At 72.2% G+C, this 57,671-nt stretch carries 43 protein-coding genes and 1 pseudogene (1 of these 44 running past the window's edge); 17 read left to right on the top strand and 27 right to left on the bottom strand.

What is annotated here, in order from left to right; translation table 11 throughout:
- On the bottom strand, positions 1 to 909 hold the 5' portion of the coding sequence (locus tag ACZ5GT_RS28130) for a glycoside hydrolase family 26 protein (RefSeq protein WP_469031709.1). Its footprint begins 99 nt before the window's first position; the window shows 909 of its 1,008 coding nt (coding positions 1-909); the start codon lies at positions 907 to 909; its stop codon lies off the left edge, out of view.
- 220 nt (positions 910 to 1,129) lie between these two features.
- On the opposite strand from ACZ5GT_RS28130, the gene ACZ5GT_RS28125 reads away from it, so the two are divergent.
- The 3 genes from ACZ5GT_RS28125 (at position 1,130) to ACZ5GT_RS28115 (ending at position 4,999) form a co-directional block, all read left to right on the top strand.
- Positions 1,130 to 1,534 carry a hypothetical protein gene (locus tag ACZ5GT_RS28125; RefSeq protein WP_469031708.1) on the top strand — a complete coding sequence of 135 codons (405 nt, stop codon included), beginning with the start codon at positions 1,130 to 1,132 and terminating at the stop codon, positions 1,532 to 1,534.
- Positions 1,535 to 1,559: 25 nt separating this feature from the next.
- Positions 1,560 to 3,734, top strand: coding sequence for a bifunctional polysaccharide deacetylase/glycosyltransferase family 2 protein (locus ACZ5GT_RS28120; protein WP_469031707.1), 2,175 nt, complete (start codon positions 1,560 to 1,562; stop codon positions 3,732 to 3,734).
- Between the two features lie 62 nt (positions 3,735 to 3,796).
- Positions 3,797 to 4,999, top strand: a complete 1,203-nt coding sequence (locus ACZ5GT_RS28115; RefSeq protein WP_469031729.1) for an acyltransferase family protein — start codon at positions 3,797 to 3,799, stop codon at positions 4,997 to 4,999.
- An 87-nt stretch (positions 5,000 to 5,086) separates the two neighbouring features.
- Here ACZ5GT_RS28115 and ACZ5GT_RS28110 read toward each other — a convergent pair whose 3' ends face one another.
- From ACZ5GT_RS28110 to ACZ5GT_RS28095, 4 genes are all read right to left on the bottom strand, one after another.
- A complete protein-coding gene (locus tag ACZ5GT_RS28110; protein ID WP_469031706.1) occupies positions 5,087 to 6,340 on the bottom strand; it encodes a cytochrome P450 in 1,254 nt (417 codons plus the stop codon).
- 199 nt (positions 6,341 to 6,539) lie between these two features.
- Positions 6,540 to 6,953 carry a DUF4260 family protein gene (locus ACZ5GT_RS28105; protein WP_469031705.1) on the bottom strand — a complete coding sequence of 138 codons (414 nt, stop codon included), beginning with the start codon at positions 6,951 to 6,953 and terminating at the stop codon, positions 6,540 to 6,542.
- Positions 6,954 to 7,098: 145 nt separating this feature from the next.
- Complete coding sequence (locus ACZ5GT_RS28100; RefSeq protein ID WP_469031704.1) at positions 7,099 to 7,878, bottom strand: thioesterase II family protein; 780 nt, start codon at positions 7,876 to 7,878, stop codon at positions 7,099 to 7,101.
- Between the two features lie 126 nt (positions 7,879 to 8,004).
- On the bottom strand, positions 8,005 to 8,805 hold the full coding sequence (locus tag ACZ5GT_RS28095) for an AfsR/SARP family transcriptional regulator (protein ID WP_469031703.1): 801 nt from the start codon (positions 8,803 to 8,805) through the stop codon (positions 8,005 to 8,007).
- Between the two features lie 215 nt (positions 8,806 to 9,020).
- Between ACZ5GT_RS28095 and ACZ5GT_RS28090 the strand changes: the two genes are divergently transcribed.
- Positions 9,021 to 9,290, top strand: coding sequence for a DUF6059 family protein (locus tag ACZ5GT_RS28090; protein WP_469031702.1), 270 nt, complete (start codon positions 9,021 to 9,023; stop codon positions 9,288 to 9,290).
- A 110-nt stretch (positions 9,291 to 9,400) separates the two neighbouring features.
- On the opposite strand, the pseudogene ACZ5GT_RS28085 reads toward ACZ5GT_RS28090, so the two are convergent.
- A pseudogene (locus ACZ5GT_RS28085) lies at positions 9,401 to 9,682 on the bottom strand (DUF6299 family protein); the annotation flags it as partial.
- Positions 9,683 to 10,067: 385 nt separating this feature from the next.
- On the opposite strand from ACZ5GT_RS28085, the gene ACZ5GT_RS28080 reads away from it, so the two are divergent.
- On the top strand, positions 10,068 to 10,262 hold the full coding sequence (locus ACZ5GT_RS28080) for a DUF5999 family protein (protein ID WP_469031701.1): 195 nt from the start codon (positions 10,068 to 10,070) through the stop codon (positions 10,260 to 10,262).
- 50 nt (positions 10,263 to 10,312) lie between these two features.
- Here the strand turns inward: ACZ5GT_RS28080 and ACZ5GT_RS28075 are convergent, their stop codons facing one another.
- Positions 10,313 to 10,711 (bottom strand): RidA family protein, encoded by a 399-nt coding sequence (locus ACZ5GT_RS28075; protein WP_469031700.1) that lies wholly within the window; start codon positions 10,709 to 10,711, stop codon positions 10,313 to 10,315.
- Positions 10,708 to 11,883, bottom strand: coding sequence for an acyl-CoA dehydrogenase family protein (locus ACZ5GT_RS28070; RefSeq protein WP_469031699.1), 1,176 nt, complete (start codon positions 11,881 to 11,883; stop codon positions 10,708 to 10,710). Before ACZ5GT_RS28070 ends, ACZ5GT_RS28075 begins: the two co-directional genes overlap by 4 nt.
- 154 nt (positions 11,884 to 12,037) lie before the next feature.
- On the opposite strand from ACZ5GT_RS28070, the gene ACZ5GT_RS28065 reads away from it, so the two are divergent.
- The 5 genes from ACZ5GT_RS28065 to ACZ5GT_RS28045 all read left to right on the top strand — a co-directional run bounded on the left by ACZ5GT_RS28065 (position 12,038) and on the right by ACZ5GT_RS28045 (position 17,282).
- Positions 12,038 to 13,630, top strand: coding sequence for an AMP-binding protein (locus tag ACZ5GT_RS28065; RefSeq protein ID WP_469031698.1), 1,593 nt, complete (start codon positions 12,038 to 12,040; stop codon positions 13,628 to 13,630).
- A gap of 19 nt (positions 13,631 to 13,649) precedes the next feature.
- Positions 13,650 to 14,462, top strand: coding sequence for a PaaX family transcriptional regulator (locus ACZ5GT_RS28060; protein ID WP_469031697.1), 813 nt, complete (start codon positions 13,650 to 13,652; stop codon positions 14,460 to 14,462).
- Between the two features lie 134 nt (positions 14,463 to 14,596).
- Positions 14,597 to 15,148, top strand: coding sequence for an adenylyl-sulfate kinase (gene cysC, locus ACZ5GT_RS28055; protein WP_469031696.1), 552 nt, complete (start codon positions 14,597 to 14,599; stop codon positions 15,146 to 15,148).
- On the top strand, positions 15,145 to 16,044 hold the full coding sequence (gene cysD, locus ACZ5GT_RS28050) for a sulfate adenylyltransferase subunit CysD (protein WP_469031695.1): 900 nt from the start codon (positions 15,145 to 15,147) through the stop codon (positions 16,042 to 16,044). Before cysC ends, cysD begins: the two co-directional genes overlap by 4 nt.
- Before the next feature lie 2 nt (positions 16,045 to 16,046).
- Positions 16,047 to 17,282, top strand: coding sequence for a sulfate adenylyltransferase subunit 1 (locus tag ACZ5GT_RS28045; RefSeq protein ID WP_469031694.1), 1,236 nt, complete (start codon positions 16,047 to 16,049; stop codon positions 17,280 to 17,282).
- Here the strand turns inward: ACZ5GT_RS28045 and ACZ5GT_RS28040 are convergent.
- Positions 17,266 to 19,566 (bottom strand): bifunctional salicylyl-CoA 5-hydroxylase/oxidoreductase, encoded by a 2,301-nt coding sequence (locus tag ACZ5GT_RS28040; protein ID WP_469031693.1) that lies wholly within the window; start codon positions 19,564 to 19,566, stop codon positions 17,266 to 17,268. The two genes, ACZ5GT_RS28045 and ACZ5GT_RS28040, sit on opposite strands and share 17 nt — an antisense overlap.
- A 2-nt stretch (positions 19,567 to 19,568) precedes the next feature.
- The gene (locus ACZ5GT_RS28035) at positions 19,569 to 20,396 is read right to left on the bottom strand and encodes an enoyl-CoA hydratase family protein (RefSeq protein WP_360747933.1); all 828 of its coding nucleotides are present in this window, start codon (positions 20,394 to 20,396) and stop codon (positions 19,569 to 19,571) included.
- Between the two features lie 446 nt (positions 20,397 to 20,842).
- On the opposite strand from ACZ5GT_RS28035, the gene ACZ5GT_RS28030 reads away from it, so the two are divergent.
- A complete protein-coding gene (locus ACZ5GT_RS28030) occupies positions 20,843 to 21,292 on the top strand; it encodes an ATP-binding protein (RefSeq protein ID WP_469031692.1) in 450 nt (149 codons plus the stop codon).
- Between the two features lie 124 nt (positions 21,293 to 21,416).
- On the opposite strand, the gene argF is transcribed toward ACZ5GT_RS28030, so the two are convergent.
- From argF to ACZ5GT_RS27985, 9 genes are all read right to left on the bottom strand, one after another.
- Positions 21,417 to 22,424, bottom strand: coding sequence for an ornithine carbamoyltransferase (gene argF, locus ACZ5GT_RS28025; protein ID WP_469031691.1), 1,008 nt, complete (start codon positions 22,422 to 22,424; stop codon positions 21,417 to 21,419).
- A 143-nt stretch (positions 22,425 to 22,567) separates the two neighbouring features.
- Positions 22,568 to 23,797: an arginine deiminase gene (locus ACZ5GT_RS28020; RefSeq protein WP_469031690.1), complete on the bottom strand. Its 1,230-nt coding sequence runs from the start codon at positions 23,795 to 23,797 to the stop codon at positions 22,568 to 22,570.
- 219 nt (positions 23,798 to 24,016) lie between these two features.
- Positions 24,017 to 26,668, bottom strand: coding sequence for a polynucleotide kinase-phosphatase (locus tag ACZ5GT_RS28015; RefSeq protein ID WP_469031689.1), 2,652 nt, complete (start codon positions 26,666 to 26,668; stop codon positions 24,017 to 24,019).
- On the bottom strand, positions 26,665 to 28,188 hold the full coding sequence (locus tag ACZ5GT_RS28010) for a 3' terminal RNA ribose 2'-O-methyltransferase Hen1 (protein ID WP_469031688.1): 1,524 nt from the start codon (positions 28,186 to 28,188) through the stop codon (positions 26,665 to 26,667). The genes ACZ5GT_RS28015 and ACZ5GT_RS28010 overlap by 4 nt, the downstream gene beginning before the upstream one ends.
- Positions 28,189 to 28,328: 140 nt before the next feature.
- A complete protein-coding gene (locus ACZ5GT_RS28005) occupies positions 28,329 to 29,252 on the bottom strand; it encodes an LLM class F420-dependent oxidoreductase (RefSeq protein WP_469031687.1) in 924 nt (307 codons plus the stop codon).
- 67 nt (positions 29,253 to 29,319) lie between these two features.
- Positions 29,320 to 29,790, bottom strand: coding sequence for a DUF6099 family protein (locus ACZ5GT_RS28000; RefSeq protein ID WP_469031686.1), 471 nt, complete (start codon positions 29,788 to 29,790; stop codon positions 29,320 to 29,322).
- Positions 29,791 to 29,992: 202 nt separating this feature from the next.
- Positions 29,993 to 30,319 carry a nucleotide pyrophosphohydrolase gene (locus ACZ5GT_RS27995; protein WP_469031685.1) on the bottom strand — a complete coding sequence of 109 codons (327 nt, stop codon included), beginning with the start codon at positions 30,317 to 30,319 and terminating at the stop codon, positions 29,993 to 29,995.
- Positions 30,316 to 31,587: an AAA family ATPase gene (locus ACZ5GT_RS27990; RefSeq protein WP_469031684.1), complete on the bottom strand. Its 1,272-nt coding sequence runs from the start codon at positions 31,585 to 31,587 to the stop codon at positions 30,316 to 30,318. Before ACZ5GT_RS27990 ends, ACZ5GT_RS27995 begins: the two co-directional genes overlap by 4 nt.
- Positions 31,588 to 31,678: 91 nt before the next feature.
- Entirely contained in the window at positions 31,679 to 32,065 is a 387-nt protein-coding gene (locus tag ACZ5GT_RS27985) for a cell division protein SepF (protein ID WP_469031683.1), read from the bottom strand.
- 347 nt (positions 32,066 to 32,412) lie between these two features.
- Here ACZ5GT_RS27985 and ACZ5GT_RS27980 point away from each other — a divergent pair, with 347 nt between their 5' ends.
- The 5 genes from ACZ5GT_RS27980 to ACZ5GT_RS27960 all read left to right on the top strand — a co-directional run bounded on the left by ACZ5GT_RS27980 (position 32,413) and on the right by ACZ5GT_RS27960 (position 44,146).
- Positions 32,413 to 34,104: a hypothetical protein gene (locus ACZ5GT_RS27980; RefSeq protein WP_469031728.1), complete on the top strand. Its 1,692-nt coding sequence runs from the start codon at positions 32,413 to 32,415 to the stop codon at positions 34,102 to 34,104.
- Between the two features lie 210 nt (positions 34,105 to 34,314).
- Positions 34,315 to 37,440: an FAD-binding and (Fe-S)-binding domain-containing protein gene (locus ACZ5GT_RS27975; RefSeq protein ID WP_469031682.1), complete on the top strand. Its 3,126-nt coding sequence runs from the start codon at positions 34,315 to 34,317 to the stop codon at positions 37,438 to 37,440.
- A 399-nt stretch (positions 37,441 to 37,839) separates the two neighbouring features.
- On the top strand, positions 37,840 to 40,410 hold the full coding sequence (locus ACZ5GT_RS27970; protein ID WP_469031681.1) for an AAA family ATPase: 2,571 nt from the start codon (positions 37,840 to 37,842) through the stop codon (positions 40,408 to 40,410).
- A gap of 3 nt (positions 40,411 to 40,413) precedes the next feature.
- The gene (locus ACZ5GT_RS27965; RefSeq protein ID WP_469031680.1) at positions 40,414 to 43,293 is read left to right on the top strand and encodes an AAA family ATPase; all 2,880 of its coding nucleotides are present in this window, start codon (positions 40,414 to 40,416) and stop codon (positions 43,291 to 43,293) included.
- Positions 43,294 to 43,543: 250 nt separating this feature from the next.
- Complete coding sequence (locus ACZ5GT_RS27960) at positions 43,544 to 44,146, top strand: helix-turn-helix transcriptional regulator (protein ID WP_469031679.1); 603 nt, start codon at positions 43,544 to 43,546, stop codon at positions 44,144 to 44,146.
- Positions 44,147 to 44,175: 29 nt separating this feature from the next.
- Here ACZ5GT_RS27960 and ACZ5GT_RS27955 read toward each other — a convergent pair whose 3' ends face one another.
- The 8 genes from ACZ5GT_RS27955 to ACZ5GT_RS27920 all read right to left on the bottom strand — a co-directional run bounded on the left by ACZ5GT_RS27955 (position 44,176) and on the right by ACZ5GT_RS27920 (position 55,630).
- On the bottom strand, positions 44,176 to 47,019 hold the full coding sequence (locus ACZ5GT_RS27955; RefSeq protein ID WP_469031678.1) for an ATP-binding protein: 2,844 nt from the start codon (positions 47,017 to 47,019) through the stop codon (positions 44,176 to 44,178).
- A gap of 385 nt (positions 47,020 to 47,404) precedes the next feature.
- Positions 47,405 to 48,844 (bottom strand): class II 3-deoxy-7-phosphoheptulonate synthase, encoded by a 1,440-nt coding sequence (locus ACZ5GT_RS27950; RefSeq protein ID WP_469031727.1) that lies wholly within the window; start codon positions 48,842 to 48,844, stop codon positions 47,405 to 47,407.
- 40 nt (positions 48,845 to 48,884) lie between these two features.
- Entirely contained in the window at positions 48,885 to 49,811 is a 927-nt protein-coding gene (locus ACZ5GT_RS27945) for an AurF N-oxygenase family protein (protein WP_469031677.1), read from the bottom strand.
- Between the two features lie 13 nt (positions 49,812 to 49,824).
- The gene (locus ACZ5GT_RS27940) at positions 49,825 to 50,640 is read right to left on the bottom strand and encodes an aminotransferase class IV (RefSeq protein WP_469031676.1); all 816 of its coding nucleotides are present in this window, start codon (positions 50,638 to 50,640) and stop codon (positions 49,825 to 49,827) included.
- 8 nt (positions 50,641 to 50,648) lie between these two features.
- Positions 50,649 to 52,745, bottom strand: coding sequence for an aminodeoxychorismate synthase component I (gene pabB / locus ACZ5GT_RS27935; RefSeq protein WP_469031726.1), 2,097 nt, complete (start codon positions 52,743 to 52,745; stop codon positions 50,649 to 50,651).
- Entirely contained in the window at positions 52,745 to 53,575 is an 831-nt protein-coding gene (locus ACZ5GT_RS27930; RefSeq protein ID WP_469031675.1) for an arylamine N-acetyltransferase family protein, read from the bottom strand. The genes pabB and ACZ5GT_RS27930 overlap by 1 nt, the downstream gene beginning before the upstream one ends.
- Before the next feature lie 14 nt (positions 53,576 to 53,589).
- The gene (locus ACZ5GT_RS27925) at positions 53,590 to 54,417 is read right to left on the bottom strand and encodes a 4-hydroxybenzoate octaprenyltransferase (RefSeq protein WP_469031674.1); all 828 of its coding nucleotides are present in this window, start codon (positions 54,415 to 54,417) and stop codon (positions 53,590 to 53,592) included.
- A 79-nt stretch (positions 54,418 to 54,496) separates the two neighbouring features.
- Complete coding sequence (locus tag ACZ5GT_RS27920; protein ID WP_469031673.1) at positions 54,497 to 55,630, bottom strand: cytochrome P450; 1,134 nt, start codon at positions 55,628 to 55,630, stop codon at positions 54,497 to 54,499.
- 400 nt (positions 55,631 to 56,030) lie between these two features.
- On the opposite strand from ACZ5GT_RS27920, the gene ACZ5GT_RS27915 reads away from it, so the two are divergent.
- Positions 56,031 to 57,473, top strand: coding sequence for a cytochrome P450 (locus ACZ5GT_RS27915; RefSeq protein ID WP_469031672.1), 1,443 nt, complete (start codon positions 56,031 to 56,033; stop codon positions 57,471 to 57,473).
- Positions 57,474 to 57,671: the final 198 nt, after the last annotated feature.

Here is a 57,671-nt window from a genome sequence, read left to right as displayed (position 1 = left end):
CTGCTTGCTGCCCGGCCAGTCCTTGCGCTGGTCGTACCAGACGAGCCCGATGACGCCGGCTTTCGCGGCGCCCCGGAACAGGTCACGGATGCGCGCCTCCTTCTGGTCGCTCTGCGCCACCCCGGTCTCCGCGATCAGCACCCGCTTGCCGGAGAAGCCCGCGATCTGGCGCAGGGTGGGGGTGAACAGGCGGGAGAAGGCGGTGCCGTCGATCGGCCCGTAGTACCCGATGAGGCCGACCCAGTCGACGTAGGCGCTGCCCGGGTAGTACGGGCGCAGCGCGGCGGTCGTGCCGGAGTCGACCACGTGCGGGGTCCACACCCAGATCACGTTGGTGACACCCCGCGCGGTGAAGATGTCGTGCACCCGCTTCCACGACGCGACGAAGTCGGCGGGCTTGCTGTGCTCGGGGCCCCAGGAGTTCCACGGGCCGTTCATCTCGCCGGCGAAGGAGAGGGCCAATGGGCCGTCGTAGGCGGCGATCTGGCCCGCCAGCCGGCGGATGTAGGCGTCCTCCCGACCCTTGGCGATGTCGGCGAGCGAGACGTCGAGGGGCACCAGCGCCATCATCGGGAGCTGGCCGTGCTTCCACAGGAAGGCGTTGCCCTCCGTGTCGAAGTCGTCGCCCCAGGAGCTGTAGTACTCGCGGATGTCCGGGGCCCGTCCAGCCTCCTTGGAGAAGGTGGTGACGATGCCGTACTGCCAGGGCGTCTTGTCGTCGACGACACCCAGCGCGCGGCCGGACGGGTTGAGCATGGACGAGACCCGGAAGTGCGGGGCCGGGGCGGTGGTGGCGCCGGCCTTGGCGCCGCCCCCGCCTCCCAGCCCGCAGGCGGCCATGAGGAACGTGGCGGCGACCACCAGGATCGCGGCGGCCGTCGGACGGCTGCGGCGGCGGGCTATGGCCATGCGGGGAGGTCCGTTCGGGCTGGAGGCAAGCGGTGTCGCCCGAACTGTACGAGACCCACGTGACATTCATTGAATCTTCATATTACTCTTGCACAAGATCGAGCTTAGGTCGGATAACCTCCTCTTCCTGACGCATTGATCACTTTTTTCGCACTACTTGCTCCATTTGTTGGCGCCGAGTCGGCAGCCGCAACACGATGAAGGAAGCTCGAGGCTGTCGATGACCAGTGCCTCCACGGAGGTCGAGCCGGCTCCCGTCTTTGTGGACCGGACCGGTCAGCGCGGCCGCCGTCTGCGCGGTTTCGGCTGGCTGCTGGGCGTCGTCTGCACCGGGTTCGTGGTGGCGATGATCTCCGGCCTGGTCGGAACCCAGTCGCAGGCGCCCGCGCTCACCGTCCCCGGCACCGCGGACACCACGCCGCCCAGCCAGTACCTGAACGCTCCGCTGCCCGCGGCTCCCGGCGCGGCCGGGAGCACCACCGCCACAACGGCCACGCCCGACGCCGCCACAACGGCCACGCCCGACGCCGCCACAGCGGCCACACCGGACGCCACCGCGTCGGTCACCGCGACGCCGGCGGCCGGTACGACGGCGTCAGGCTCCGTGACCGCCGCCGCGCAGTAGCCGGCCGCGACCGACCAGGAAGTCCATGTCCCGCTCCCGCCGTCACCGCTCCCGGCAGTCCATCGCCCGGCCGCGCCGACTCGCCGCACCGCCCCTGCGCTTCTTCCTGCCGGTGACCGTACTGGCGACCCTGCTGGCGCTGATGGTGCTGCGGGGCATGGCCAACAACGAGGTCTTCCACGACGAGCGCATCGCCGTCTCCGTGGACAAGGGCACCGTCCCGACCGGCGTGCTGGAGGGCGGCCCGGTCGTCGACGCCCGCGGCGACAAGAACAGCGAGCCGGTCGACTACACGATCCCGGGCAGGACCGTCGTCCTCTCCTTCGACGACGGGCCGTCCACCCAGTGGACGCCGAAGATCCTCAAGGTGCTGAAGGACGAGGACATCCGCGCCGACTTCTTCGTCACCGGCTCGATGGTCACCCGCAACCCGGCGCTGATCCGGCAGATCGTGGCCGACGGCCATGAGATCGGCGTGCACACCTTCACCCACCCCGACCTCGCGCTGCACTCCGGCACCCGGCTCACCTGGGAGCTGGGCGAGACGCAGCTCGCGCTGGCCGGTGTCGCCGGCATCCACTCCAGCCTGTTCCGCCCGCCCTACTCCTCCACCGTGGACGCGCTGGACGACTGGTCGTGGCCGGTGACCAAGCAGGCCGGAGCGGAGGGGTACCTGACCGCCTTCATCGACAAGGACACCGACGACTGGAAGCGCCCCGGCGTCGACTCCATCGTCAAGGCAGCCATGCCCGACCTCCCCGGCCAGGGCGAGATGATCCTGCTGCACGACGCGGGCGGCAACCGGGCGCAGACGCTGGCCGCGCTGCCGGTCATCATCGAGAAGCTCAAGGCCCAGGGCTACACCTTCAAGACCATCGGCGAGGCGCTCGGCACCGGCTCCGCCAACACCCAGGTCACCAGCTACAACCTGTGGCTCGGCAAGGCGTTCCTGTGGTGCACCACCTTCTCGGTGTGGCTGCTGCCCTGGCTGGTCGGCCTGCTCGCGGTCGTCGGAGTGCTGGTCATGGCGCGGTTCGTGCTGATGCTGGTGCTCTCCGCGATCCATGTGCGGCGCACCCGCAAGCCGGGCTTCTCCTGGGGCGCCGCGGTCACCGAACCGGTCACCGTGGTGGTACCCGCGTACAACGAGCAGGAGTGCATCACCAACACCCTGCTGTCACTGGCCAGAAGCGAACATCCCATCGAAGTGATCGTGGTCGACGACGGATCGACCGACGACACCTCCGCCATCGTGGAGGAACTCGACCTGCCGATGGTCCGGCTGATCCGGCAGCCGAACAGCGGGAAGTCCGTCGCCCTCAACACCGGTGTGGCCGCCGCCTCGTACGACCTGATCGTGATGATGGACGGCGACACGGTCTTCGAACCGTCCACCGTCCGGGAACTGGTGCAGCCCTTCGGCGACCCGCGGGTCGGCGCGGTGGCCGGCAACGCCAAGGTCGGCAACCGCGACACGCTGATCGGCGCCTGGCAGCACATCGAGTACGTGATGGGCTTCAACCTCGACCGCCGGATGTACGACGTGCTCAACTGCATGCCGACCATCCCCGGTGCGGTGGGCGCGTTCCGCCGTACGGCACTGGAACAGGTCGGCGGCATGAGCGACGACACGCTCGCCGAGGACACCGACGTGACCATGGGCCTGCACCGGGCCGGCTGGAAGGTCGTCTACGCCGAGAACGCCCGCGCCTGGACCGAGGCGCCGGTCAGCATGAAGCAGTTGTGGTCGCAGCGGTACCGCTGGAGCTACGGCACCATGCAGGCGATGTGGAAGCACCGGCACGCGCTGCTGGAGCGCGGCGCGGCCGGCCACTTCGGCCGGGTGGGCCTGCCGTTCGTCGCCCTGTTCATGGTGGTCACCCCGCTGCTCGCGCCCGCCATCGACATCGGCATGGTCTACGGCGTGGTCTTCGTCGACGCGTACAAGACCCTGGCCGCCTGGTTCGCGGTGATGGCGCTGCAGGCCGTCTGCGCCTGGTGGTCCTTCCACCTGGACAGGGAGAAGGCGTGGCATCTGATCGCGCTCCCGGCCCAGCAGGTGGTCTACCGGGTGCTCATGTACATGGTGCTGATGCAGTCCGCCATCACCGCTCTGACCGGGGGCCGGCTGCGCTGGCAGAAGCTGCGGCGCACCGGCGAGGTGGGGCTCGACGTCACGACGGGGGCGATGTCTTCATGAGTACCGGGGAAAGAGGTGCCTTCGGCATCCAGGAGTCCTCCGACACCGTCGCCCTGCGGGTGATGGACCCGGCCGCGCTTCCCGCGCAGCGCGCCCCGCGTGACGAGGCGGCCGCACCGGCGCCCGCGCGCAAGCCCGGCCGTGACCGCTACCTCGACCTGCTGCGGGCGCTCGCCCTGGTCCGCGTGGTGATCTACCACAACTTCAGCTGGACCTGGCTGCCGATCGTCTTCCCCTCCATGGGCGTCATGTTCGCGCTGGCCGGGTCGCTGATGGCGCGGTCCCTCAACCGGCCGGCGCTGAGCGTGATCCGCGGCCGGCTGCGCCGGCTGCTGCCACCGATGTGGCTGTTCGGCGCGGTCGTGGTGCCTCTGATGCTGCTGGAGGGCTGGAGGCCCGACCACCACCACCCCGACTGGTGGTGGGCCGACCTGGCCTACTGGGTCCTGCCGCTCAGCGAGCCGCCGTTCGGGGCATCGCTGCACACCTTCGGCGGGCACCTGCCGAGTTCCTGGGCCGAACAGATCTGTGTGCCGCTGTGGTACCTGCGCGCCTACCTCTGGTACGTGCTGCTGTCGCCGCTCATGCTCAAGGCGATGCGGAAGCTGCCCTGGGTCACCCTGCTGGTCCCGCTGGCGCTCTCGTTCCTCATCAACTCCGGCCTGGTCGACCAGTCCGGCCGGCTGATGGAAGCAGCCACCGACTTCACCACCTTCGGATCCTGCTGGCTGCTCGGCATGGCCCACCAGGAGGGGCTGCTGCGCAGGATCCCGCAGTACATCGTGCCGTCCCTGGCGCCGCTGGTGCTCATGTTCGGCTACTGGTGGCTGATGCGGTCGCCGATGGACAACCCCCGGACCGGGCACGACCTGGAAGGGGTACCGGTCGCCCAGGCGATCTGGTCGTTCGGCGCGGTACTGCTGCTGCTCCACCTGAGCCCTTCCTGGGAGCAGTGGCCCAAGCCGCTGGAGCGGTTCAACGGCGTGATCAGCCTGCTGAACTCCCGCGCCGTCACCGTGTATCTGTGGCACTCCTTCGCGCTGGTGCTGACCGAGCCGCTGATCGACCCGCTGTGGAGCAACACCTTCTTCTACAACCACGCACAGTGGCTGCTGGCGAGCCAGTGGACCCCGCTGGTGATCGCGGTGCCACTGATCTGCCTGGCGATCCTGCTCTTCGGCTGGATCGAGGACGTGGCCGCAAAGCGCCGCCCGCGGCTCTTCCCCTACCCCCGCCGCGCCAAGGGCCGCCGCCGCGTCCGCTAGTACCCCCGGCGCCATTTCGCTCGGCGGGACGCCGACGGGGGCGGCCGGGCGCGCGGGCCCGGACCGCCCGCACCGGCCGCCGACGCGTCACCAGGTGACGGGCAGGCGGGTCAGGCCGTGCACCATCATGCCGGTCGTCAGCTCCAGGGACTCGGCCTCCTCGGCGAGCCGCAGGCCCGGGAAGCGGTCGAGCAGCGAGGTGAGGACGATCTGCAGCTCCGCCCGGGCCAGCGCGGCCCCCAGGCAGAAGTGCGGGCCGTGGCCGAACGCGACGTGGTGGACGGCCTCGGGCCGGGCGGGGTCGAACTCGTTCGCCCCCGCGCCGGGGAAGCGCGCGGGGTCCTGGTTGGCGGAGCAGACCGCGGCCAGGACGGCGCTGCCCTTGGGGATGACGGTGCCGCCGACCTCGACGTCCTCCAGGGTGATCCGCAGCGGGCCGCCGTCGCCGATCGGGTTGACCCGCAGCAGCTCCTCGATGGCGTGCTCCATCATCCCGGGGTTCTGGCGCAGCGCGGTCATGTGCTCCGGGTGGCGCAGCAGGGTCAGCACCATCTTGCCGATCATGCTGACGGTGGTCTCGTGACCGGCGACGAGGATGGTCGCCGCCATCACGATCAGCTCGTACTCGTTGAGGCTGCCCTCTTCGTCGTGGGCCGCGACGAGCGCCCCCATCAGGTCGTCCGTCGGCTCCTCACGCTTGCGCTCGACCAGGGCCGCCAGGTACTCGATCATCTGCTGGCGCTGCGCGGCGGTCTCCTCCGCGGTGTGCGCGGTCAGCGAGACGAACGCGTCCGACCACTCACGGAACCGGTCGCGGTCCTCGAAGGGGACGCCGAGCAGTTCGCAGATCACCATCACCGGCAGCGGGAAGGCCAGCGCCGTGTTGAGGTCGACCGGCCCCTGAAGCTTCTCCATCTCGTCCAGCAGGCCGTCGGTGAGCTCCTGGATGCGCGGACGCATGTTCTGCACCCGGCGGGCGGTGAACTCGCGGGAGACGAGCCTGCGCAGCCGGGTGTGCTCGGGCGCGTCCGTGGTGAACAGGCTGCCCGGCACCGGGGGCGTGCTGGTGAGCTGCGGCGCGTCGGGGGAGATGGTGGCGGCCCGGCTGAACCTGGCGTCCGCGAGAACGGTGCGCACGTCGTCGTAGCGGGTCACCACGTAGCCCTCGTCGCCGCTGGGCAGCCGGACGTGGGCCACGGGGCACTTGTCCCGCAACTCCTGGTAGACCGGGGGCACTTCGACGGCCGAAGGACGGTGGAACGGGTAGCTGAGGATCGGCTGGTCCGTCTCCGGTCCGCCCTGCGTCGTCTCCGTCGTCTCCGTCGTGTCCGTCGTGTCCATGCGTTTCCTCCGGCAACAGTGCTCAGCGGTTACTGGGGTGCGGTGGTCCGTCCCCGGGGCGGGGGCGGGACGCGCCGCGCCCCGGGGACCGGACGAGCCTCGCAGCAGGGGCTTGCGCGGGGCCAAAGCGCACCGGGGACGCCCGGAAACCGCGCCACTGCCGGGGGGCGCCCGCGCCGCTGCCGGGGGCGACCCCGCGTCAGCGCTGCCAGCCGTCGGCCGTGCGCAGGCCGAAACCGAAGGCCCGGTCGGAGGCGATGTGTTGCAGCCAGGCCAGACCGAGGTTGAACAGGGGAACGGCGACGGCCCGCGAGTCCGGGATCAGACAGGCGAGCATGACGAGGACGGCGACGACGGGCCGGTGCAGGAGGTTGTAGAGGGGAACGGCCCTGGGGGACAGCCGGCCGTGCTGGTGCGGGCCGGAGAGACCGACGAGGAACGACAGGTCGGGCACGACGATGCCGGCGACGACCGCGGCGATCACCCATCCGCCGTACTTCGCCGCCTCGAACACCGCCCAGATCAGCAGGAAGACGGCCAGCACGCCCCAGGCGGTACGGACCTGCCTGGAGGCCGAGCTCCTGATGGCGCCCTCGGTGGCGTCGTGGGTCACGGAGCTGTTCCTTTCGCGATGGTTCTGCGGACGCCGGGGGGGGCGCCGCCGTACGGGCGTGGTGATACCCGTACGGCGGGAGTCCGGCATGACCCGCGCATTACCGGAATGTGAAATTCTCACGGCCGGCCGCGGAGTGCACCGGTCACACCGCGATCCGCTCCTGCGTCGTGGCGTACCGGCGGGTCAGGGAGGCGAGTTCGCGCAGGAACGCGCTCTCGTCCGATCTGACGAAGAAGTGCCCGCCGGGCATCGTCCGCACGGCGTAGCCGGCGCCCGCGTGCCGCCGCCAGGACAGCACCTCGTCGACGCTGACGAGCCGGTCGCCCCGTCCGGCGAACAGGTGCAACGGTACCCGCAGCGGCTCGGTGCGCACGGCCGTGCCGCCGAGGCACAGCCGCAGGTCGTCGCGGGCCACCGGGAGCAGCGCGGAGAGGAATTCCGGATGGTCGAGCAGGGTCTGCGGGATGCCGCCGAGAGCCGTCAGACCGGCGACGAGTTCCTCGTCCCCGGCGTCCGGGTCGGCGATCTCCGGGGCCGGCAGGTGCGGGGCGCGGTAGGCGCTCAGCACAAGGGCCCGGGGCAGACTCGCGCCGCGCTGCTGCCGGCGCCTGGCCAGCGTGAACGCGATGAGCGCGCCCATGCTGTGGCCGTAGAAGAGGTGGGGCTCGGACAGCTCCTCGTCGAGCTGCGCGTCCATGTCGTCGATGAGAGCGTCCAGATCGGTGAACCTGGGTTCGCCGAACCGTTCCTCACGGCCGGGCAGTTGCACGGGCATGACCCGTACTCGGGCGTCCAGGGCGTCGAGGCCGCGCTGCCATCGCCGGTACGCCGACGCTCCGCCGCCCGCGTAGGGGAAGCAGAACAACCGTGTCGCAGGGGCCGGTTCGTGGTCCGGGCGCTTCCGGGACAGGTATCGCGTCATGGTGGTCCGTCTCGGTTCCGTCCAGGGGGTGGGTGGGGGGGGATGGCGCGATGTCGGGGGAGGGGGGAATGCGCGGATCCCGGTGGGCCGGGCCCTGCGGGCGCGGGTCCACCTTGCCGGGGTCTGCTAAAAGGCCGCCAAACTCGGTACCACGAGGTCGAGTTGGGGGTCGGCCGCGAGGATCGCCCGGTGCAGCTGCTGGACCCGGAGGGACGGCTCGATGCCCAGCTCCTCGACGGTCGACGCGCGTAGCTTTCGAAAAATCTCGAGCGCCTGCCACGAGCGGCCGCTCCGGTAGAGCGCCAGCATCAGCAGCCCGTGCAGGCTCTCCTCCAGCGGGAACCGCTCGGTGAGCGTGAGGAGTTCACCGATCACCTCGGCATGTCTGCCGAGCCGCAGATCGGCGGTGATCCGTCCCTCCAGCGCGGAGCGCCGGGTCTCCTCCAGCCGGAGCGACTCCAGGCGCAGCGCCGGTCCGATCCGGACGTCGGCGAGGACCGGCCCCCGCCACAGCGCGAGCGCCTCGCCCAGCAGCCGCGACGCGGCCTCGTCGTCGCCGCCGGCCAGGGACCGCAGCCCGCGGGCGGTGAGCCGCTGGAACACCTCGGCGTCGATGGCGTACGTGGGCATGTTCAGCACGTACCCGGCGTAGCTGCGGCTCAGGACGTCCTTCGGGGCACGCTCGTGCTCCGGCCCCAGAGCCACGGCGATGGCTCGGCGCAACTGCTTGACGTAGGTCTGCACGACCCCGGCCGGGCCGCTGGGGGGACTCGCGTCCCACAGCTCCTCCGTCAGGGTCGTCACCTTCACGTCCGCGCCCGCGTTGACCGCCAACAGCGCCAGCATCTGGCGCGGCTTGGCCGCGCTCGGCACCACGGAGGTGCCGCAGATGTCCACCACGAGCGGCCCGAGAACTCCGATCTCCATACCACTGCTCCTTCCGCCTGCCGGAACAGTGACACGTCGCCGCGTGCAAAGACACTTAGCCGATCATGTCCTCGGCTAGGAATTTGACTCGGTCGGGGCATGAAATATTCATGCCCGCGCCCGCTTTAAGCGACGCTTCAGGCCGGGCGGTGAGCATGGCACCGACGGGGTCGCCGGATGACGGCCCCGGACCGGGTCGGCGGAGGAGGGCCGGTATGAGGCTGAGGTTCTGGCTCGGCAGGGCCGGCGCGGTCGTGATGAGGCACCTGCTCGTCCAGCTCAACGGTATCGGCGTCTTCTTCACCGGCCCGCTGCCCGGCGTCCACTACGCCGACCTGGGCTCCGACTCCGACCGCGCCCGCCGGAAGGCCCCGCCGGGGCCCCCGCCCGGCCACCCGGAGCGGCGCTGCGCGATCCCGCCGAGCCGTCAGGAACGGGAGCTGTGGGCGTCGCTGGGCATCGACACGGAACGGACCGGCGGCTGAGGCGCTGCCACGGTCGCCGGCGGGTGCGGCGCCACCGCGACGCCGGGCCGCCGGGCCGCCGGGCCGCCGGCCACTCAGCGGTGCACGAGGGTTTCCGCGGTGCCGGTCGCGCCCGTGTTCACCCAGCGGTGCCGCGCGCCGTCGCACACCGCTCGGGTGCCGCCGATGCCGTGCCGGAGTTCGGGGTCCTGGCTGAGGGACGAGCTGACGTAGACCGGGCCTGGGCTGCCGAGGCAGCGGTAGGTGCCGGAGAGGGTGACGGTGCCGTCCGACGCGAGGCGGCCCGTCGGGTCGACGGTCACCGTCTCGTGCGGATCCGCGACGGCGGGGGTGGGGGGGACGGCGGCCGGCAGGAGCAGGACGGCCGCGCCGAGGACCGGGCGCAAGGACATGGGAGCCTCCTGGGGAGTGGGGGCTTCCACTGCTACCGGGTGCGGGTGCGCGCGACGGTCATCGTCACCCTTTCGGCGGCGAGTCCGCACCGGCGCTGGTGGAACCGCCGGAACCGGCCTGGTTCGGGACGCCGTCCGGGTGCTGTACGGGTGTGGTTCCGGTTGCTGTACGGGTGTGGTTCCGGGTGCTGTCCGGGTGTCCGTGTTTCGCTGTCCGTGTTTCGCTGTCCCTTGTTCCGTCCCGTGTTCCGCTGTCCGTGTGCTGTCCGCAGGATGTCCGCGTGTTGTCACGCTTCGCGGCAGGGTGTTCCGGCCCGCGTGCGGCGGGAGCATCGTCTTGGCAGGGGATCCGGTCCGGTGATTCCCTCAGACGTGGAGGTGCGCCATGTGTTCCAGCCGGTCTTCGTGCCCTTCCTCCGACAGCGCCGCCCGGCACGTGGTCGCCGACCACCCCGAGCAGGGCTGGAGCCTGCTGTGCGACGGCGCCGTCGTGTTCGACGACACCGGTGAGCTGACGCCGGACGGCCGGGCCGTCGCGCCGCACCGGCCGCCGGTCGGTCGGGCGGCCGCGGCCGCCTGACCCGGGCCGCCGCGCGGTCCCCGGTCCGGGTCGGATGCGGGTGCCGTGCGTCAGGGCAGTACCGCGAACCCGTCCAGTTCCACCAGCGCCTTCTCGTCCCACAGGCGCACGACCTCCACGACCGCCATCGCCGGGTAGTCCCGCCCCGCCAGGTCCCGCCAGATCCGGCCGAGTCGCGGGGCGTGGTCCCGGTAGTCGGCGACGTCCGTGGCGTAGACGGTGACGCGGGCCAGGTCCGCTGGGGTGCCGCCGGCGGACGCGAGGGCGGCGAGGAGGTTGGCGAGGGCCTGCTCGAACTGCTCCGCGAGGGTGTCGCCGACGACCTCGCCACCGCTGTCGAGGGCGGTCTGGCCGGCCAGGAACACCACGCGGGAGCCGGTTGCCACGACGGCGTGCGAGAAGCCGGTGGGCGGCGACAGCTCCGGCGGATTGACCCGCTCGACGGTCACGAGGCGTCTCCCGTGGCGTACGGCTCCGCGTGCGAGGCCCGCTTCGGCTCCGGTTCCATGTCCGCGTACAACTCCTTTGCGATGATGGCGCGTTGGACTTCGCTGGCGCCCTCGTAGATGCGCGGGGCGCGCACCTCGCGGTACAGGTGCTCCAGCAGGTGGCCGCGTTGCAGGGCTCGCGCGCCGTGCAGCTGGACGGCCGCGTCGACGACGTACTGCGCGGTCTCGGTGGCGAGCAGTTTCGCCATCGCGGCGCGCCGGGGCACGTCGGGGGCGCCCTCGTCGTACGCCGTCGCCGCCGCGTACACCATGAGGCGGGCCGCCTCCGTGCGCAGGGACATCTCGGCGACCTGGTGGGCGACGGTCTGCAGATCCTTCAGCTTCCCGCCGAAGGCGTCCCGGCGGGAGGTGTGGACGACGGTCGCGTCGAGGGCCGCCTGCGCCATGCCGACGGCGAACGCGCCGACGCTGGGGCGGAACAGGTTCAGCGTGGTCATGGCGACGCGGAAGCCGCGGTCGACGTCGCCGAGCACGTCGTCGGCCGTGACCGGCACGCCGTCGAAGCGCAGTGCGCCGACCGGGTGCGGCGAGAGCAGGTCGAGGGGTTCGCCGGTGAGTCCGGGGCGGTCGGCCGGGACCAGGAAGGCGGTGACGCCGCGGGCGCCGCCGCCCGGGGTGGTCCGCGCGAAGACGGTGTACAGGTCGGCCTCGGGGGCGTTGGAGATCCAGCGCTTCTCGCCGGTGAGCCGCCAGCGTCCGGCACCGTCGGGGTCGGCCGACAGGGTGAGCGCCGCCGCGTCCGAGCCCGCCCGCGGCTCGCTGAGGGCGAAGGCGGCCACCGTGCTGCCCTCCACCACGCCGGGGAGCGAACGGTCGCGCTGGGCCGGGGTGCCGTACGCGTGGACGGGGTGGGCGCCCAGGCCCTGAAGGGCGAGCGCGGTCTCCGCCTCCGTGCAGGCGCGGGCGAGGGACTCGCGCATCAGGCAGAGGTCGAGGGCGCCGGAGGTGAACAGGCGCTCCAGCAGGCCGAGCCGGCCGAGTTCGGCGACCAGCGGACGGTTGACGTGGCCCGGTTCGCCCTTCTCGGCGATCGGGCGCAGCCGCTCGGCGGCCAGCGAGCGCAGTTCGGCGCACCATGCGGCCTGTGCGGGGTCGAGCGAGAATGCGGGCATCGCCGGTCCTCTCCGCCGCGGGCCCGCGGCCGCTCCTGCGCGGCCGTGCGGCCACTCCCCCGACGGTATCGCGGACCGTTGACTGCCGTCACCAACACGATACGCTCGTTGCGCGAGCCCACCATGACGCCCACCCGGCAAGGGGGCACCCGGCATGCACGACTCGGCCCATGTCGACACCTTCGCGCGCGACCACCTCCCGCCACCCGATCAGTGGCCGGAACTCCGCTTCGACCTGCCGGAGTTGCGCTACCCCGCCCGGCTGAACTGCGCCGCCGAGCTGCTGGCCGGGACCGCCCCCGACCGCCCGGCCTTCCACACCCCCACCGGCCCCTCCTGGTCGTACGGCGACCTGCGGGCCCGCGTCGACCGCCTGGCGCACGTCCTCACCCGCGACCTCGGGGTGGTGCCCGGCAACCGGGTGCTGCTGCGCGGCCCGACCACACCGTGGCTGGCGGCGTGCTGGCTGGCGGTGCTGAAGGCGGGCGGGGTGGCGGTCACGGTGCTGGCGCAGCAGCGGCCGCACGAGCTGGCGGTGATCTGCGAGATGGCGCTGGTGCGGCACGCCCTGTGCGACATCCGGTCCGTCGACGACCTCGCCAAGGCGGAGATTCCCGGCCTGCGCATCACCACCTACGGCGGCGACACCCCCGACGACCTGCTCAACCGCCCGGCGCCGTCGACCCCGTTCCCGGCCGTCGGCACCGCGGCCGACGACGTGGCGCTGATCGCTTTCACGTCGGGGACCACCGGCCGTCCGAAGGGGTGCGTGCACTTCCACCGGGACGTGCTCGCCGTGGCCGACACGTTCTCCCGGCATGTGCTGCGGCCGCGCGAGGACGACGTGTTCGCCGGCAGTCCCCCGCTCGGTTTCACCTTCGGCCTCGGCGGGCTGGTGATCTTCCCGCTGCGGGCCGGGGCCTCCGCGCTGCTGCTCGAACAGGCCGGTCCCCGCCAGTTGTTGCCCGCGATCGCCGAGCACCGGGTCTCCGTGCTGTTCACCGCGCCGACCGCCTACCGCGCCATGCTCGACGACCTCGGCCCGTACGACGTCTCGTCGCTGCGCCGCTGCGTCTCCGCCGGCGAGAACCTGCCCGCCGCCACCTGGCACGCCTGGCACGAGCGCACCGGCCTGCGCATCATCAACGGCATCGGCGCCACCGAGCTGCTGCACATCTTCGTCTCCGCGGCCGATGAGCAGATCAGACCCGGCACGACCGGGGTGCCGGTGCCGGGGTGGCAGGCGCGCGTGCAGGACGCGGACGGGCGGCCGGTGCCCGACGGGGAGCCGGGGCTGCTCGCCGTGCGCGGCCCGGTCGGCTGCCGCTATCTCGCCGACCCGCGCCAGCGGGAGTACGTGCGGGACGGCTGGAACATCACCGGCGACACCTACGTCCGCGAGCCCGACGGCTGGTTCCGGTACGTCGCCCGCGCCGACGACATGATCATCTCGGCCGGGTACAACATCGCCGGGCCGGAGGTCGAGGACGCGCTGCTGCGCCACCCGAGCGTGCTGGAGGCGGCGGTGGTCGGGCGGCCGGACGAGGCACGCGGTCAGGTCGCGGTGGCCTACGCGGTCCTCAAGGAGGGCGCCGCGCGGGACCCCGAGGCGCTGCGCGACTTCGTCAAGTCGGAACTGGCGCCGTACAAATGCCCGCGCGAGATCGTCTTCGTGGACGCGCTGCCGCGCACGGCGACCGGCAAACTGCAGCGGTTCCGGCTGCGCACCCGGCCCGACCGGCCGTGATGCCGGCCGACGACCTAAGATGATCAACGTGTCCGACCAGCATGCACCACGGTCTCTCATCGTCACGCTCTACGGCGCCTACGGCCGCTTCGTACCGGGCCCGGTCCCCGTCGCCGAGCTGATCCGGCTGCTGGCCGCGGTCGGCGTGGACGCGCCCTCGGTGCGCTCGTCGGTCTCCCGCCTCAAACGGCGCGGGCTGCTGCTGCCGGCCCGCACGGCGCGCGGCGCGGCCGGCTACGAACTGTCGCCCGAGGCGCGCCAGTTGCTCGAGGACGGCGACCGGCGCATCTACGCCGCCGCCCCGCCCGAGGACGAGGGCTGGGTGCTCGCGGTGTTCTCCGTGCCGGAGTCGGAGCGGCAGCGGCGCCATGTGCTGCGCTCGCGTCTGGCCGGTCTGGGCTTCGGCACGGCGGCACCCGGGGTGTGGATCGCCCCGGCACGGCTGTACGAGGAGACCCGGCACACCCTGCGGCGGCTGCGCCTGGAACCGTACGTCGACCTGTTCCGGGGCGAGCACCTCGGCTTCGCCGCGACCGCCGAAGCGGTGGCCCGCTGGTGGGACCTGGCCGCGATCGCCAAGGAGCACGAGGCGTTCCTCGACCGTCACGCGCGCGTGCTCCGGTCATGGGAACGGCGTACGGACACCCCGCCGGAGGAGGCCTACCGCGACTACCTGCTGGCCCTGGACTCCTGGCGCCACCTGCCCTACACCGACCCGGGCCTGCCCGCCCGGCTGCTGCCCGGGGACTGGCCGGGCGCCCGCTCGGCCTCGGTGTTCCGCGGACTGCACGAGCGACTCCGGGACGCGGGGGCCGAGTTCGCGGGGCTGTGACCACGGCCGAGCTGTGACCTCAGGCACATCATGCGTCACTTACGGAACCCTCAGGTTCTTCTGTCCCTCTTCTCAAGTTTCTTACCTAGCGTTCCACGCACCGTCCGCCGGGTAACGAAAGAGGACTGTTGCGCATGACCACCACGGGCAGGGCTCAGGGAGCCACCGTCTGGCTCACCGGGCTGCCGAGCGCGGGCAAGACGACCATCGCCCGCCTCCTCGGCGAACGGCTCAAGGCCGAGGGACACCGGGTGGAGGTCCTCGACGGCGACGAGATACGCCGCTTCCTCTCCGCCGGCCTGGGCTTCTCCCGGGAGGACCGCAACACCAACGTCCAGCGCATCGGCCTGGTCTCCGAGGTGCTCGCGCGCAACGGCGTGCTGTCGGTCGTCCCGGTGATCGCGCCGTACGCCGACAGCCGCGCCGCCGTCCGCGAGCGGCACCGGACGAGCTCGACGCCGTACATCGAGGTGCACGTGGCCACGCCGGTGGAGGTGTGCAGCGAGCGGGACGTCAAGGGGCTGTACGCGCGGCAGGCCGCGGGGCGGCTGACCGGGCTCACCGGCGTCGACGACCCCTACGAGCCGCCGGCCGACCCGGACCTCGTCCTGCCGACGCAGCGGCAGACCCCGCGGGAGTCGGCCGGCGCCGTGTACGCGGTGCTGGCGGAGCGGGGGCTGGTGTGAACGGCGGTCTGTCCCATCTGGACGCCCTGGAGTCGGAGTCGGTGCACATCTTCCGGGAGGTCGCGGGCGAGTTCGAGCGGCCGGTGATCCTGTTCTCCGGCGGCAAGGACTCCATCGTGATGCTGCACCTGGCGCTGAAGGCGTTCGCGCCGGCGCCGGTGCCGTTCTCGCTGCTGCACGTGGACACCGGGCACAACTTCCCCGAGGTACTCGACTACCGGGACCGTGTGGTCGCCGCCCATGGGCTGCGCCTCCATGTGGCCTCCGTACAGGACTACATCGACCGGGGTGTGCTGCGCGAACGTCCCGACTCCACCCGCAACCCGTTGCAGACGCTGCCGCTGACGGAGAAGATCCAGAGCGAGCGGTTCGACGCGGTGTTCGGCGGCGGACGCCGTGACGAGGAGAAGGCCCGCGCGAAGGAGCGGGTGTTCTCGCTGCGCGACGAGTTCTCCCAGTGGGACCCGCGCCGCCAGCGCCCCGAGCTGTGGAACCTGTACAACGGCCGGCACGCGCCCGGCGAACACGTCCGCGTCTTCCCGCTGTCCAACTGGACCGAGCTGGACGTCTGGCAGTACATCGCCCGCGAGGAGATCGAGCTGCCGTCCATCTACTTCGCGCACCACCGAGAGGTGTTCCGGCGCGGCGGCATGTGGCTGACCGCGGGCGAGTGGGGCAGGCCGAAACCGGGCGAGACCGTGGAGAAGCGGCAGGTCCGCTACCGCACGGTCGGCGACATGTCCTGCACCGGCGCCGTCGACTCCGACGCCGACACCGTCGAGAGGGTGATCGCCGAGATCGCCGCCTCCCGGCTGACCGAGCGCGGCGCCACCCGCGCCGACGACAAGCTCTCCGAGGCCGCGATGGAAGACCGCAAGCGCGAGGGGTACTTCTAGCCATGACCGGCACGACCATCGACAGCCCGACCATCGACACGCTGCGGTTCGCGACGGCCGGCTCCGTCGACGACGGCAAGTCCACGCTCGTCGGACGGCTGCTGCACGACTCCAAGTCGGTCCTCACCGACCAGCTGGAGGCCGTGCAGCGCGCCTCCGCGAGCCGCGGCCAGGACGCCCCCGACCTGGCGCTGCTGACGGACGGCCTGCGCGCCGAACGCGAGCAGGGCATCACCATCGACGTCGCCCACCGCTACTTCGCCACGCCCCGGCGCCGGTTCATCCTCGCCGACACCCCCGGCCACGTGCAGTACACCCGCAACATGGTCACCGGCGCCTCCACCGCCGACCTGGCGGTGATCCTGGTCGACGCCCGCAACGGCGTCGTCGAGCAGACCCGCCGGCACGCCGCCGTAGCGGGACTGCTGCGCGTCCCGCACGTGGTCCTCGCCGTCAACAAGATGGACCTGGTCGGCTACGAGGAGAAGGAGTTCGAGCGGATCGTCGAGGAGTTCGCCGGTGACGCGGCCGAGTCGGGACTCCCGGGGTTCACCCCGATCCCGGTCTCGGCGCTCGCCGGGGACAACGTGGTGGAACGCTCGGCGCACATGGACTGGTACCGGGGCCCGGCGCTGCTGGAGTTCCTGGAGACCGTGCCCGTGGGTGCCGGGGCGGCCGACGGCCCCGCCCGCTTCCCGGTGCAGTACGTGATCCGGCACGGCGAGGAGCGGTACTACGCGGGCCAGTTGGTGTCCGGGGCGCTGCGCGTGGGCGACCGGGTCACCGTGCACCCGTCCGGCGCGACCTCGGAGATCACCGGCATCGACGTGCTGGGCAGGGCGGCCGCGGCGGCCCGCGCGCCGCAGTCCGTGAGCGTGCGTCTGGCCGACCAGCGGGACGTCTCGCGCGGCGACATGATCACGGCGGGCGTCGACGTCCCGGTGCTCACCCAGCGCGTCCGGGCGGCCGTGTGCCACCTGGCCGACCGTCCGCTGCGGGTCGGCGACCGGGTGCTGGTGCGGCACACCACCAGGACCGTCAAGGCGGTCGTCGAGGACCTGGCCGGCGCGCCCGAGCTGTCCGTGAACGACCTGGGCCGGATCTCCCTGCGCACCGCCGAGCCGCTCGCACTGGACGACTACGCCGACTGCCGGCGCACGGGCGCGTTCCTGCTGATCGACCCGGCGGACGGGGTGACGCTCACCGCGGGCATGGCCGACCTCAACGGCCCAGCGTGAGCCGGGGCTTGGGGACGTCCGTCCGTCCGGTCTGCGGGCGGCGGCTGCCCGCCCGATAGGGCGCGGGCCAGGTGGCGCCCGGGCCGTCGTAGCCCTGTTCGGCCGCCGCGTGCAGGGTCCAGTGCGGGTCGTACAGGTGCGGGCGGGCCAGCGCGCACAGGTCGGCGCGGCCCGCCAGGATCAGGGAGTTGACGTCGTCCCAGGAGGAGATCGCGCCGACCGCGATCACCGGCACGCCGGTGGCGTGCCGGATGCGGTCCGCGTACGGCGTCTGGTACGACCGCCCGAACTCGGGCCGCTCGTCGGCCACCACCTGCCCGGTCGATACGTCGATCGCGTCGGCGCCGTGCGCGGCGAAGGCGCGGGCGATGTCGACCGCGTCCGCGGCCGTGGTCCCGCCGTCGGCCCAGTCGGTGGCGGAGATGCGCACGGTCATGGGCTTCTCCTGCGGCCACACCTCGCGTACCGCGTCGAACACCTCCAGCGGGAAGCGCAGCCGCCCTTCCGGCGAGCCACCGTAGGCGTCGGTGCGGCGGTTGGTCAGCGGGGAGAGGAACCCGGAGAGCAGATAGCCGTGCGCGCAGTGCAGTTCGAGCAGGTCGAAGCCGGCCCGGGCGGCACGCGCGGCGGCCACCGCGAACTGCTCGCGAATGTCGGTCAGTTGGGCGCGGGTCAGCTCGCGCGGGGTCTGGCTGAAGGGCTTGTACGGCAGCGGGGAGGCGGCCACCAGCGGCCAGTTGCCGTCCGGGAGCGGCTCGTCCATGCCCTCCCACATCAGCTTGGTCGAGCCCTTGCGGCCGGAGTGGCCGAGCTGCACGCCGATCGCGGTGCCCGGCGCCTGCCGGTGCACGAAGTCGGTGATCCGCCGCCACGCCTCGCCCTGCCTGCCGGTGTACAGGCCGGCGCAGCCGGGGGTGATGCGGCCCTCGGGGCTCACGCACACCATCTCCGTCATCACCAGTCCGGCCCCGCCGAGCGCGCGGGCGCCCAGGTGGACGAGGTGGAAGTCGCCGGGGACGCCGTCGGTGGCCGAGTACATGTCCATGGGCGAGACGACGACGCGGTTGCGCAGGGTCAGGCCGCGCAGCCGGAACGGGGTGAACATGGGGGGCGTGCCGGGCGGGCAGCCGAACTCGCGCTCGACGGCCTCGGTGAACCGGGCGTCACGCAGCCGCAGGTTGTCGTGGGTGACGCGGCGGCTGCGGGTGAGCAGGTTGAAGGCGAAGCGGAGGGGCGGCTGGTCCAGGTACAGGCCGAGGTTCTCGAACCACTCCAGGCTGGCGCGGGCGGCGCGCTGGGTGGACGCCACGACCGGCCGGCGCTCCTCCTCGTAGGCCGCCAACGCTTTTTCCAGGGAGGGCTGTTCCTCCAGGCAAGCGGCGAGGGCGAGGGCGTCCTCGACGGCCAGTTTGGTGCCGGATCCGATGGAGAAGTGGGCGGTGTGGGCGGCGTCGCCGAGCAGGACCACGTTGCCGTGCGACCAGCGTTCGTTGACGACCGTGCGGAAGGTGGTCCACGCCGACTTGTTGGAGCGCAGGGGGCGGCCGCCGAGGGCGTCGGCGAAGATCTTGGCGCAGCGGTCGAGGGACGCCTGCGGGTCGAGGTCGGCGAAGCCGGCCGCGCGCCACACCTCCTCGCGCATCTCGACGATCACCGTGGAGGCGTCGGGCGCGTAGGGGTAGCCGTGCAGCTGCATCACGCCGTGCTCGGTCTCGGCGATCTCGAAGCGGAAGGCGTCGAAGGCGAAGTCCGCGGCGAGCCATATGTAGCGGCAGCGGTGCGAGGCCACATGGGGCCGGAACACAGGGGCGTAGGCCTCGCGGGTGGTGCTGTGCACACCGTCGGCGGCGATGACGAGGTCGTGACCGGCGGCGAGCCGGTCCGGGGGCGGCGCCTCGGAGCGGAAGCGCAGCTCGACGCCGAGGTCGCGGCAGCGGGTGTGCAGGACGTCCAGGAGCCGTCTTCTGCCGAGAGCGGCGAAGCCGTGCCCGGAGGAGGTGTGCCGGACGCCGCGGTGCACGATGTCGATGTCGTCCCAGCGCACGAACTGTTTACGGAGGGCCTCGTAGACCACCGGGTCGGCGTGCTCGATGCCGCCGAGGGTCTCGTCGGACAGGACGACGCCGAAGCCGAAGGTGTCGTCGGGGGCGTTGCGTTCCCAGACGGTGACCTCGCGGGCCGGGTCGAGGCGCTTGAGCAGCGCCGCCGCGTACAGGCCGCCGGGGCCGCCGCCGACGACCGCGATGCGCCGGGGCCGGCCGGCCGGGTCCGGTGATGCCGTCATGTTCACCGCCCCTGCCACTTCGGCGGCCGCTTCTCGGTGAAGGCGGCGTGGAACTCGGCGTAGTCCTCGCCGTTCATGAGGAGCGCCTGGGTGGCGGCGTCCAGTTCCACCGCGGCCGCCAGCGGCATGTCCAGTTCGGCCGTCAGCAGCGCCTTGGTCTGCGCGTACGCCAGCGCCGGGCCCTCGGCGAGGCGGCGGGCCAGCGCGTGTGCGGCCTCGTCGGCGCCTCCCTCCCCGGTGAGTTCGCTGATCAGGCCGATCCGCTCCGCCTCGGGCGCCCGCACCGGCTCGCCCAGCATGAGCAGCCGGGTGGCGTGGCCGAGCCCGACAACCCTGGGCAGCAGGTAGGCGGCGCCCATGTCGCCGCCGGACAGGCCCACCCGGGTGAACAGGAACGCGAAGCGCGCGGTGGGGTCGGCGACCCGGAAGTCGGCCGCCAGGGCCAGCACGGCCCCGGCGCCCGCGGCCACCCCGTGCACGGCGGCGATCACCGGGAAGGGGCACTCCCGCACGGCCCGGACGACCTGCCCGGTCATCCGGTTGAAGTCGAGGAGCTGGGCGGTGTCCAGGGAGAGCGTGGCGCCGATGATCTCGTCGACGTCGCCGCCGGAGCAGAAGCCGCGTCCCTCGCCGGCCAGCACCAGGGCCCGCACCGACCGCTCACGGGACAGTTCGGCGAGCAGGTCGCGCAGGTCGGCGTAGGCGCCGAAGGTGAGGGCGTTGAGCTTGTCGGGGCGGGCCAGGGTGACCGTGGCGACGCCGTCGGCGAGGTCGACGCGCAGGTGCCGCCAGCGGGGGGTGCGGGCGGCGGAGCCGGTGAAGGGACTCATGACGTGCGGCCTCCTCGGGGGCGGGCACTGCCTCACGGACCTCTGCCCCTCGAAGCTATCACCGATACGTGACTGTCGTCATGAGCGCGCGATATCCGGGTGAGGCGCGCGACCGGGCCTCGACGCACGCCTTGGCGCGCGCTTCGCCGCATGTTTCGGCGCGCGCGCTTCGCCGCAGGCTTCGGCGCGCGCCTCGTCGCGGGCTTCGGCGCGCGCCTCGTCGCGGGCTTCGCCACACGCTTCGCCGCAGCCTTCGTCACACGCTTCGTCACATACGTCACGGCTCGTCCATGGATCGGTAACAGCGGGATCGGCGGTGGGCGGGCCGGCGTTCACCCGGGTAAGCCGCTTGTCATCGGGGCAGACGGCCCCGAACGGCGCCCGCCCGGTGTCCCCGCCGGACCGACCCGTACCATGCACACGATCGACGGCAGGACAGCCTGCTCATGAACGGACCCGCCTTGTACGAGCCCCCCTCCGCCTCCGCCTCCTGGCGCATCGCGTTGCCGCACTCCGCCGCGGCCGTGCCGGTGGCCCGCGCGCTGGTGCGCGCGGCGCTGACCGAGCTGGAGCACGGGGCCGACGGCGACACCGCGGAACTGCTGACGGCCGAGCTGGTCGCGAACGCGGTGGAGCACACGGCGGGCGACGCGCCCATAGAGCTCGTGGTGGAGCTGCTGCCGAACGGCTGCCGGGTGGAGGTGCACGACCCGGATCCGGCGCCGCCGGGCAACCTGACCCGGCCCGACGCCCGCGAACCCGACCCGTGGCAGGAGCACGGGCGCGGACTGCTGCTGATCCGGGCCCTCAGCTCGTCCTGCGGACACCGCCCCACCGAGTCGGGCAAGGCGGTGTGGTTCCGCCTGTCGGCCATCCCGCCCCAGCGGCGGGTGTAGCCCGGGCGGCGGCCGGTGCGGCCCCGGCGGGCGAGTGCGGCGGGCCGGGCGGGCGGCCCGGTCAGGCGGTTCAGGCAGTTCAGGCAGTTCAGGCAGTTCAGGCAGTTCAGGCAGTTCAGGCAGTTCAGGCGAGGGTGGCGACCAGGACGGCCTTGATGGTGTGCAGCCGGTTCTCGGCCTCGTCGAAGACGACCGAGTGGGCGGACTCGAAGACCTCGTCGGTGACCTCGAGGGAGTCCAGGCCGTGGGTCTCGAAGATCTCCCGCCCGACCTTGGTGCCGAGGTCGTGGAAGGCCGGCAGGCAGTGCAGGAACTTCACGTCCGGGTTGCCGGTGGCGCGCAGCACGTCCATGGTCACCGCGTACGGCGCGAGCGCGGCGATCCGCTCGTCCCACACCTCCTTGGGCTCGCCCATGGACACCCACACGTCGGTGGCGACGAAGTCGGCGCCGAGGACGCCCTCGCCCAGGGACTCGGTGAGCGTCACCCGGGCCCCGCTGGCCTCGGCGAGCTCACGGGCCCGGTCGACGACCTCCTGGGCGGGCCAGTAGGACTTCGGCGCGACGATGCGCACGTCCATGCCGAGCAGCGCGCCGGTGATCAGGTAGGAGTTGCCCATGTTGAAGCGGGCGTCGCCGAGGTAGGCGAAGGCGGTCTCCGTCAGCGGCTTGCCGCTGTGCTCGGTCATGGTGAGCACGTCGGCCAGCATCTGGGTGGGGTGCCAGTCGTCGGTGAGCCCGTTGTAGACCGGCACGCCGGCGTGCGCGGCGAGTTCCTCGACCTTCTCCTGGCTGTCGCCCCGATACTCGATGCCGTCGTACATCCGCCCCAGCACGCGCGCGGTGTCCTTCACGGACTCCTTGTGCCCGATCTGCGAGCCGGAGGGGTCCAGGTACGTCGTGGAGGCGCCCTGGTCGGCCGCCGCGACCTCGAAGGCGCAGCGCGTGCGGGTCGAGGTCTTCTCGAAGATCAGCGCGATGTTCTTCCCGCGCAGGTACTGCGTCTCGGTCCCGGCCTTCTTGGCGGCCTTCAGTTCGGCGGCCAGCTCGATCAGGCCGCGGAACTCCGCCTCGGTGAAGTCCAGTTCCTTGAGGAAGTGGCGGCCGGCGAGGGCGGTCGGGACTGTCGCCATGGGGGCGCTCCAGAGGTGCAGGGGCAGGGACCGTGGAAGTCTATACGACACCCAGCATTTCTATGCAAACCTTTGTTCCCCCCGCCCTCCCGGTTCCTCCCCTCTGCTCCCCTGCCGTCCTGCCGTCCTGCCGTCCTGTCCCTCTATCCCCCGACGGCGTCCCGTTCGACCGGGCAGCTCATACAGCGCGGTCCGCCCCTGCCCCGCCCCAGCTCACTGCCCGGGATCTCGATCACCTCGACGCCCTGCTTGCGCAGGTGGGTGTTGGTGGTGGAGTTGCGCTCGTAGGCGACGACCACGCCCGGCTCGACGGCCAGCACGTTGCAGCCGTCGTCCCACTGCTCACGCTCGGCGGCGTGCACGTCCTGGGTCGCGGTCAGGACGCGGATCTCGCTCAGCCCGAGGGCGGCGGCGATCGCGCGGTGCATGTGCTCCGGCGGATGGTCGGTGACCTTGAGCTCCTTGTCGCCGGCGCCGGGCTCGATGGTGTACGAGCGGAGCATGCCGAGGCCGGCGTACTGGGTGAAGGTGTCGCCGTCGACCATCGTCATCACGGTGTCGAGGTGCATGAAGGCGCGGCGCTTCGGCATGTCGAGCGCCACGATCGTCCGTGCGGAACCCGCGGCGAACAGCTTGTGCGCGAGCATCTCCACCGCCTGCGGGGTGGTGCGCTCGCTCATGCCGATGAGGACGGCGCCGTTGCCGATGACCAGGACGTCGCCGCCCTCGATGGTGGACGGGTAGTCGGCCTGCCCCTCGGACCAGACGCGGAACGTCTCGTCGCGGAAGAGCGGGTGGTGGCGGTAGATCGCCTCGAAGTGGACCGTCTCACGCTGCCGGGCCGGCCAGCGCATGGCGTTGACGGCGACACCGTCGTATATCCAGGCGGAGGTGTCGCGGGTGAAGAGGTGATTGGGCAGCGGGGCGAGAAGGAAGTCGTCGAGGTCCATGACGTGGAACCGCACGGAGACCGGCTCCGGGTGCGCGTCGAGGAACTCGCGCTTGGTCATGCCGCCGACGAGCAGTTCGGCCAGCTCGCGGGCGGGGAGGTGCTCGACGGCGGCCCTGAGGTGGTCGGTGGCGAGGACGCCGTACTCCTTCTCGTCGAAGACCCGGTCCAGGACGAGCGTCCTGGCCGCCGGGATCTCCAGTGCCTCGGTGAGCAGGTCGCCGAAGAGGTGGACGGCGACCCCGCGGTCACGCAGGACGTCCGCGAAACCGTCGTGCTCGGCGCGCGCCCGGCGGACCCACAGCACGTCGTCGAACAGGAGGGTGTCCTTGTTGCTGGGGGTGAGCCTTTTGAGCTCGAGATCCGGCCGGTGCAGGATGACGCGGCGCAGCCGCCCGGCCTCGGAGTCGACATGGAATCCCATGACTCCATCCTGACCACCCGGACCCGCCTTCACCCCCTGCTCGGCCGTTTCGACACCGGACCAATTTTCGTCCCCTTGACGATTACCGGGTCAGGTCAATATCGTCCTACTGACGAGATCGGCCCCCGGGGGCGCCCGGGCCGCCCGGGCCTCGAAGACGACGGGGGTGTCGTCGAGGCCCGGGCTCAGGACCGGCTCACAGCCGTGGGGCGTTCCGGGTCACAGCCGGGGGTCCACCGGCTCCGACTCCAGCGCCAGCACCCCGAACACGGCCTCGTGCACCCGCCACAGCGGCTCGCCCCCGGCCAGCCGCTCCAGCGCCTCCAGCCCGAGCGCGTACTCGCGCAGCGCCAGCGACCGCTTGTGGTTGAGGAACCGGCTCCGCAGCCTCGCCAGATTGTCGGGGCGGGTGTACTCCGGTCCGTAGATGATCCGCAGGTACTCCCGTCCCCGGCACTTGACGCCGGGCTGCACCAGGCGCCCCTCCCCGTTGCGCACCAGCGCCCCGAGCGGCTTGACGACCATGCCCTCGCCGCCGCGGCCGGTCATCTCCAGCCACCAGTCGACACCGGAACGCACCGACTCCGGGTCGCCGGTGTCGACGTACAGCCGGCGCGTCGTCTGCAGCAGGCCGCTGCCGTCGTGCTCGACGAGCCGGTCGAGCAGGGCGAGCTGCTCGTCGTGCGGCAGGGCGGCGAGGCTGCGGCCCTGCCCGGCGAGTATCTGGAACGGGGCGAGGCGTACGCCGTCCAGACCGTCCGTCGTCCAGCAGTAGCGGCGGTACGCCCGCGTGAACGCGGCGGCGTCCACCGCCCGCTCGCGCTGGCGGCCGAGCAGGCCGGCCACCTCCACGCCACGGGCCGCGGCGCCCTCCAGCGCGGCCAGCGCGCCGGGGAACACCGCCCCGGACGCGGCGCCCACGGCCGCGTACTGCGACCGCAGCAGCCCGGAAGCCTTCAGCGACCACGGCATCAGCTCGGCGTCCAGCAGCAGCCAGTCGGTTTCCAGCTCCTCCCACAGACCGGCCCCGCCGACCGCGGTCCGCACCCGGTCGAGGACCATCTCCGTCACCGACCCGTCGTCGAAGAACGGGCGCCCGGTGCGGGTGTAGAGGGACCCGGTGGGACCCGCCTCGACCCCGAACCGCCTGCGGGCCGCGTCCGCGTCCCGGCACACCAGGACCACCGCCCGCGAGCCCATGTGCTTCTCCTCGCACACGACCCGGGCGACGCCGTCCCCGGCGTACTGCGCGAAGGCCTCCACCGGGTGCTCCAGGTAGCCCTCGACGTGACTGGTGGCCGTCGGCGCCATGGTCGGCGGCAGGTACGGCAGCAGCCGCGGGTCCACCGCGAAACGGCTCATCACCTCCAGGGCCGCCGCCGCGTTCTCCTCACGCACCGCCACCCGGCCCGCGTGCCCGGTCTCCACCACCCGGCGGCCGTGCACGTCCGCCAGGTCCAGCGGCCGGCCGTCCTGCCCGCCGGGCGCCTCGGTGCGCAGCGGCCTGGCCGGCTCGTACCAGACCCGCTCGGCCGGTACGTCGACCAGCTCCCGCTCCGGCCAGCGCAGCGCGGTCAGCTTGCCGCCGAACACCGCGCCGGTGTCCAGGCAGATGGTGTTGTTGAGCCAAGTGGCCTCCGGGACCGGGGTGTGGCCGTAGACCACGGCCGCGCGGCCCCGGTAGTCCTCCGCCCACGGGTAACGCACCGGCAGGCCGAACTCGTCGGTCTCACCGGTCGTCTCGCCGTACAGCGCGTGCGAGCGGACCCGGCCGGAGGTGCGGCCGTGGTACTTCTCCGGCAGACCGGCGTGGCAGACCACCAGCCGGCCGCCGTCGAGGACGTAGTGGCTGACCAGCCCGTCGATGAACTCGCGGACCTGCTGCCGGAACTCCTCGCTCTCGCCCTCCATCTGCTCGATCGTCTCGGCGAGTCCGTGGGTGTGCTGGACCTTGCGGCCCCGGAGGTGACGGCCGTACTTGTTCTCGTGGTTGCCCGGCACGCACAGCGCGTCGCCCGACTTCACCATCGCCATCACGCGGCGCAGCACGCCGGGTGAGTCCGGGCCGCGGTCGACCAGGTCGCCGACGAACACGGCCGTACGTCCCTCCGGGTGCGCGCCGTCGACGTAGCCCAGCTTGCCGAGCAGCGCCTCCAGTTCGGCCGCGCAGCCGTGCACGTCGCCGATGATGTCGAAGGGCCCGGTGAGGTGGGTCAGGTCGTTGAACCGCTTCTCGGTGACGACGGTGGCGTTCTCGGCCTCCTCCACGCCGCGCAGGACGTGCACCTTGCGGAAGCCCTCGCGCTCCAGGTGCCGCAGCGAGCGCCGCAGTTCGCGGATGTGCCGCTGGATGACCCGGCGCGGCATGTCGGCCCGGTCGGTGCGGGCGGCGTTGCGCTCGGCGCACACCTCCTCCGGCACGTCCAGCACGACGGCTATGGGAAGGACGTCGTGCTGCCTGGCCAGCTCGATCAGCTGGCGGCGGGCGTCCTGCTGCACGCTGGTGGCGTCCACGACCGTGCGGCGGCCCGCGGCCAGGCGCTTGCCGGCGATGTAGTGCAGCACGTCGAAGGCGTCCTTCGTGGCGCTCTGGTCATTCTCGTCGTCCGACACCAGGCCGCGGCAGAAGTCGGAAGAGATGACCTCGGTCGGCTTGAAGTGCCTGCGGGCGAAGGTGGACTTGCCCGATCCGGAGGCGCCGACGAGGACGACGAGGGACAGGTCGGTGACGGGCAGCACGCGCCCCTTGGTCTGCGTCCCGCTGCTCTGCGCCGCGTTGCTCCGGGTCTCGTCGCTCCGGGTCTCGTCGCTCTGGGGCCCGTTGCTCTGGGGCCCGTTGCTCTGGGTCTCGTCGCTCTGGGTCTCGGTCATGCTGCCTTCGCCTCCTTCACTGTCTCGTTCACCGTCTCGACACGGAACACGGCCATCTGGGTGGGCGGTCCCACCTCGGGGTCCTCCGGGCCGACGGGCCGGAACTCCACGTCGTAGCCGTGGCGTCCGGCGACGGCCCGCGCCCAGGCGCGGAACTCCTCCCGGGTCCACTCGAAGCGATGGTCGCCGTGCCGGGTGTGCCCGGCCGGGAGGGACTCCCAGCGCACGTTGTACTCGACGTTCGGGGTGGTCACCAGGACGGTCCGGGGGCGGGCCGCGCCGAACACCGCGTACTCCAGGGCGGGCAGCCGTTCCAGGTCGACGTGCTCGATCACCTCGCTGAGCACGGCGGCGTCGTACCCCTTGAGCCGGCTGTCGGTGTAGGCGAGCGAGCCCTGGAGCAGCTTGACGCGCGCGGCCTGCCGCTCGCCCATCCGGTCCAGCTTCAGCCGCCGGCCCGCGATGGTCAGCGCCCGCATCGACACGTCCACGCCGACGATCTCCGTGAACCGCGGGTCCTTCAGCAGCGCCTGCACCAACTGGCCCTGCCCGCAGCCGAGATCCAGGACACGGGCGGCTCCCGACTCCCGCAGCGCCGCGAGGATCGCGTCCCGGCGCCGCACGGCGAGCGGGATCGGCTTCTCCTCCGACCCGGTCTCCGCCTCGCTGTCCGCCCCGGTCTCCGCGCCGCTCTCCGCCTCGGTCTCCGCGTCGACGGCGTTGTCGATCTCCTCGACCGCGCTGTCGTCCGACTCGGCGAGCCGCACCAACTCCAGGCGCTCCATCGCCTCCCGGGTCAGCGACCAGCGGCGCGAGAGGTAACGGCTGGTGATGAGCTTCTGCTCCGGATGCCCGGGCAGCCAGCCCTCACCGGCCCGCAGCAGCTTGTCGACCTCGTCGGAGGCGACCCAGTAGTGCTTGGCGTCGTCCAGCACCGGCAGCAGCACATACAGGTGGCGCAGCGCCTCGGCGAGGGTCAGCGCCGCCGACTCCAGCACGAGCCGGACGTACCGCGACTCGCCCCACTCGGGGAACTCGGCGTCCAGGGCGACGGGTTCGGCGGCGACCGTCCAGCCGAGCGGCTCGAACAGGCGCCGCACGAGCTCCGCACCGCCGCGGGCGGGCAGCGCGGGCACCTCGACGCGCAGCGGCATCGGCTGCGCCGGCTGCTCCGGACGGGCGGTGCAGACGCCCTTCATCGCGCTGGAGAAGACACCGCTCAGCGCGACCGCGAGCAGCGAGGAGGCCGCGTAGGGGCGGTCGTTGACGTACTGCGCCAGCGCCGCGTCGGGTGCGCCGCCCCGGCCCTTGCCCTTGCCCCTGCGCACCAGCGCCACCGCGTCGACCTCCAGCAGCAGCGCGGCCGTGCAGCGCCCGGGATCCGCCTCGGGATAGAAGACGTGCGCCGTGCCGTAGGACGTCGAGAACGCCTGCGCCCTGTCGGGATGCTTGTGCAGCAGGAATCCGAGGTCGGTGGCCGGGCGTCCGGGGGTGCCGGTGGTGCTGATCGTCAGGAACATGCGGAGGGCCTCTCCGGCTGGGTGGTCGAATGCGGTGCCGTGCGTGCGAAGGCCCCCGGGGCACTGATCCCCGGGGGCCTGCCGGACGACGGTCTCACCTTCGCACACCGGCGACGACCGGCGCCTTTCGTTTATCGCCGCTACGACAGCTGCGTCTGGACCTGGGAGGAGATCAGCTCCAGGTGGTCCAGGTCGTGCAGGTCGAGGACCTGGAGGTAGACGCGGCCCGAGCCGATCGCGGCGTAGCGGCCGATCTTGTCGACGACCTCGGCCGGGGAGCCGGCCAGGCCGTTGGCCTTGAGCTCGTCGACCTCGCGGCCGATGGCGGCGGCTCGGCGGGCCACTTCCTGGTCGTTGCCGCCGACGCAGACGACGAGGGCGTTGGAGTAGACGAGGTCGTCGGCGCGGCGGCCGGCCGCCTCGGCGGCGGCGCGCACCCGGCCGAACTGCCGCTCGCTGTCCTCGATCGAGGCGAACGGCATGTTGAACTCGTCGGCGTAGCGGGCGGCGAGGCGGGGGGTGCGGGTCGCGCCGTGGCCGCCGATCAGGACCGGGACCTTGTCCTGGGCGGGCTTGGGCAGCGCGGGCGAGTCCGTGAGGTCGTAGTAGGTGCCGTGGAAGTCGAAGGTCTCGCCGGTCTTCGTCGCCCACAGGCCGGTGACGATCTCCAGCTGCTCCTCCAGGCGGGCGAACTTCTCCTTCGGGAACGGGATGCCGTAGGCCTTGTGCTCCTGCTCGAACCAGCCCGCGCCGAGGCCGAGTTCGACGCGGCCGCCGGACATCTGGTCGACCTGGGCGACCTGGATGGCGAGCACGCCGGGCAGCCGGAAGGTGCCGGCGGTCATCAGGGTGCCGAGGCGGATGCGCTTGGTCTCACGGGCGAGTCCGGCGAGGGTGATCCAGGCGTCGGTGGGTCCGGGAAGGCCGTCCACGGCGCCCATGCGGAGGTAGTGGTCGGACCGGAAGAACGCGTCGAATCCGAGGTCCTCGGTGGCCTTCGCCACGGTGAGCAAGGTGTCGTAGGTGGCCCCCTGCTGGGGCTCGGTGAAGATGCGAAGATCCATGCCTCCATCCTGCCCGCTGTCCTGGCGGCCGCTGCCACTGGTGCCCCGGGGCGTCGCCCGGAAAGCCTCAGACCCCGTCCCGGTCGGGCACGGTTTCCGCCTTGTCCGCCAGTCGGCGCAGCATCTCGCGGACGCGGTCCCGGGACTCGTCGGCCGCGTCGATCGCCTCCATGCACTGCCAGTACGTGCTCTCGTCGGCCGCGGCGCAGGCGAGGCCCACGAGGGTGATGCCGACCTCGCCGAGGAGGCCGCCGAGGTACGTCAGGGCCTGGCGGGCGTCGCCCAGGTCGGTGAGCTGGGCGGCGCGCAGGTCCTCCAGGGCGAGCCGCGGCGTCCCCAGCACACCGCAGCCCCGGCCCGCCAGTTCGGTCAGCCCCAGCGCCTCGCCGCGCAATTCGGGCGGGCCGGTGACCGCGAGGCGGCTGCCTATCGCCTGGGCCAGGGCCTGTGCCTGCCACACCTCCGTCAGGGTGTCCGGCGGGCTGCCGCCGGCCGCCAGGGCACGTCTGCTCGTCACGATGAGTCGCACCGCGTCCATGCGCCAACCCCCGTCCGTCACAGCGTGTTATCAACACGCCCGCCCGAGCCTCACCAATCCACTACATAGAGTGAGGCGGCGTGGGGCGAAAAGCCAGAGGTGAGCGGAAATCTGTGGACAGCAGGCCGATATATGGCGGGATTTCGACTGCGGAGAGTGAAAGTGGAGGTGGTGACTCATTGTCACTGTCGGTCGTCCCGCCTCACGGGGCCGGGAACCTCCGCTCGTTGCGGTCGATCTTCGCGTCCAGCGCGGCCAGCGGATCGATCCGCAGCGCCTCGCACAGTTGCAGCAGATAGGCCAGCACGTCCGCGACCTCGTCCGTCACCCGGTGCGCCGTCTCCGGGTCGTCCATCACCCGCGCCGACTCCTCCGGCGTCAGCCACTGGAAGATCTCCAGCAGTTCGGCGGCCTCGACACTGAGGGCGGCGACGAGGTTCTTCGGGGTGTGGTACGGCTGCCAGTCGCGGGCCGCCGCGAACTCGGCCAGCCGGCGCTGCAGCTTCGTCACGTCGAGTGGTTCTGTCACGGCCCCAGGTGTACCACCGTGACGCCGTCCGCCCCGGCGGCCCACGAGGCGTCGCTCACCGCGGCGACGAGGCGGATGTGCCCGCGGCGGCCCATGCGCGCGGCCAGCAGCAGCAGTTCGCGCCGCTGCCGCGCGTCCAACGACCGTTCGAAGCGGTCGGCGAGGACGGTGAGGGTCTGCATCGCCGCGGGCACCTCCCCGGCGGGGTCCACCTCCAGCACCCCGGGTCCGGTCAGCAGGACGAGCGCGAGGGCGACGTACCTCAGCTCGCCGTCGCCGAGGCGGCCCAGGGCCGTCCGGTGTCCGTCCCCGCGGTCGAGCAGCGCCTCGACCGTCCCGTCGCCCAGCGGCTCCGCGCGCACGTCCGCCACGTCTCCGGCACATCCGGCGCGCACCGCCTCGACGAGCAGGGCGTGCCGGCGGCCGCACTCGGTCCGAGTGCGCCACAGGACGTCGGCGAGGTTGTCGCAGCCGCCGAGGAGACGGCCGGAGCCGGCCGGGACGGGGGCCCGCATCCGGCCGGGGCGAGGGTCGCAGGCGAAGACGGAGCGCAAGGCGACGACCGTCTGCTCGGCGGCGGCGAGCACCCGGCGCTGCCCGTCGGTCCGGCCGGCCACCCGCAGCGGCAGCAGCGCGGTGCCGAGCCGGTCGTCCGGCAGCGGCGCCCGGGTCACCGGGGACGAGCCGCCCGTGTGCCAGGCGGCCTGCACGAAGCGGCGCGCCGGGTCGCGCAGGGCCGTCTCCAGCAGCACCCGGCCGCCCGAGGTCAGCCGCTCCCCCACGACGCGCAGCTCGGGCTCGGCCTGGACGGCGACGTCGAGCCGTACCGGCCCCTCGGGCCCGTCGGCCGTGCAGCCGATGCGGAACCCGCGCCGCCGCTGGGCGTCGGGCCGGGCGCGCTCCGGCACGCAGGCGCCCGGGTCCGGGAACGCCTGGCCGACCGGGGCGCCGCCGCCGAGCCGCGCCAGCGCCTCGTACGCCCGCAGCGCCGCAGTCTTGCCGCATCCGCTGCCCCCGGCGAACAGCGTGACGGGGCCGAGTCCGAACGCCGCCCCCCGGTGCCCGGCGAAGGCGGACAGCCGCAGCTCGGTGACGCAGGGCCGCGGCACGGCCGTTCCGGCCGGCGGGGAGGCGGACGGCGGAGGTGACGAGGACCGCGACGGGGACGGGGACGAGGACGGGGGCAAGGACGAGGACGGATACGGGGACAGGGACGGAGCGAGGACGGTGGCTGGGGCGGGGGCCGGGGGCACGGGTGACACGGTCATGTGCGGACCGTAGGGGGTCCGGCGGGCGGTGAACCGTTCCGGCTGTGCGGCCTTCCCACGATCGGAGGACCGGCCGGAGCGCCGGGCCGGCTCAGACTCCGGGGACCCCGGCGTTCTGCATGAGGCCGGTGACCTCGGTGTCGGCCGGGGTCAGCAGGAACACGTTCCGGTCGACCCGGTGCATGCCGCTGGCCAGGCCGAAGACGACGCCGGTGCTGAAGTCGAGGACGCGCTTGGCGACGTCGGCCTCCGCGCCGCTCAGGTCGAGCAGGACGGGCACCCCGGCCATCAGCGTCTCGGCGACCTCGCGGGCGTCCGAGAAGACGTTGACCCTGAGGACGACGAAACGGCGGCGGCTCTCGGTCTCCGCGTCCGCGAACGCGCGGTGGTCCACCGCGGACGGCCAGGAGTCCCGTCCGCGCAGCGGCACGACCTGGGCAAGCCCCTCCCACTGTTCATCGGTGACGTGGCGGTTCACCGGCTCCCCCCGACCTGACTCGCAATTGTTGCCTGCACCGGCCAATTCTTACGCCAAGTCACCCGTTCGGCCCAACAGCGACACGGTCCGCGACCGCTCCGGGAGCAATAAAACGCCACTGTGGTCATGTCCGGACACATTCGGGAGCGTCCGAGTGTTTTCAGCCATCTGCCTTCACAATCGCCCCGCGATGACCCTTTCATCAGTGATCACGGCTTCTTACCGGCCTCACACCGCGCTCTTCACCTCCGGTCGCGCCCCGCTCACCGGGCCCCACTAGCGTCCGGGCCGTGCACACGGCAGAGAAGACCCAGCCGGTGACACCGGGCCGGCGGACACAGTCGGCGGTGTCCGCCGCCCCGGAAACCCCCGCGCAGTGGCACCGCGTCCTGACCCTGCTCGCCGACGTCAGCCTCTTCATAGGCACCCGCTCGGTGTGGACGGAGGCGGCCGGTCACCGGCTCGCCGTGGCCGCGGTCATCTCGGTCTGCTACGCCTCGATCCTGGTGTGCGGGGTGCTCGCCCTGGTGGTCCGCCGGACCAGGGCACTGGCCCGGCTGGACCTGTGCGTGCTGGCGACCGCCGTGACGCTCGCCCTGTGCGCCTGGGTGATGTACCACCGGGGCTCCGACGAGGCGCTGCTGACCACGCAGGCCGCCCGCGAACTGGTCGCCGGCCACCGGGTGTACGGGCAGCCCTGGCCCTGGCTGTTCGGCCACGGCATCGCGCTCACCCCGACGGTGACCGGCGGCTACGACTTCACCTACGGCTATCCGCCGCTCGCCCCGCTGCTCACCGCGCCGCTGCTGTGGCTGGGCCACGGTGGCGCCCCGGCGACGGCGGTGAGCACGGGCGCGCTCGTCGCCGGCACGGTCGTGCTGTGGCGCATGCTGCCGGTGCCGTGGCGCCCCGCGGCGACCATGGTGTGCCTGGGCTTCGGCTTCCTGCCCACGTACGCCCGCCTCGGCTATCCGGCGATCACCGCGCTGGCGCTGCTGGTGCCGGTGGTGGTGGGCTGGCCGCGGCTCGGGCGGGGCGGGCGGCTCGGCCCGGCCGGGCTGGTGCGCGCCGGGTGCCTGGGCGCGGCCTGCGCGGCGCAGCAACTGCCGTGGTTCCTCGCGCCCTTCCTGCTGGCCGGCGTCTACGCGGTACGCCGGGGGGAGCTGGGCGGCCGGGCGGCGGCGCTGGTGGTGCTGCGGATCGCCGGTGCCGCCGCGACCGTATGGCTGCTGCTGAACACGTACTTCCTGGTGAGCGAGCCGGGCACCTGGTTCGCCGGCATCGCGCTGCCGCTGACGCAGGGGGCGACGGTGCACGGGCAGGGCCTGGTGGACGTCTCGCTGTACCTCACCGACGGCAGCGACCGGATCGACTGGTACGCGCACGCGAGTCTGCTGCTGGCCGCCGCGCTGCTCGCGCTGCTGGTCCTGTTCGCGCGCCGCCTGGGTCCGGCGGCGACCGTCCTGCCCTGGTGCGCCTTCTACCTGGCGACCCGTTCCCAGGACGGCTACTACCTGATGATGACGCCGCTGTGGCTGGCGGCCGCGGTCACCGCTCCGCCCTCGGAGTTCGCCCGCGCCTGGCAGCCCCGCCCGCGACCGTTGTCCGGGCCGTACCGTCGTCCGGCACTGGCCGCGGCGGCCGTGATGGTGTTGCTGCCGGCGTCGGCGAGCGCGGTGTTCGCGGTCACCGGTTCGCCGCCGCTGCGGATGCGCGTCGCCGCGGTGCGGCGGGTCTCGGCGGACGTCGTCTCGCGGCTGACGGTGCGGGTCGCCAACACCGGGGGTACGGCCCTGACGCCCCACTTCATGCTGACCACGGACCAGGGTTCGGGCCGGTACTGGTCGCTGGCGCGGGGTCCGGCGACGGTCCCCGCCCACGGCACCGTGCGGATGGAGATCAGGCCGTCCGGCGGCCGGTTCCGGCTGCCCGCGCCGGGCGTCCGGATCCGGCTGCGCGCCTTCACGGCGACGCCACAGACGCTGTCGAGCACGGACATCCGCCTGCGGCCGACGCGGTCGGGATCCGGGACGCCGTAGGGCGGGAGCCGGCAGCGCCCAGAGCGCGAGCCGGGACCGCCGCGCAGCGCGCGCCAACACCGCCGCAGGGCGCGAACCCGCACCCCGCAGAGCACGCGCCGCCACCCCGCAGGACGCGAACCCGCACCCCCGCAGGGCGGGTTGTCCCGGCGCGGCTGGGTACCCGGCGGGCCCGTGCCGTGACCACACCGGCGACCGAAGGAGGACACCATGGGCGCGCTGGATCTGCCCGAACCCGTCGTCCGCCGTCCCGGGGCGGCGCCCCCGGCCGACCCGGCGCGGCTGGAGGCCGCGCTGCGTGAGCGGGTGGACGGGGAGGTCCGGTTCGACGCCGGGAGCCGGGCGGCGTACTCCACGGACGCCTCCAATTTCCGGCAGACGCCGATCGGCGTGGTCGTGCCGCGCAGTCCCGAGGCGGCCGCCGAGGCGGTGGCCGTCGCGCGCGAGCACGGCGCGCCCGTGCTGTCCCGGGGCGGCGGGACCAGTCTGGCCGGGCAGTGCACCAACACGGCCGTGGTGATCGACTGGTCGAAGTACTGCAACCGCGTCGAGTCCGTCGACACGAACGCCCGCACCTGCGTCGTCCAGCCCGGCATCGTCCTCGACGACCTCAACCGGCAGCTTTCGCCCACCGGTCTGCGGTACGGCCCCGAACCCGCCACGCACGCCAACTGCACGATCGGCGGCATGATCGGCAACAACTCGTGCGGCGCGACCGCCCAGGCGTACGGAAAGGTCGTGGACAACATCGCCCGCCTGGAGGTGCTGCTCTACGACGGCACCCGGTTCTGGTGCGGGGAGACGAGCGACGAGGAGTACGCCGAGATCGAGCGGCAGGGCGATCTGCGCGCCGCCGTCTACCGGCGGCTGCGCGCCCTGCGCGACACCTGCGCGGACGAGATCCGCCGCCGTTTCCCGGACATCCCGCGCCGGGTCTCCGGCTACAACCTGGACTCGCTGCTGCCGGAGCACGGCTTCGACGTGGCGGGGCTGCTGGTGGGCAGCGAGTCGACGCTCGTCACGGTGTTGCGGGCCGAGCTGGAGCTGGTGCCGGTGGTGCCGGAACGCGCGCTCGTGGTGCTCGGCTTCCCCAGCATCGACCGCGCCGGCGACGCCGTGCCGACGATCCTGCCGTACGAGCCGATCGCGCTGGAGGGCGTCGACGAGCGGCTGGTCCGCGACGAGCGGATCAAGCGCCTCAATCCCAAAGCGCTGGCCGAACTCCCGGCCGGGCGGGCGTACTTGATGGTGCAGTTCGGCGCCGACACGCTCGACGAAGCGGAGCAGCGGGCGCACCGCATGCTGGCCGGCCTGCACGAGTCCGAGCACGATGCCGAGGTCGCCTTCCTGGACGACCCCTCCCACGAGGAGGAGTTGTGGCACGTCCGCGAGGCCGGGCTCGGCGCGACCGCGCACATCCCGGGGCGACCGGACACGTTCGAGGGCTGGGAGGACTCGGCGGTGTCGCCCACGCGACTGGGCGACTACCTGCGCCGACTGCGGGGCCTGTTCGAGGAGTTCGGGTACCAGAGCGACACCGGGCCCAGTCTGTACGGCCACTTCGGGCAGGGCTGCGTGCACACCCGTATCCCGTTCGACCTGTACAGCGCGGACGGGGTGGCGGCCTACCGGCGGTTCATGGAGCGCGCGGCCGACCTGGTGGCCGAGTTCGGCGGCTCCTTCTCCGGCGAGCACGGCGACGGGCAGAGCCGGGGCGAGCTGCTGCCGCGGATGTTCGGCACGGAGCTGGTGGAGGCGTTCGGGCGGCTCAAGGCCGTCTTCGATCCCGGCGACCGGATGAACCCGGGGAAGGTCGTGGCGCCGTACCGGCTGGACGAGAACCTGCGCCTGGGCGGTGACTGGGCCCCGCACGATCCGCGCGACCTGCACTTCCGCTTCCCGCACGACGGCGGGTCGTTCGCCCAGGCCGCCAACCGGTGCGTGGGCGTGGGCAAGTGCCGGCAGCTCGCGAACCAGGGCGGTTCGGTGATGTGCCCGTCGTACCAGGTGACGCGGGAGGAGGAGCACTCCACGCGGGGGCGGGCGCGGCTGCTGTTCGAGATGCTCGACGGGCACGGGGACAGCGCGCTGTCGGGCGGCTGGCGGTCGGAGGCGGTCAAGGACGCGCTCGATCTGTGCCTCGCCTGCAAGGGGTGCAAGAAGGACTGTCCCGCCGACGTGGACATGGCCACGTACAAGGCCGAGTTCCTGTCGCACCACTACCGCGGGCGGCCGTGGCGCAGGCCCCGTTCCGACCTGTCCCTGGGCTGGCTGCCCGTCGTCGCCCAGCTGGTCGGCCGGGCCCGGCTCGGGCCGGTGGTCAACGCGCTCACGCACACGCCGCCGCTGTCGAAGGCGGCCGCCGCGTTGGCGGGGATCGAGGACCGGGAGGTGCCGCTGTTCGCGGACCGGACGCTGCGGCAGTGGTTCGCGGGCCGCCGCGAGCGGAACGGCGACGGCCGGCGCGGCAGCGTGCTGCTGTGGCCGGACACGTTCACCAACTTCTTCCACCCGCACATCGGGCAGGCCGCGGTGGATCTGCTGGAGCACGCGGGCTGGCGGGTGGAGATGCCTCGGGAGCCGCTGTGCTGCGGGCTGACCTGGATCTCCACCGGGCAGCTCGGCGTCGCCGAACGCGTCCTGGCGCGCACCGTGCGCCGGCTCGCCGGGCACGTCCGGGCGGGCGGGCTGGTCGTCGGCCTGGAACCGAGCTGTACCACCGTCTTCCGTTCCGACCTGGGCGAGCTGTTCCCCGGCGACCAGGACGCGCGCAGGCTCACCGGTCAGACGGTGACGCTCGCCGAGCTGCTCACCGAGCACAGCCCGGGCTACGAGCCGCCGCAGGTGCCGGAGCGGTCGGCGCGGGCGCTGGCCCAGGTGCACTGCCACCAGCACGCGGTGCTGGGCTGGGACGCCGACCAGGAGCTGCTGCGCCGGGCCGGGGTGGACGCCGAGCGGCTGGAGTCCGGCTGCTGCGGGCTGGCCGGCAACTTCGGCTTCGAGCGCGGGCATCTGGACGTCAGCGCGGCGTGCGCGGAGCGGGTGCTGCTGCCCCGGCTGCGGGAGGCCGACGCGCAGACCGTCGCCCTCGCCGACGGCTTCAGCTGCCGTACCCAGATCCACGAGCTGGACAGCGGCGGGCACGAGGCCGTGCACGTGGCGGAGTTGCTGGCCTCGGCGCTGCCCGCAGAAGCCCACGGCAGCGCCTACGCCGTCGCCCCGGGCGCCCGCCCCGCTCCCCCGGACCGCCGCGCGAAGGCCGCCGCGCTCGCCGCCGTGGGCCTGACCGGCGCCGGCCTCGCCGCGGCGGGACTGCGGCGGGGGGTGCGGCGGTGAGCCCCGGCACCGCCGACAGGCCGTTCAACACAGGTTTGTAGACATAGCTCATCGGACCGCGCACTCCACAGGCCGGCGCCCCGGACTCAAGGCTGCACAGCGTCCCGAACCGACGGATCGAGGCGATCGGCCGGGTGCGCAGGTCCGGGCGCGCGAAGACGCTGTGCAGTACCTCCGGCTCATCTACTCGCGTCATTCCCAGCAACCTCAAATAAAGCTCAGGAATCCCACATGACACGGGAATCGGCGGTCCTGGGCTCGCTAATCTCCGAATCGAACGAAGAGCGGGTCGCTCGCCGTCAGCAGACGAGAGGTGCGCATGCGAAACCCTCCGCGGCTCGCAGACCTACCCCCCACCGCCCCCCACGGCGTGTGCACCCCGACCCCCCAGGGTCGCCCGTGACCACCGCTCACGCTTTCGCCCCCGCTCGACTCGTCGGCCGGCAGGCGGTGCTCGGCACCCTCGACGGGCTCGTCGACCGGGTACGGGACGGCTTCTCTGACATCGTTATCGTCACCGGCCCGGTCGGCTCCGGCCGCAGCGCCGTCCTCAGACACGCCGTCGACCGGGCTCGGGCCCGCGGGCTCGCGGTCGGTGTCGCCCGCTGCTCACCTCGCGAGTCCCGGCTCCCCTACGGCGCGATCACCCAATTGCTGGGCACCCTGTGCCGCCCGTCCCGGATCGGTGCCCTCGCCTCCGGTGTCGGCCCCAACAGCCGGCCCACGGACACCATCGCCCGGATGTGCGACACACTCCTGGCGCTGTCAGCCGGACAGCCCGTCCTGCTGGCCGTCGACGACCTGCACCTCGCCGACCCCCACTCCCTGCGCCGGCTCGTCGGCCTCATGAACCGCGCCCGCAGGGGCGCCGTCCTCGCCGTCGTCACCTCCCCCGTGCCCGTTCGACAGGTTCTCGAAGCGGCCGGAGCACGGTCGGCACGTCCCTGCCCGGTACACACCCTGCGCCTCGCCCCGCTCACCGCCGCCGAGGCACAAGGTCTGGTCGAGTCACGCGTCGGCCGTCCCGTGGAGCTGTCCATGCTCACGCCGGCCGACGTCGGCGGCTGGTCCCCCGCCGTTCTGCACGCCGTCGCCGACCGGATCACCGCACTCGGCCGCCCCCTGAACACCGAGGCCGTGCCGCAACTCGTCGCCGCCGCCCGTACCGCCTGGTCCAGCCGCGCCCTGACCACCGCGCACGGCTTACCCGCGCACGTCGTCGCCCTGTTACGCGCCGTCGCCGTCGGCGGCCACCGGCCGGAGCCGGCCCGGCTCGCGTCCCTGGCCGGCCTCGACGCCACCGCCTTCGACGACGCCCTGGCCGCCCTCCGGTCCTGCGGACTCCTCGCCGACACCGGCGCCCCCCGGCTGTGTCACCCCTGGTTCGCCGACGAGGTGGTGGCGGACATGACCGGTCCCGAGCGAGACCGCCTGCACCGTCGCGCCGTCTCCGTGCAGGAGCGGGAGGGCGCGCGGGCCGACGCGGACGCCGAGTCGCCCGACGACGCCGGCCCGCCCGTGCGCCTGTGGACCGCCCCGGGCGCCGCCTCCCCTCCCGCCCGGCACGCCGCCGACCTCTCCACCGCCGCCCTCAGGCACTCACTGTCCGAGCCGGTGACGGAGGCGGAGCGGGCCCGGCGCCTCATCCGGCTGGCCGCCGCCGAGGCCGTCGCCGCTCCGCAGGCCTCGGACGGCCGACTGCGCCAGGTGATGCTGCGCCACCTCAGCCGCGAGACCTGGCCGTATGTGCTCAGCGCCGCCGATCTGCTGCTCAGCCGCGGCGACGCCGAGACCGCCCGCTGGGTGATCGCCGACGTGCACCAGAGGGCCCTCACCGAGATCCCCGACGACGAGCTGCGACCGCTGCGCGCTCTCAGCCGGCTCGCCCACCAGGAGAAGGGCGGGCCGCCGCTCGTCGCCCCGCCGCCCGTGCACTCCGACCGCCCCGGGCACCCGGCCCAGTCCGCCGTGCACGCCTGGACACTCGCCACCCGCGGCTACGACCGGGTCCAGGCTCTCGACCTCGCCCACGCGGCGCTGAACGCGCCCGCGTCCGTACCGTTCATGTGCCGTACGGCAGCGGCCCGGGCCCTGTTCTGCGCGAACGACACGGCCGGCGCCCTCGACGGCCTCGAAGCCGTCGCCGCGGACGCCCGCCGCGACAACGCCCTCGCGGCGGTCGCACAGGCCCTGCTCTGCCGCGCCGAAGCCGATGTGCTCCTCGGTCGCGGCGAGGAGGCGCTGAGCCATCTGTCCGCCGCCACGCGGGCTCTCCCGCCGGCCTCGTGGCACAGCCTCCTCGCACCCCGGCTCGCCGCCGCCGAGATCCTCGCCCTCATCCGCTGTGGCCGTGCGGAGGAGGCCCGGCGCGCCGCGGAACGCGCTCCGAGCCGGTCCGAGAGCCTCAGTGTCACCACGGCGTCCCTGCTGTACGCGCGCGCCGAACTCGCCCTCATCGACGGGGACACCGCCCGGGCCCTGCTGCTGCTAGAGGAATGCGGCCGGGTGCTGCTCGCCAAGCGCTGGCGCAACCCGATGCTGCTCCCCTGGCGCGGCGTCGCGGCCGTCGCCCACGACCGCCTGGGCGCCCCCGGCACGGCGAGCGAACTCCTCGCCGAGGAGCGCGCTGACGTCGAGCGCTGGGGAACGGCGAGCACCTTCAGGGAGCGGTGTGCCCGCACGCACGAGGCGCTGGCTCTGCACGGGGTCGAGATCCCCTGGGCGCGGGACCGTGAAAGACCCCCCACGGCGCTCGGGGGGACCGCCCCCGAGGCGGACCCGCTCACGCCCTCCGAGCGCGACGTGGCCGACCTCGTCGTCGAAGGGCTGACGAACGGTGAGATCTCCCGGCGGCTGGGCCTGAGCACCCGCACCGTCGAGTTACGGCTCACCCGCGTCTACCGCGCCCTCGGCGTCAAGGGGCGCGCCGCCCTCGTCGCCCACCTGCGAGCCCTGCGGCAGGACCGCTGATCCATGCTGCTGGAGCGCGAGAAGGAGCTGGCCCTCCTGGACGAGGCGGTGGCCCGCGCCCAGTCGGGCACCGGAGGCCTCGTCCTCCTCGAGAGCGGCGCCGGCGCCGGCACCACGGCACTGCTCGACGAACTGGCCCACCGGGCCACGACGGCCGGTGCCCTGGTCCTGCGCTCCGCCGGCACCCCCGGCGAGCGCGCCGTCGCCTTCGGTGTGCTGCGCCATCTCGTACTGCCGCTGGTCGCCGAACGCGGTCTGCCCGCCCCACCGCCTGCCGTCGCGCTGCCCGCCGCCACCGGCCCGGCGTGCCCGGAGCCGGACACCGAGAACGGCGCCGCCGTCCGCGCCGACACGCTCCACTGGCTGCACTTCCTGTTCGCCGGCCTGAGTGCCGAGCGCACCGTGGTGCTCGCCGTCGACGACCTGGGCTGGGTCGACGACGCCTCGCTGGAGGCGCTCGCCCACCTCGCCGCCCGCCTCGACGGGCTGCGCCTGCTGCTGGCCGTGGTCCGCAAGGACGGCCCCGGCGCCCGAAGTCCGCTCGTCGGCGAGATCGCCGCCGCCACCACCCACCCGATCCGGGTCCGCGGCCTGTCGCGCCCGGCCACGGCAGAGCTGGTGGCCCGCCACTTCGGACCGGGCTGTCCGGCCGAGTTCGCCCGGACCTGTCACGACCTCACCGGGGGCCGGCCCAAGGACCTGAGGACGCTGTGCGGCCGGGCCCGGCTCAGGCGGCTGGGCGCACCCGGCTGGGACACCCGGCGACTGCGCGCGCTCGGCGAGTCCCTGCGTCGTGAGCGTCTGCTGTCGCTGCTCCGCCGCGACCCCGTCCTCGACGCCTTCCTCAAGGCCATGGCCGTGCTCCCCGAGCACATCGGGGACGACGTCGTCGCGCGGCTGTCGGGGCTGAGCCCGGTGCAGTGCGCGCAGGCCCGTGAGGCCCTCGCCCACGCGTGGCCGCCGGCCGACGGCCGGAGCGAGGCCGCCCACACCCGCGCGGCGTGCACCGTCGTCCTGCGGGCCATGGGCGACGAGGAGAGTTCGCGCCGCCACCGGGAGGCGTCCGCGGTGCTCGACGCGTGCGGTGCCGGACCGGAGGAGGTCGCCCTGCCGCTGCTGCACGTCGACCGGCTCGGCGACCCGTGGGAGATCCACCAGTTGCGCGCCGCGGCGGCGGCCGCGCGGCGCCGGGGTGCGCCCGAGGACGCCGTGCGCTTCCTCAGCCGTGCCCTGGTCGACGTGTCCGCCGCCAGCCATGTCCGCGCCGAGCTTCTGTACGAACTCGGAGTCACCGAACTGGACCTCGGGTCCCCGGTCGCGGGGCGCCATTTCGTGCAGGCCGCGCGGCTGATGCCCCGGCTGCGGCGCCGCGTCGAGGTCGTCTCCAGCACGCCGATGGACATCGTGCGCGGCGATCCCGAGGTCGCCGCCGTCGTCCGGGAGACGGCCGCCCTGTTCGGCACGCCGCGCCAGGCCGACCGCCGGGGAAGGTACCTGGCGATGCGGCTGGAGGCCAGGGCCCGGTACGCCGGCCTCGAGGACTTCCGCTTGGTGTCGTCGGCCGCGCGCCGCCTGCGTGAACTCGGCGAGCAGCGCTACGGCGCCTCGTCGGCCGAACGTGAACTGCGCACCGTTCTCGTGTTCAGCGCGGCCATGGGCGGGGATGCCGGCCACGGTGCCGCGGCCGGCATCGCCCGGCAGGTGCTGGAGGAGGAGCCCGCGCACAGCGCGCTGTCCGGCCTGGTGCTCGAACTGCTGCCTCCGGTGCTCTGCTGCACGGACAGCCCGCACATTGCCGCGTCCTGGCTGGACTCCGCGCACCTGCACGCCACGCAGGAGGGCGACCGCGCGATGCTGTCGCGGATCGAGGCGATGCGTGCTCTGACCCAGGCGGCGCGAGGCGAGGCCGGTCTGGCTCGGGAGTGCGCTCGCCACGCACTCGCGCTGGGTGAGGGCACGGCGAGCGGGGACAGCGTGCACACCGCTCTCCCCCTGGGCCTGGTCGCGCTCGAACTGAGCGACGGCGAACTCGCCGGGCAGCTGCTCGCGGGTGCCGAACCCGCCACCGACCTGAGGCTGTTCACCGTGCAGGCAGCGCTCAACGGCATGCTGGCGGAGGAGCGGGGAGATCTGCCGGTGGCGCTCGCGCACTATCTGGACTGCGGGCGCGTCCTGGAACGCGCCGGCTGGGTGAATCCCGGGTTCGCCCACTGGCAGGTGCGGGCAGCGCTGGTCCAGCACCGGATGGGCCGGTCCGCGCAGGCGCTCGCGGTGGCGCGGAGCCATCACGAACTCGCCCTTCGCTGGGGAGCGCCGACCGCCCTGAGCCGAGCGCTGCGCCTGCTCGGGGTCGTCACCGACGGCGCGCCGGGCGTCGAGCTGCTGCGGCAGGCCGTCGACACGGTCGAGACCCGGGGCAGCCGCCTGGAGCTTGCCCGTGCCCTCACCGAGTTGGGCAGGCGCCTGCAACGGGAGTCCGTCCCGCAGGGGGAAGGCGACCGGGTCCACAGGCGTGGACGCCGAATGGCCGCCGAGTTGCTGAACGCTCCGGCCGGCCCGGGGCGCGGCACCCCGGGCCGCAGGGCGCGGGCGCTCGCGGCCGGACTCACCCGGGCCGAGACGAGGGTGGCGGAACGTGCCGCGCGCGGTCTCAGCAACAGGGAGATCGCATTGGATCTTGACACCAGTCTACGAGCCGTGGAAAGACACCTCACCAACTCCTACCGCAAATTCGCCATTACCGGCCGGGAACAACTGGCAGAGGTCATGGGAATGGACGAAGCCCGCCGCGCCTCGCACCAGCGGAACCGCAATGACCACCGAACCACCGCCGACGGGTACCACAGCATTAGCTTCGAACAGGGTCCGGTGAACCTTGTATGACTTGACATGCATTTTCTCCAGATGGCAATGTCACGGGGAAGGTACACCCCCTGCTGCGGGATGCACCAATGGTCATGAGCGATGCGAGAGATTGGCCTGACCCCCCATGAAAAACACTGGCCTGAAATCCACTGGGGTTCTTCCCGACACACCGCGGAAATCATCTCAGGAACCTTGTCGCGACACCCACTCGGCGCTTTGCGAGCGCCCCCCCGTCTGCATAGCGAATCTCGATCTGAAACTCCGGATAATGGAGGCCAACCGATCCTTCGCCCGTCAATTCGACTGGCTCCCCGGGCACGGTACGGTAAGGGACTTCTGCGAACTCCTGCACCCCAGCGTGCAGGGCAGACTGAAGAACGAGCTGATCGGGCTGGCGGACGGCCGGAGCCCACGGTTCGCCGACCGCATGGTGGCGGTGGGCGCGCAGAACGCCGTATTCCGCGGCGAGATGACCGGAATCGCCTTACACGGCGAAGTCGGCCAGGTCGATCGCATCCTGGTCCTGGTCGACCCGGAGGAGACCGCGGACGATCCGCAGACCGCCGACGCGCAGCGCGGGTTGTTCAGCCCGATGGACGCCCGCGTTCTGGAGGGCGTGGCCCTGGGCGAGTCGACGGGTCAGCTGGCCACGAAGCTCTTCCTCAGTCGCGGCGGGGTCGAGTACCACGTCTCCTCGCTGCTGCGGAAGATGAACGTGACCAACCGGCCGGCGCTGATATCGAAGAGCTACTCCCTGGGTGTCTTCGCCGTCGGGCAGTGGCCGCCGCGGGTGCGCCCGGAGTACGTGTCCCACCGTCCTGCGCGAAACCCTCGGAGGTCCTGCCGTCCATCGCCGCAGGACCTCCGGTAGTGCGTCGGACCTCTCGCTCCCGCACGGCGTCAGCCCACGGGTCCGCGTTCGCCGGCGAGGACCGCGGCCAGTTCACGGCGCCCCCGGATGCCGAGCTTGCGGTACACGCTCGTGAGGTGGAACTCCACCGTGCGCTGGGTGAGGAACAGCGCCTCGGCGATCTCCCGGTTGGTGGCTCCGGCGACGGCCCGCTCGGCGACTTGGCGTTCGCTTCCGCTCAGGGCGTCGGCGGGTGATCCGGTGCCGCGGCGCAGCCGTCCGCCTGCCGCGCCGAGGGCGGGCACGGCCTGGTCGAGCAGCAGCCGGTCGCCGCAGAGTACGGCGATGTCGATGCAGCGGCGCAGCCGTTTGCGCGCGCTCCCGGCGTCATCGCGCTCCAGCAGTCGCCGGCCGAGCAGGTACTCGGCGCGGGCGTGCGCCAGGCGGCCCGGACTGGCGTCGAGCAGCCGGGCGGCCTCGGTGAGTTCGTCGATGCCGGCGTCGCCCGGGGTGAGCACGCCCCGGGCGAGGGCCAGCATGCCCCGCGCACGGGCGGTGCCCCAGCGCTGCACCGCGGGCGTGACACGGTCGACGATGTCGCGTCCCTCGCCGTGCCGGCCCAGTTCGGCGAAAAGTTGCGCGGCGTCGTACCACCAGGGGGCCAGGACGGGGTTGCCGATGCCCGCCTCGGCGAGGCTGTCGCCGCATCGCACGAGGTGGCCGAGAGCTCCCTCCCGGTCGCCGAGCGCGGCACAGGTACGGGCCCGGCTCATCATGTAGGTGTGCGACTCCAGCGCGAACTGGTCCAGTCGCGGCCGCCGGATCAGGTCGAGCACCTCCGCGGCGCGGCGGGCCTCGCCACGGTGGACGAGGACGTCCGCGAGGGTGCACTGCGGGCCGACGGTGCTTTTCACGCGCAGGTCGCGGTGGACGAGGTCGAAGGCGAACTGCGCGTCTGCCAGCGCCAGTGAGATGTTGCCGGTCCACAGGCGCACCTGGGCGCGGGTGGCGGAGGCAAGGGCGCTGTTCCAGGCCTGGCCGCGTTGCCGGGCGTGTTCCAGCAGGGCGGTGAGCACGGACTCGACGGCCTTGGTCTCGTCGGCGAGGAAGAGGGTGAGGCTGGAGCCCAGGGCGCCCCAGCCACCCAGCGAGACGTCCCCGACCCGCAGGACCCGCTCGGCCATCGGGATCAGCTCGACAGCGGGACGGCCCTCCAGCGTCCCGAGCGCGCACAGCATGCCGAGCAGCAGACGCTCCTCGGCGGTCTCACCGGCAGGCGCCGCTCTGTCGCGGAACCGCTCGCTGACGCGGCGCACGGTGGACTTCTCGTCGAGCCCGGAGACCAGTGCCATCGCCTCGACGAGGGTGCGCAGCGCGTTGTCCTCCGGGGAGTCGCCGAGGCCGGACTCGACCATGGGCAGCGTTTCGCCCACCAGCTCGAAGGCGCGCAGCGAGTTCTGGGCGCCGAGGGAGGTGATGACGTACTGCAGGACGAGGCGGCAGCGCAGCCGCAGGTCGGCGGCGAGGTGCAGCGCGTGTTCCAGCCGGCTGAGCGCGGTGGGGTGATCCGTGTGGGCGAGCACCCGGGCCGAGGCGGACAGCAGCTCGATGTCGTCGACGTCGTGCCGCAGGGCGCGGGAGAGGTACTCGCCCGCGGTGGCGGGGGCGCCGCGCTGCTCGGCGCCGAGTGCGGCGGAGCGCAGAACGGTGACCATCCAGGGCTCGGTCACCTCCGGCAGGTGCATCAGCTGGACGGCGACCTGGTCGGTGGGGCGCCCGGAGTCGTTGAGCAGCCGGGCGGCGCGCTCGTGCAGCGCGAGACGTTCCTCGGCGGGTGTGCCGTCGAGGACGGCCTGTCGCATCAGGTCGTGGCGGTAGGCGAGGGAGTCGGGGCGCAGCAGTCCGGCGGCGCGCAGGGCGTCGACGGCGCCGGCAGCGGGGCCGGGGGTGGTGCCGGCGAGGGCGGCGGCGGCTTCGAGATCGTCGGACTCCAGGACGGCGAGCGCCCTCGCCATGGACAGCCGTTCGGGAGTGAGCCGGTCGAGGTGGAAGCGGGCCACCGCGCCGTGTCCAAGGGTGTCCGCGAGCGCCGCGGCGCCGAGTCCGGCGGGAGCGGACTCCCTCAGCTCGCGTACCACGACCTGGACCAGGAACGGGATGCCGCCGGTCAACTCCATGCAGCGTGCGACGAGGGACGGGTCGGGGGTGACGGCGAGGGCCGCGGCGAGCATGTCCCGTACGGCGTCCTCCGTGAGCGGTTCGACGTCGACGGTGAGGCAGGTGGCCACGTCCGCCACCTCGTCCAGCATGTCGGGACGCGCGTGCTCGACCTCGGAGCGCAGGGTGAGGAGCAGGATCACCGGCAAGCCCTCGGCCCGGCGGAGCAGGAAGCCGAGCCAGCGCAGCGATGCCTCGTCGCACCACTGGAGGTCGTCGACAGCGAGGATCAGGGGCCGTTCGGCGGCGAGGGTGGCGGTGAGCCAGTACAGGCCGTGCATGACGCCGTACGCTTCGGCCGGTTGGCCGTCGGGAGCGCCGTCCGCCATGAGGGCCGGGAGGGCGAGTGCGGCGCTGCCGGCGAGTGTGGCCCTCCCGGCGAGCAGGGTGTTGCTCGCGGGGTCGCCGTCGGTGAGTCCGAGCGGGGCGAACAGTCCGCGCACGGCCTCGTAGGCGGCGCCACCGCTCTCCTGGCACTTGATGGTGAGGACGCGTGCGCCGGCGCCCAGTTGGGCGATCGCGGCGGACATCAGGCGGGTCTTTCCGATGCCGGCGGCTCCGCGGAACAGGACCGCGCGCCCGTCGCCCGTGCCGCGCACATGGTCGCGGATCAGGCCGAGTTCCAGTTCTCGGCCGACGAGCGTGGGCTCGTCCTCCGCCTTCGGGCCGGGAGTCAAAGCATCCGCTCCTCCTGTCAACACCCCATCCATTGCAGGGGAGTTGACGGAACACACCAGTCGAACAACTCGGTCTTGTCCGATCATAGGCAGCGACCGGGGGTGCTTCGGTCTCGCGCTTCGTCGCGAGCGCTCCGCGACGGCGTTCGCGCGTTCCCGATCACCGGCGCGTGAACCGTTCCGCACGCCTCGGGCGCCGGTCAGCGGGCCCCCGCCGGGAAACCCGACCGGTGCGAGCCGTGTCCACCACGGAAAGACGAGGAGGGCTCACGTTTTGATGTGACACACTCCACAAGCCCTGCTTCGCTGGCACCGGCCGGTGATCACCACGGCTTGCGGCGGAGTTCCTGCGGGAGGGCGGAGGTGATGGGCTCGTCGGCGGTCGTCACGGTGTCGACGTGGCCGTGGCCACGCTCGGCGACCCTGGTCTGCACGACGTGCTCCCCCGGGCCGCGGCATTCACCGCCGCGTCCGGCGCCGCGACGCCGGTCGCTCCCGCGTCGAACATCTCGGCCACCAGGAAGGCCAGGTCAAGCGCCTGGCCCGGGTTGAGGCGCGGGTCGCATGCCGACTCGTACCTGCGGTGCAGGTCGTCGAAACCCAGATCAGCACCACCGCCGACGCACTCGGTCACGTCCTCGCCGGTCAGCTCCACGTGCAGCCCGCCGGCGTGGGTGCCGAGCGCCCGGTGCACCTCGAAGAAGTCGGCGACCTCGGCGAGGATGTCGTCGAACCGCCTGGTCTTGTGCCCGCTGGGCGCCACGAAGGTGTTGCCGTGCATCGGATCGCACACCCACACCACCGACGCGCCGGACGCCGTGACCTTCTCCACGAGCTCCGGCAGCAGGTACCGCACACGGTGTGCCCCCATGCGCACGATGAACGTCAGCCGGCCCGGCCGCCGGTCGGGGTCGAGGCGGTCGATCAGGGCCAGCGCCTGCGCGGACGTGGCGGCGGGACCCAGCTTCACCGCGATCGGGTTGTCGATGGTCGCGAAGTAGGCGACGTGGGCCCCGTCGGGCTGTCTGGTGCGGTCGCCGATCCACAGCATGTGGCCGCTGCCCGCATACCTTCGGTCGGAACGCGGGTCGTGGCGGGTCAGCGCGGCCTCGTAGTCGAGCAGCAGTCCCTCGTGGCTGGCGAACAGCTCCGTGGTGTGCAACGGATCGCCGCCGCACGCGGCCCTGAAGGACAGTGCCCGGCCGATTCGGCCGGCGAGTTCGTCGTAGCGTTCACCGGCGGCCGAGCGCGAGACGAAGTCCTGGTTCTCCTCGTGCAGTCGGCGTAGGTCGGTGCCGCCACGGGCGAATGTGCGCATGACCTCCAGGGTGTGGCGCGAAGCGTCGTACGTCCGAAGCAGCCGGGCCGGGTTCGGCCGTCGTTCGGCCCGGCTGAAACCGATGCCGTTCACCGCGTCGCCCCGGTAGACCGGCAGCGTGCGCCCGTCGACGGTCTCGGTCGGCCGTGATCGGGGCTTCGCGTACTGCCCGGCCATCCGGCCCACCTTGACCACCGGCACCGCCGACGCGTACGTCAGGATCACGGCCATCCGCTGCAAGAGGCGCAGTTTGCCGTGAATCGCCTGCGTCGAGAGGCGGTCGAAACGTTCGGCGCAGTCGCCACCCTGCAGCAGGAACGCCTTGCCCGCTGCCACCTGGGCGAGTCGTGCGGCGAGCGTGTCGCACTCCTGCGGAGTGACCAACGGGAGCGAGGCTGCCAGGCGGTCCGCCACCTCGCCGAGCTCAGCCGGGCTGGGCCACTCCGGCCGCTGATGGGCGACGAGTGTCCGCCAGTGCGCGGCGGCTTCGCCGGTGAGGGCCAACAGGATCTCCGTCCGCTTCTCGTGGCCGAGTGGCGCGGGGCGGTCAGCGCTGCGTCTCGACGAGGTCGTGGCTGATGCCCAGGTCGTCGAGCAGCAGTTGCAACGGTCCGGTGTCCCGCGCGGGCACGGGACGGGACGCGGCCCACTCGCTCAGCTGACCGGTGTCGATTTCGAAGCCGCCCTGGGCCGCCACGGTCACCCAGGGGTCGAAGTCCGCGGAGCGGAACGCGGCCAGCCCGGTGACGAGCGCCTCGCGGAACGTCCGCTGCAGCGCGCTGTCCAGGTTCCGGTAGAGCGAGCCGCACAACTCGCGGAACACCACCGCGTGTCCGCTCTCGTCCCGCCGGTGCAGATCGGTGGTGATCCGGTTCATCGGCTGGATCTCCTGGGAGGTGGCGAGTGCGGAGAGGAACCCGCTGATCGTCGTCTCGGCGGCCAGGGAGAACGCGATGTCGACGAGGTCGCGGTCGAACCCGGACAGCCCGGCGCGGATCGCCTCCAGTTCCCGGACGACCGACCAGACGCCCGGCGCGAACCGCACGTCCGCCAGGTCGCGCCGCCTGCGGGTGACGCCGACGGCGTTGTGGCACATCAGGATGTGGTAGTGCTCATCGATGATCGTCTGGTGCAGCGCGTCGACGGCGACATCGTCGCGGCGGACGGGGATCCGTTCCTGGAGCATCAGCCGGCAGGCCGGCAGGATGATCTCGTCCTCGATGGCCGCGGTCTTGGCGTTGTAGGCGATCCACGACGCGGACAGGATGCGCTCGCGAGCGTCCCGGTCGAGCCGGCTGGCACCCGGCAGTCCCAGCACCGGGACGAGGTGCTCGGGGAAGTCCGGCAGCGCCGTGTCGAAGTGACCGTCGAGGTCGAGTTCGTCCTTCTTGACGGCCACTCGCTTCCCCCAGCGGCGCGTCAGCTGCACCAGCAAGTCGCGCTCGTACTCGGCCTCTTCACGTGCCGCGGTCATCAGGAAACCTCCTTCATGGGGTCACCACGGGAATCAGGGAGGCGTCGGCCGGTAGGGCGAGCGCAGCCAGGCGCGACTGCCAGCACTCGGCCGCCGCGGCGTCCGGGTCCTGGATCCGGCCCAGCCCCTCGGTGACCGGCCGGATGCCGTGCAGGGCGTTCAGCGTCCAGACGGGCACGTCGGCGAGATCCGGCACGGTGGCCTGCTCGGTGACGACCTGGTGCCCTGCCGTACCGGCGAGCTCGCCGAGCAGGGCACGGGTGATCCCGGGGAGCAGGCCTGGGCCGGGGGGTGGCCCGCACAGCATGTCGCCCCGCCACCAGACGATGCTCGTGGACGCCCCTTCGACCACGTGCCCTTCCGCCGAGACCAGCAGCGCCTCGTCAGCTCCCGCCGTAGCCGCCGCGGCGCGCAGGGAAGCCAGCTGGTCCAGGTCGGCGCCCTTGACGGCCGGCAGCCGACGACGGTCGGGTCCCGCCCCGGTCCACAACCGGACGGTCGCGGTGCGCGGTGGCGCGGGTCGCAGCCACATCCGCAGCCGCGTTCTCGACCCGGTCTCCACGAGTTCGACGCGAGGAAACCACCGGCCTCCGGCGGGCAACGACTCGGCGACCGCCCGCAGGAACCGGTTCGTCCGTTCCGCTCCCGGTCCGGAGAACCGCTCGCAGGCCGAACGGAAGCGTTCGGCGTGCCGGTCGAGTCCCCGCACCCGCCCCTCGTCCACCAGCCAGGAGTCGATGACCAGCACCGTCCCGGCGGCGTCGGCCGTCGACCATCCGCCGTCGGCGTCCCACCACCGGCGGACGCCCTGGCCGGCCGCTGTGTTCATCGGCGTGTTCATGGCTGGGATCCGCCCACGTCCGACACCTCCGACGCACGCCAGGCGCGGAGCGACGCTGCCGCCTTGAGCAGCATCTCCTCGTACTCTTCCTGCGGGTCGGAGTCGAGCACGATCGCCCCGCCGGCTCCGATGGTCAACCGGTCACCGACGCGGACCGCGGTGCGGATCACGATGTTCAGGTCCGTGCCGCCGGAGAGACCGAAGTAGCCGAGGGCGCCGGAGTAGACGCCCCGGGCCTCCGTCTCCAGGCGGTCGATGATCTCCATGGTGCGCAGCTTCGGCGCCCCGGTCATCGACCCGCCCGGGAAGCACCGCCGGGCGCACTCCACCGCGCTGACCCCGTCGTCGAGCCGTCCATGAACGGTGGAGACCAGTTGGTGCACGGTCTCGTAGCTCTCGACAGCCAGGTACGGGTCGACCCCGATGCTGCCCACCTCACACACCCGGCCCAGGTCGTTGCGCAGCAGGTCGACGATCATCAGGTTCTCGGCCTGGGTCTTGGCGCTCGAGGCGAGGGTGGCCGCCAGTTCGGCGTCGCGCACCGGGTCGGCGTCGCGCGGGGCCGTGCCCTTGATCGGCTTGCTGGTGACCGTGCGGTCCGTCTCGATGCGCAGGAACCGCTCCGGCGAGGAGCTGAAGACCGTGACGTCGCCGAGGCGTAGCAGCGCGGCGTACGGTGCCGGGTTCGCCCGGCGCAGCCGCAGGTAGAAGGACGTGTCGTCGTCGTGGAACGGCATGTGCAACGTGTCGGTCAGGCAGATCTCGTAGCTCTCGCCCCGGTGCAGCTGCCGTCGGCACTCCGTGATGTCCGCCAGGTACTGGCTCCGGCCGCGGCCGAGGTGCTCCTCGGCGTTCGGGGGCGGGCCGGCGGCAGGTTCGCGCGGCGGCTCGGCGCCGGCCGGGTTCAGGCCCTTCAGGAGCGCGGACGTCCGTTCCGCCCACTCCTGCGCGTCCCGCCGGGTCTTCTCGTCGTGGACGGCCACCAGGTAGGTCAGTCCCTCCTGGTGGTCGACCGCGATGACGCGGTCGGCGAACATCCAGACGGCGTCCGGCGTTTCGGCGGTGTGGCGGGCCGTGGACCCGCATTCGGCCTTGAGTTCGTAGCCGAAGTAGCCGACGTAGCCGCCGGTCAGGTCGAACGGCAGGTCCGAGTCGGGGATGCGCCGTTCGCGCAGCCGCTGTTCAAGGACGTCGAACACGCTGCCGGCGACGACGCCGACACCGTTCGCATCGCGCACTTCCACCGTCCCGCTGCCGGTGCGGTAGGTCAGGACCTCGCTGAGCGGACCTGACGTGTCGCCGAGGAACGAGAACCGGGACAGGCCTTCCTCCACCCTGCTGCTGTCCAGCCAGAAGCAGTAAGAGGTGTCGTCGAAAAGCCTCAGGAAAATGGCCTCGGAATCGGCGTCGGTGGGCACGACCGTGCTGATGATTCCCAGTTCCTCGACCGTGCCGGGCGGGTCGTCGGACAGTGCGGTGCCGGTGACGGTGACGGACGGGCGTTGTCCGGGCTGCGTCCGGCGGGTGAGTTCGGCGAAGTTCCGCAGGATCTCACGCCCGTACTGAGAAGCGATCGACTCGGGGTGGAATTGCACGCCCCACTGCGGCAGATCGCGGTGGCGCAGCGCCATGAGCACACCGTCGTCCGCCCACGCGGTGGCGATGAGTTCCTCGGGCAGAGGCTCCCGCACGCACAGCGAGTGATAACGGACCGCGACGAATTCACGCGGGACTCCGGCGAACAGCTCATCTCCCTCGTGGGAGACCTTGGCGAGGTGCCCGTGTCTCGGTTCGGGCGCGGCGACCACCGACGCTCCGGCCAGGTGCGCGATCATCTGATGGCCGAAGCAGACGCCCAGCACCGGCAGCGTGGTGCGGCGCAGCAAGTCGCCGAGGAGGCCGACGTCGCGGGGGTTCTGCGGCCGTCCAGGGCCGGGGGAGACGACGATGTTGTCGAAGTCCTCCAGCCGCAGGCCGGACAACATCGGATCGTCGTTGACCATCACGACGGGCTCCTGGCCGTTGATGTCGGCGATCAACTGGTACAGGTTGAAGGTGTACGAGTCGTAGTTGTCCAGCAGCAGGGTACGCATCACGGACCGTCCACGATTTTCCGGAGCGCCTGGAGGTCACCCGGTTCCAAGGTGATCCCGAAGATCTCCTCGGGAGCGGAAAGCGTCTCGTCCTTGTCGAGTTCCCGGAAGGTCGCCGGCTCCGCGGGCCGTATTTCCGTGAGAGTGCTGCCGACGAGCAGGTGCCTCACTTCGGGCTGTGTGCGCTGGAGGACCATCCGGTGGTTGAACGGCGAGCGCGGGTGAGTAAGACAGAAATGGTTGAGGATCTCGAAGTCCGACGGATAGCGCACGTCCGTGGTGAAACCGTAGAGCTCTGCCGGACCCTCAGGCCGCAGGAACCGCAGCACATACTCACCGTTCGGTTCCCGCACCAGGTCGAAGGGCCAATCGCCGTCCAGCCGCGAGTTCTCGGCGAGGCGGACGGGGACGTGCGGCCCGTATGCGCCGAAACTCACGTCGAAGAGCCAGCGTTCGTTGTCGAGTTGTACGCACAGGGCGACGTGGAGTGCGGGACCGAATCTGTCCCCGGTGCGGATCCGTGTTCTGCCCGCGAACGCCGAGAACGTGAACCCGACGCGGTCCAGCACTGCCGCCATCAGGACGACCTGTTCCAGGCACCAGCCGCCGCGGCCCTGCCGCACGATCTTCTCCTGGACGCTGTCCAGGTCCAGCGGCACCGCCGGCCGCCCGAGCACCGCGTCGAGGTTGTCGAAGGCGATCGCGTCGACGTGGGCGGCGTGCAGGCCCCGCAGCGTGGAGAGGTCCGCAGCCACGTCGCCCCGGTAGCCCACGCGGGTCAGGTAGGCGTCCAGGTCGACGCCGCTCCCCTGCCACATCGAATCTGTCACAGGTGGCTCATCCTTCATGTGAACTGCCCGACGGCCACGGCCGCGAGAGTGATCCAGCCGAAGTAGGTGTTGGCGACGAAGGCGTCCCAGCACGATTTCGGATCATCCAGGTCCACGCGTACGACCAGATAGGACAAGTACGTCCCCGCACACGCGACGATCAGGTAGAACGCCCACCCCATCGACGTCCGGGAACCGGCCCACAGCACGCCGCCGACGCTGAGCACGACGAAGATCGCCAGCCACGCCTTGGTGGCGTCGCCGAACAGCAGAGCGGAAGACCTGACACCGATGTTCCGGTCGTACTCCTTGTCCTGATGGGAGTAGATCGCGTCGTGAATCAGGGTCCAGAAGGCCCCGCAGGCGTACAGGCCGTACACCACCGGCGGGTAGTGGAAGCTGCCGGTCACCGCCGTCCAGCCGATCAGCACGTAGACGCTCATCACCAGGGCCAGGAACGCCGAGGGCCAGAAGAAGACGCGCTTCATGTAGGGGTACGCGACGATCAACGGGTACGAGGCCGCGGCGACCAGGGCTGTCTCCACATTCGCCACCGCCAGGACCAGCAGTGCGACCACGCCCTGGGCGACGGCGAACAGGAGTGCGTTCCCGACGCTGATCGTCCCCGACGCGACGGGACGCGACACGGTGCGGGCGACCCGGGCGTCGACGTCCCTGTCGACCACATCGTTGACCGCGCAGGCCGCGCCGCGCACCAGCACCGCGGCGACAGCGACAACCACCACCGCCAGCAGGTCCGGTCGTCGCCCGGAGGCGAGGACGACAGCCCACAGCCCTGGAAGCAGGTAGAGCACGTAGCCCGTAGGCCTGTCCAGTCGCATCAACAGGAGATACGCGCGGGCTGAATCCGGGCTCTTCGTGACTACGCCGGCAGATATTCTGTGCAGCATCAGGATCCAATCACCAGGTCACCGGAAGTCGGATCAACCCGCCGATCAGCGTGTTGTGGCGCAGCCCCAGTTCCTCCACACCGACAGCCAGACGCATGGTGGGGAATCGCTCGACGAGCTGGGTGAGCACCACCTGCAGCTGCATCCGGGCCAGCGCCGCGCCGACGCAGGAGTACGCGCCGCGCCCGAACACGAGGCTGCCCGTGGTGTCGCGAGCGACATCTATCCGGTCGGGGTCGGCGAAGACCGTCTCGTCGTGGTTGGCCGCGATGATGCTCAGCAGCACGAAGTCGCCGGTCCGGATGGTGACTCCGTCGATCTCGAAGTCGGTCAGCGCATAACGGGGCATGCCGCCGTTGTGCGGGTTCGGCATCGACATCCGCAGGGTTTCCTCGACCGCGCCGGGAACGAGGCCCGGGTCGTCCAGCAACGCCTGCCACTGCTCGGGGTGGGCCAGCAACAGCGAGACACAGGTCCCGATCCGGGCCACCGTGGTCTCATAGCCACCGAACAGCAACAGCGCCGTCAGCCCGAGAACCTCGCTGTCCTCGATCCCCTCGGTCGCGCAGATCCTGGAGATCACGTCATCGCCCGGATCTCGCCGCTTGTCCGCGACGAGTTGCCCGCAGTAGCCGAACAACTCGCCCAGTCCCCGCTTGGACCTGACCGGGTCCCCGACATCGGCTGCGTCCTGGGTCCAGCTGCCGAACCGGTCCTTGTCCTCCTGGGGCACGCCCAACCACTCGCACATCACCTGGATCGGCAGCGGCAGCGCCAACGCCCGGCGCAGGTCGACCGGTGGCTTCTGCCCGGCCAGTCCGTCCAGGAGCCGCCCGGTCAGCTTTTCGACGTAGGGCCGCAGCGCCAGAATCCGCTCGGGTGAGAAGTGCGGCTCCAGCAGCGCACGCATCCGGGCGTGGTCGGTGGCCAAGTCGCCCAGCAGGCCGGCGAGAAGTGCCGACCCGCTGTCCTTCGCCGCCGCCTCCGGATCGGGATCGGAGCGGCCGAGCCGGTCATCGTCGAGCAACTGCGCCACCTGGCCGTGACCGGTGACCAGCCACGCCTCCGCGCCCTCGACAGTACGAACCCGATGGACGCCGCCCCGGGACTGGAGCGTGCGCAGCCCTGGCGCGCGTTGCAGCACATTCGTCTGCTCGAAAGGCAGTTGAGGTGGGGTACTCACTGACGGCCTCCGCCGGAATCGAGGTGCGATTGACGATGCGGTCGGACAACGCGGTCAGTTCGGTGAACGCGGCCGGGGAAACAGAACCTACGCGCATGGGGTTCGCGAATTGCACCACCGAAAATCACCGTGCTGGATATGCTGCGTGAACCTGGAGTCATGCACCGGAATTTTCGTGATCGTTCCGTCCGCCATCCTGAACGACCCCGCCCGTCGTGTCAACGACGCAGCGTGAGCATCTTCGACTTTAGGAAAAACCCCAAAGAAGACGGCGTAAGGCCTGGATTGGACTATCCTGCGGAATGGTAGCCGCCGGCGGCGCCCTGGGCCGTACTTCGAGTCCGGCTGTCAAGCCGTGGGAATGAGCGGCGGTAAGCAGGGCCTGCCGGCCGGGCCACGCAGTTTGTATGCCGGTGCACGCCGGGCGATAGCCGTCATCGACCTCGCGCTGGAACAGCACGCACCAGGAGGCCCGCCGGTTCGCCCGTGTCGGGCTCACGTTGCTGCTGGTCGGGCACGCGGACCACGAGGGTTCACTGAAAGCTTGAGAGACGGAATGGCTATGTCAGTTGATTCTGGTCAATTGCGTGAAGACAGGTCGTTCGACCCGTACGGCGTACACCGCGACGACCCGTATTCATTTCTGGCCGATATCGGAGATGCGGAGCCGGTTTTCTACGCCCCTTTACTCGACGCGTGGTGCGTCACCCGGCGCGAGGACATGGTTGCCGTGCTGCGGGACGACCTGAGCTTCTCGGCGCGTGACCACAACCCCCGTCCCGCGGTCGCGCTGCCCGAGGACGTGAGTCGGATGTTCCGCACCTGGCGCGGCGCTGACGCGGTGGCCGTCGGCTCACTCGACCCTCCCGAGCACACCAGGATCAGGGAAGTGCTCAACTCCGGGTTCACGCCGGCCAGGGTCAGAGCGTTCGAACCCACGATCCGTGCGATCGCCACCGATCTCGTCGAGCGGACCGCGGCCTTGACGGAGTTCGATTTCATCTCGGCGTTCGCCGTTCCGTACGCCCTCGAGGTGATCTGCCGGCGCCTCGGGGTCCCGGACGAGTACGTCGACCGCTGCCGCAGGTGGTCCGAGCAGCGCATCGAACTCATGATGTCGCGGAGCGACGCCGATCCTGACCGGCTGCGTGAATTCGCCCGCGGGCTGATGGAGTTCGGAGCGTTCGCCCGTTCACTCGTGCGGGAGCGGCTGGCCGCACCGCAGGACGACCTGATCAGTGAGCTGCTCCACGACGGCAGGGCGGGCCGCACGCTCACCGCCGACGAGGTTTCCGTCCAGGTCCCCACACTGATCTTCGCCGGGCACATGACCTGTGCCGAGGCGCTCGGCACCATCCTCTACCAGCAGCTTCGGTCACCCGGCGGCTGGGGCGAGGTCGTCGACGGGACGATCGCCGCACGGGACCTCGTCGAAGAGGGGTTGCGGTTCGACAGTCCGCTGGCGGGCATGTACCGGACCGCGGTCCGCGACGTGGTGGTCGGTGGCGTCCACCTGGCGGCGGGGAGCCGGCTGCTTCTGCTGTACGGAGCGGCCGGCCGCGACAGTCGCTCTCACGCATGTCCGGCCGCGTTCAGTCCGGACAGCCGGTCCGCCACGCATCTCGCGTTCGGGCACGGCATCCATTTCTGCCTCGGAGCCGGATTCGCCCGCGCGGAACTGGAGATCGCGGTGAAGGCCATCGCCACCGGGATGCCGGGGCTGGCTCTGGCGCCAGGACCGCCGCCGCATCACCGGCCGGTGTTTCCGCTTCGGGCGTTGACCGAGTTGCGGGTACGGCAGTGAGGATGGGCATCCGGGCGGTCGCCGGGGATCCGGACGACACGTCGACCCCGCGGAACTCACTTGTCTGACGGCATCCTGGGGGGGGGGGGGAGGGGGGGGGGGGGACAAAGGTCTCCCTGGGGCGCCCTTGAGGGAGGCGGGGGTTGGGTGGTGGGGGCCCCCCCCAATGGGCTCCGGGACCCGGAGTGGCGATAATAC

It is taken from the genome of Streptomyces sp. NPDC031340, assembly GCF_055569945.1.
This window is presented reverse-complemented; position numbering and strand designations above follow the sequence as displayed.

Bases quoted from the DNA above. Each gene is read 5' to 3' on its own strand.
- ACZ5GT_RS28000 (WP_469031686.1), bottom strand. From the start codon at position 29,790: ATGGACGCGGTGCGACTCATCGTGACGAGCAGACGTGCCCTGGCGGCC.
- ACZ5GT_RS28040 (WP_469031693.1), bottom strand. From the start codon at position 19,566: ATGACGGCATCACCGGACCCGGCCGGCCGGCCCCGGCGCATCGCGGTC.
- argF (WP_469031691.1), bottom strand. From the start codon at position 22,424: ATGGCGACAGTCCCGACCGCCCTCGCCGGCCGCCACTTCCTCAAGGAA.
- ACZ5GT_RS28030 (WP_469031692.1), top strand. From the start codon at position 20,843: ATGAACGGACCCGCCTTGTACGAGCCCCCCTCCGCCTCCGCCTCCTGG.
- ACZ5GT_RS28100 (WP_469031704.1), bottom strand. From the start codon at position 7,878: ATGACGCGATACCTGTCCCGGAAGCGCCCGGACCACGAACCGGCCCCT.
- ACZ5GT_RS27960 (WP_469031679.1), top strand. From the start codon at position 43,544: ATGGAGGCCAACCGATCCTTCGCCCGTCAATTCGACTGGCTCCCCGGG.
- ACZ5GT_RS27990 (WP_469031684.1), bottom strand. From the start codon at position 31,587: ATGACCGTGTCACCCGTGCCCCCGGCCCCCGCCCCAGCCACCGTCCTC.
- ACZ5GT_RS28110 (WP_469031706.1), bottom strand. From the start codon at position 6,340: ATGGACACGACGGACACGACGGAGACGACGGAGACGACGCAGGGCGGA.
- ACZ5GT_RS28115 (WP_469031729.1), top strand. From the start codon at position 3,797: ATGGACCCGGCCGCGCTTCCCGCGCAGCGCGCCCCGCGTGACGAGGCG.
- ACZ5GT_RS28015 (WP_469031689.1), bottom strand. From the start codon at position 26,668: ATGACCGAGACCCAGAGCGACGAGACCCAGAGCAACGGGCCCCAGAGC.
- ACZ5GT_RS28020 (WP_469031690.1), bottom strand. From the start codon at position 23,797: ATGGGATTCCATGTCGACTCCGAGGCCGGGCGGCTGCGCCGCGTCATC.
- ACZ5GT_RS28095 (WP_469031703.1), bottom strand. From the start codon at position 8,805: ATGGAGATCGGAGTTCTCGGGCCGCTCGTGGTGGACATCTGCGGCACC.
- ACZ5GT_RS27940 (WP_469031676.1), bottom strand. From the start codon at position 50,640: ATGAACACAGCGGCCGGCCAGGGCGTCCGCCGGTGGTGGGACGCCGAC.
- ACZ5GT_RS27965 (WP_469031680.1), top strand. From the start codon at position 40,414: ATGCTGCTGGAGCGCGAGAAGGAGCTGGCCCTCCTGGACGAGGCGGTG.
- ACZ5GT_RS27975 (WP_469031682.1), top strand. From the start codon at position 34,315: ATGGGCGCGCTGGATCTGCCCGAACCCGTCGTCCGCCGTCCCGGGGCG.
- ACZ5GT_RS28065 (WP_469031698.1), top strand. From the start codon at position 12,038: ATGCACGACTCGGCCCATGTCGACACCTTCGCGCGCGACCACCTCCCG.
- ACZ5GT_RS28080 (WP_469031701.1), top strand. From the start codon at position 10,068: ATGTGTTCCAGCCGGTCTTCGTGCCCTTCCTCCGACAGCGCCGCCCGG.
- ACZ5GT_RS27915 (WP_469031672.1), top strand. From the start codon at position 56,031: ATGAGCGGCGGTAAGCAGGGCCTGCCGGCCGGGCCACGCAGTTTGTAT.
- ACZ5GT_RS27945 (WP_469031677.1), bottom strand. From the start codon at position 49,811: ATGACCGCGGCACGTGAAGAGGCCGAGTACGAGCGCGACTTGCTGGTG.
- ACZ5GT_RS28010 (WP_469031688.1), bottom strand. From the start codon at position 28,188: ATGTTCCTGACGATCAGCACCACCGGCACCCCCGGACGCCCGGCCACC.
- ACZ5GT_RS28005 (WP_469031687.1), bottom strand. From the start codon at position 29,252: ATGGATCTTCGCATCTTCACCGAGCCCCAGCAGGGGGCCACCTACGAC.
- pabB (WP_469031726.1), bottom strand. From the start codon at position 52,745: ATGCGTACCCTGCTGCTGGACAACTACGACTCGTACACCTTCAACCTG.
- ACZ5GT_RS28035 (WP_360747933.1), bottom strand. From the start codon at position 20,396: ATGAGTCCCTTCACCGGCTCCGCCGCCCGCACCCCCCGCTGGCGGCAC.
- cysC (WP_469031696.1), top strand. From the start codon at position 14,597: ATGACCACCACGGGCAGGGCTCAGGGAGCCACCGTCTGGCTCACCGGG.
- ACZ5GT_RS28120 (WP_469031707.1), top strand. From the start codon at position 1,560: ATGTCCCGCTCCCGCCGTCACCGCTCCCGGCAGTCCATCGCCCGGCCG.
- ACZ5GT_RS28070 (WP_469031699.1), bottom strand. From the start codon at position 11,883: ATGCCCGCATTCTCGCTCGACCCCGCACAGGCCGCATGGTGCGCCGAA.
- ACZ5GT_RS28045 (WP_469031694.1), top strand. From the start codon at position 16,047: ATGACCGGCACGACCATCGACAGCCCGACCATCGACACGCTGCGGTTC.
- ACZ5GT_RS27925 (WP_469031674.1), bottom strand. From the start codon at position 54,417: ATGCGACTGGACAGGCCTACGGGCTACGTGCTCTACCTGCTTCCAGGG.
- ACZ5GT_RS28060 (WP_469031697.1), top strand. From the start codon at position 13,650: ATGATCAACGTGTCCGACCAGCATGCACCACGGTCTCTCATCGTCACG.
- ACZ5GT_RS28125 (WP_469031708.1), top strand. From the start codon at position 1,130: ATGACCAGTGCCTCCACGGAGGTCGAGCCGGCTCCCGTCTTTGTGGAC.
- ACZ5GT_RS28090 (WP_469031702.1), top strand. From the start codon at position 9,021: ATGAGGCTGAGGTTCTGGCTCGGCAGGGCCGGCGCGGTCGTGATGAGG.